We start from the raw sequence: 57179 nt of genomic DNA, 5'->3' as shown, positions 1-57179 counted from the left end.
AAATTGGGCGTGATGTTGAACGACCCAGAAGAAGAGCATGATTGTTTCTCAGACAACACACATAATTCGCATTTCTACGATGGCCTTGGCATCCGCAACGTCTTTGTTGGTGAATATGTGTCTGGATCTGGCAACACAGTCAGCGGCGAAAGTTTGCAAGATTTGTTGGCCGCAACTGACCCTGCCGTAGCAGCAGAATTGACCTCTGCGATTGATGCAACAATGTCCGAACTTGGTCAGATCAAATCGGCGGCTGAAGCTGGTTTTTCATACGATCAAATGCTTGAGCGCGGCAATGCTGCGGGTGAAGAATTGATCTTGTCAGCTGTTGATGCGCTTGTCGCTCAAACACGCTCAATCGAACGCGCGGTTGCGGTTCTTGACGTGGACGGTGTGGGGATCGAAGGCTCTGACAGCCTTGACGATCCTGATGCGGTTTTCGAATAAACGCGGCTGACAAAAACGGCATAGGCGGGGGTCTTCGCCTATGCACAACACTTTTATGGGTGTATGCGTGATCGTTCACGTAAATATTTGCAAGGATAGCGATAATGGCACGTAGCAGTTCATTCTTCGTCCCCAGCTCTACTGTTTCAGTACTCGCAATTTCGCTTGGCTGCGCCATGCCATTTGCGAGCGGGGCCAGTTCTGAGGTGCCGAAGGTCGGCGAGCCGTATTTATCTGTCGTGCCGCGCACCGAATCTGAAGCGCAGCGTATTAAATCCGCCACCGCGCCGACATCGGATTTTTCCAAAGCAGAAAAGTTTGAGGAAAATTCCGCAGGCAAGGCAACGACCCGCGCACGCACCGATCATGATGCCTTTTCGCAGTCCTCAGAGTCCTTGAGTTTTGAACATGAATTGGACTTTAAGCTGGGCAATGGGCTGTTCAAAAAGCTTTGGGTGTCGTCACCATCCTCCACTTTGGCCTCTGACGGATTGGGGCCGGTGTACAATGCGCGTTCCTGTCAGCGCTGCCATTTGAAAGACGGGCGCGGGCACACGCCTGAGGGCGCAGACGACAGCCGCGTGTCGATGTTCTTGCGCCTCTCTGTGCCAAAGCCAGATGATGTGCCTTTGACTGAGATCGAGACTTATCTGGCGGCTCTTGATGGCGATGCCGCCACGCCGCGCACCGCGCCAGAGCCCACCTATGGGGGCCAGTTGCAAGATTTAGCGATCCAAGGCCACGCCGCTGAGGCGCAAATGGAGGTCAGCTATGTTGAGCAACCTATCGCGCTGTCAGATGGTGAAACAGCAAGCCTGCGGGTGCCAAGCTATCGTATGACCAACGCTGGTTATGGTGATTTTGCTGCTGATGTTCAAATCTCACCCCGCGTTGCGCCGCCCATGATCGGACTGGGGCTGGTGGAAGCCATTCCTGCGGCCGATATTTTAGCACATGAAGATGCTGATGACGCTGATGGCGACGGTATTTCAGGGCGCGCACAAGTTGTCTGGTCTAGCGAATTTAACACGCCTATCTTGGGCCGTTTTGGTTGGAAATCGGGCCACGGTACGGTCAAGGAACAATCGGCTGACGCTTTTGCTGGCGATATCGGTATTTCATCGCCACTCGCGCCGCGTCCTTTTGGCGATTGTACGCAAGCGCAAACCGAATGTCTGGCGGCCGTGCATGGTGATAATGATGAACGCGGAGATGAAATCGACGCTGAAGGTCTTGATCTGGTTTCCTTTTATTCGCGCAACTTGGCCGTGCCAGCGCGCCGCGATGTGAATGATCCGCAGGTTTTGCAGGGCAAAGAGGTGTTCTATAATATCGGTTGTGCGTCGTGCCATACACCGAAATATGTGACCCATCGCCTAGAGGACGACAGCAGCAAAGCGCAAAGTTTTCAGCTGATTTGGCCCTATTCCGATTTTCTTTTGCACGACATGGGCGAGGGCTTGGCGGATGGCCGACCAGAGCTGCGCGCAACGGGGTCAGAATGGCGCACGCCACCGCTTTGGGGCATTGGTTTGACTGAACAGGTGTCTGGGCACACGCAATTTTTACATGACGGGCGCGCGCGTTCATTGTTAGAAGCTGTGCTGTGGCATGGTGGCGAGGCTGAAAGCGCTCGCGATACCGTTGTGGACATGCCAAGTGAAGACCGCGCGGCGCTGATCCGCTTTTTAGAAAGCCTATGATGATGACATCTTTTGTTCGAATAACGCTCAAATCGCTTGCAGCATCGGTTGTCTTATTTGCAGGCAGTGGCGCATATGCTGGCCCGCAAGCGGACGCTGTGGTGCGCGTTGTGACGCAGCATGCCGTTCCTGCGGTTTTGAACTTTTCGACGCACATAAATGCTCTTGAGGATTCTGCGAAATCCGATTGTACAGCAGGCGCACTTGTGCCGGCCTATAACGCGGGGTTCGATGCTTGGATGGGGTTGCAACACCTGAACATCGGACCTGTCGAAGCCGATGCACGAGGGCTGACAATCGCGTTTTGGCCTGACAAAAAAGGCATGATCCCCAAAACGCTCTCTGCTCTGATCGCGGATCAAGATGCAGCTGTGTCAAACGCAGATGAATTTGCCCATGTGTCAATCGCTGCGCGTGGTCTTTTTGCCTTAGAATACATGCTCTTCGATGATTCATTTAATGCATATGATCAAGGCAGCTATTCTTGTGAATTGGTACAAGCCATCACCCACGACTTGGCACAAACCGCAGATCATATCGCTGGAGAATGGACCCGCGAAGACGGGTTCGCCGCAACCTTAACCACTGCAGGTGCGGTGGACAATCAACGCTATTTATCCGAGACGGAAGCGGCGCAGGCGCTTTACACCATGCTGCTGACGGGATTGGAAAATTCCGCAGAGCAACGTATCGGTCGCCCCCTTGGCAGTTTCGAAAAACCGCGCCCCAAACGTGCAGAGGCCTATCGGTCAGGACGCTCCGCGCGCAACGTGATGTTATCCGTGCAAGCCGCGCGTGAATTCGTCGTCGCTATGGCGCCAGAGGTCCCGACACATACCCTTGAAATTTTGGACGAGGTCTTGGCCAAATTGCAGGATTTGGACGATCCGACATTCGCTTCGGTGGATGATCCCATGGGGCGCCTCAAGATCGAAATCATCGCGCAGCGCATCGAGGCGGCAACAGAGTCTATCGCCAATGATATCGGCGCACCTTTGGGCATTTCCGCAGGGTTCAACGCCTCAGACGGAGATTGATATGACCTCTCGCCGTGGATTTTTACTTGGGATGGCAGCCGCCAGTCTGACGCCTCGGTTGACTTGGGCGGATGCTGGAAACCCTGCGTATTTAGGGGCTGCGCGTGATCAAAACGGAGATTTCGCGCTATATGGCCTGAGCGCCGAGGCGCAAATTGTGTTCCGTGTGGGGCTTCCTGCGCGCGGACATGCCGCCGCAGCTCATCCAACGCGACCCGAGGCCGTGGGGTTTGCCCGCAGACCTGGCACCTACGCGCTCGTGATCGACTGTGCCAATGGTCAGGTCACGCATAAATTGCAAGCGCCCTCCGGGCGGCATTTCATGGGGCACGGGGTATTCGTTCAGGGCGGCGATATCTTGGTCACCACAGAAAACAACTATGCTGAATCGAAAGGCTGTTTGGGGCTTTGGCAGCGCAGCAAAGGTTATGTGCGGATCGGCGAAGTTGACAGCCACGGCATCGGCCCGCATGACATTCGCGCATTGTCCGACGGGACTCTGGTGGTCGCAAATGGTGGCATTTTGACCCATCCAGATCATGGCGAGGGGCGCGATAAATTAAACCTTGAGACGATGCAGCCGTCCTTGGCCTATTTGACGCCAGAGTTTTCGCTGCAAGAACAGCATATCTTGGCTGAGGATCTGCATCACGCTTCGATCCGCCATCTTTCGGTGGCCGATGATCAAGTCGGGTTTGCGATGCAATGGCAGGGCGATCCCTTTGACATCGTGCCGTTGCTCGGACTGCATAAACGGGGCGCTGATCCGGTCTTGTTCGAGGCGCCTTTGGCTGATCAACTGTCGATGAAAGCCTACGCCAGTTCCATCGCGTTCAATGGTGCGGGGACAGAGTTGGCGATTACCTCATCGAGAGGTGGGCGCATTCATAGGTTTGCAACGGATGGTCAATTTATGTCCTCTGTGTCGCGTGCAGATGTCAGCGGGCTGGCCGCGAAAGGTGACGGATATTTGGCCTCTGACGGGCAGGGGGCGTTGCTATCGATTGAGGCGGACAGTCGCGTGCTGAACAAGACATCTGGTTTGGCTTGGGACAATCACCTTGTGTCTTTGCCTATATTGGGGTGAAGTGATGTTATGAAAAAGCAAATCTGGAACGTGAAGACGCCGTTTTTTCGCCCTTTGTGGCGCAGGGCTCTGGCCTGCTTGGTCTGCCTTGTCTGGGCAGGGGTAGAATTGGCCTATGGCAACAACATGTTTGGCGCGATCTTCTTGGGCGCTGGTGTCTATTTGCTGTATCAGTTTTTCATCAGCTTCAACCCTGAGGATTACACGCCACCACCGGAATCATAATCGAACGCCGGATTTCGATCGCTCAAGTGTCATTTGAGTGGCTGTTTCCAGAGCTGAAGGGGGCGAGTCGGCATTTTAATTAAATTTTGTTGAAATTTGATGCAATGCGGCAACAGGCCTTGCGTCATTACCGCTCTGGCCTTGGATGTGTCGCAAGATAGGGTGGTGGACCTTGTTCGTAACTTTTTGTATTTAAAGGTATAATATCATTTTGATCCAAAAGCTTCGTTATCGGTTTGCACTGACTTGAAAAACGAAAGATCATGGCACAGATACAAGACTTCAGGCGCACTTGCAGCTTCTCGATGGTCTTAATAAGATTCGAGTAACACTTCCGCGCTAACCATCAAAAAAGACAGATAAGAGGCAGGGACCGATGAGAGACCCAATTGATACATACATGAATACGCTCGTTCCGATGGTGGTCGAACAGACCAGCCGTGGTGAACGTGCCTACGACATTTTCTCGCGCCTGCTCAAAGAGCGCATCATTTTTCTAAACGGTCCCGTGCATGACGGTATGTCATCACTGATCTGTGCTCAGCTGTTGTTCCTTGAGGCGGAAAACCCGTCCAAAGAAATTTCTATGTATATCAACAGCCCTGGCGGTGTCGTGACCTCTGGCCTGTCGATCTATGACACCATGCAGTACATCCGCCCCAAAGTGTCGACTTTGGTTATGGGCCAAGCGGCGTCCATGGGGTCTTTGCTGTTGACGGCTGGCGAAAAAGGTATGCGCTTCTCGTTGCCAAATTCACGCGTTATGGTGCACCAGCCTTCTGGTGGTTACCAAGGTCAAGCCACGGATATCATGATCCATGCGCAAGAAACTCAAAAACTCAAAGATCGTTTGAACGAAATCTACGTCAAGCACACCGGTCAAAAAATGAAATCTGTTGTGGATGCGCTTGAACGCGATAACTTTATGTCGCCCCAAGATGCCAAAGACTTCGGTTTGATCGATGATATCGTCGAAACACGCGAACCGCTCGCTGAGAAAGTCTAGCACTTTGTCGTTCTGCCCAAGTGTAACGCTTGGGCAGGATTTTGGCATTGTGCCCACAAATACGCTGCCTTACACTTTCATGTAACGGGCAAACTGATTGGCCTTTGTTTGGGCCAATTTTACGGAATTAAAAGGCGATCAGCCTTAGGGGATTGTAATGTCGAACTCGTCCAGTGGTGACAGCAAAAATACGCTCTATTGTTCTTTTTGTGGCAAAAGCCAACATGAAGTGCGCAAGCTCATCGCGGGACCGACCGTGTTCATCTGTGATGAATGCGTTGAACTGTGTATGGATATCATTCGTGAAGAAACCAAATCATCCGGTTTGAAAGCTTCCGAAGGTGTGCCGTCCCCCAAAGAAATTTCTGGGTTCCTAGATGATTATGTGATCGGTCAGACGACTGCCAAGCGCGTGCTGTCTGTTGCGGTCCACAACCACTACAAACGTCTTAATCACGCCAGCAGTGGTGCGGGCGATATCGAATTGTCCAAGTCCAACATCTTGCTGATGGGGCCAACTGGCTGTGGTAAAACACTGCTTGCTCAAACCCTTGCGCGTATTCTTGATGTGCCTTTCACGATGGCTGATGCGACAACTCTGACAGAAGCGGGCTATGTCGGTGAAGACGTTGAAAACATCATCCTCAAACTGCTTCAAGCCTCTGAGTATAATGTTGAGCGCGCGCAGCGCGGTATCGTTTACATTGATGAAGTCGACAAAATTACCCGTAAATCGGATAACCCGTCAATCACGCGCGATGTGTCGGGCGAGGGCGTTCAGCAAGCTTTGTTGAAAATCATGGAAGGCACTGTTGCCTCTGTTCCGCCTCAGGGTGGCCGCAAGCATCCACAGCAAGAATTTTTGCAAGTGGACACGACCAACATTTTGTTCATCTGTGGCGGCGCCTTTGCAGGGCTCGATCGCATCATCGCGCAGCGCGGCAAGGGCACATCCATTGGCTTTGGTGCTGATGTGAAAGAATCTGAAAACCTCGGCGCAGGTGAATTGCTAAGTGAGCTTGAGCCCGAAGATTTGCTGAAATTTGGTTTGATCCCAGAATTCGTGGGTCGTTTGCCGGTTCTTGCAACGCTGGAAGATCTAGATGAATCCGCTTTGATCACTATTTTGACGCAGCCTAAAAATGCTTTGGTCAAACAGTATCAGCGCTTGTTCGAGCTTGAGAAAACCAAGCTGACCTTCACAGAAGATTCGCTGTCCGCGATTGCCAAGCGTGCGATTGAACGCAAAACAGGTGCACGTGGTCTGCGGTCGATCTTGGAAGACATCTTGCTCGACACGATGTTTGATTTGCCTGGAATGGACAATGTCAGCGAAGTTGTGGTGAACGAGGAAGCGGTAAACACCGAAGCACAGCCTTTGATGATCTATTCAAAAGAAGACGTTAAAGAAGCTAGCGCAGGCTAAGTCTGGCTGGCGGCGTGATGTCGAAGACAAAGGCTCCAGTACAGATGTGCTGGGGCCTCTTTTTTCAGCACCGGCATGATGGACCAAAAGGCTATGCGTGATTTCGCTTCTCAGCCGTGCAAACGCTCCAATCCTCTGGACCTTGTCGCAACAATGGTTCATAGAATGAACAACGCAATTCGAAAGGCTTACCCATGGGCATCGTGAACTCAGTTCTCCGCGGGCTCGTCTGGTGGAAAGATCAGACGCTCGGCACGCAACTCTTCACATGGCGCAACGGCATCAAAGTTGGTGACGATGTGCAGGGCAATATCTATTACCGCAATAAAGATGACAGCAAACGCTGGGTGATCTTTAATGGTGAAGTTGAAGCTTCTCGTATCAGCCCTGATTGGCACGGTTGGCTGCATCAAACTTTTGATGAAGCCCCCGGCACAACGCCGCTTGTGCATAAAACCTGGGAAAAACCCCATCTTGAAAACCAGACTGGGACAGCTGCGGCCTATGCGCCTGCTGGATCCATTCGTCGCGCGCGTCCTGCGGATCGCCGCGATTATGAGGCATGGCAGCCAGAATAAATGTCTGAAAACACGACAGAGATTGCCGTCGGGGCTGGGGTTCTTGCGCTTGCGCTTGGGGTTCTTGTCTATGCAGGCCAAGTCACCGGATTTTCCACTGGCGCAGATGACCGCTACACGCTGACAGCGTCTTTTCGCTCTGCAGAGGGCGTATCCGTGGGAACAGATGTGCGGCTGGCCGGTGTCAAAGTGGGATCAATCTCTGATCTGACTTTGAACTATGATAATTTTCGCGCTGAAGCTGCTTTGTCTTTGGATGGTGATCTTATTCTTCCCGATGACACTGCGGCGATGATCGCCTCTGAAGGATTGCTTGGTGGCAATTTTATCGAGCTCGTGCCCGGCGGATCAGCTTTTAATTTTGAAGATGGTCAAGTGATCGCTGACACTCAAGGCTCGGTCAGTTTGATCAATCTGTTGTTGAAATTTGTCACCGCCAGCGGCGGTAGCGAATGATGCGCGCGGGCTTAACCTCTTTGGTTTTGGCGGTGTCGCTGGGCGCTCCGATCTGGGCGCAAGACAATGGTCTTGGCGACGACTTTCAAACTGGTGTTGATCAAATTTTAGTACAGCCTTTGGATGACAGCGGCATTGGCTTTGGTGGTGATGGTTTATCGTTGGAAGACCTGCAATCGTTCCCTGGGTCTGGTTTTCAACAAGAGCTGCGAGACATCACCACCGAAACGCAGGTGAAAGTGACCGCGGGCACAGGTGTGAACCTGCGTGCCCTTGATAAGCTGACAGGTGAGGTCCAAGACCTGACCATTGCGGTCGGGCAGCCTGCTGTCTTTGGTCGTATTTCAATTTATCTTGCGGACTGTCGTTACCCAGAGGATAACCCGTCAGGGGACGCCTATGCCTATTTGATGGTCCATGCGCAAGGTGTTGATGAACCAGTCTTTTCTGGCTGGATGGTGTCGTCTAGCCCTGCATTGAACGCGATGGATCACGCGCGTTACGATATTTGGCCACTGACCTGCAGCACGTCCTGAGGCGTGAGCGGGGCAGGTAAGGCTTCGATATCTGCGCGATGCTCAAGCGCCTGACCTAACAATCCATGATACTTTGCACGCGGTATTTCAATTGCCCCGAGTGATGCCAAATGCGGTGTGATGAATTGTGTGTCGAACAGTGTGAACCCTGTGGCACGCAATCGGGCGACCATATAGGCCAGTGCCACTTTCGACGCGTCCGTGCGGCGTGAGAACATGCTTTCGCCAAAGAAGGCCGTGCCAATGGTCAGGCCATAAACGCCCCCCACAAGCGCATCCTCTTCATACACTTCCAGAGAGTGGCAAAACTTCATGGCGTGCAATTGTCTGTACAGATCAAAAATAGTGTCGTTGATCCATGTCTCAGGGCGATCTGCGCAGCCTTCAACAATGGCATCAAAATCGGTGTTGAAACGGATCGAGAAGCGCTCAAGCCGAATGGTTTTCGCCAAGGATTTTGAAATGTGAAACCCGTCTAGTGGAAAGATGCCGCGATCTGTCGGATCAACCCAATACAGATCAGGGTCATCACGACTGTCAGACATCGGAAACACGCCATTGGTATAGGCGTTCAGCATCATTTGCGGTGTCAGGGTTACGTGGTCCATTTGGTATCTATGTTGAATTACGGGAAGAGGAATTGCAAAAGAAAAGGCCGCCCGAAGGCGACCTTATCACTGTCGGATCAAACCCTTAGCTTAGGTTTTTATCGAGCCATTTTTCCAGCCAATGGATGTTGTAATTGCCAGTCTGAATGTCTTCTTCTTGCAGTAGCATGTCAAACAGTGGGACTGTTGTGTCGACACCATCAACGATCAACTCGCCTAAAGCGCGATGCAGGCGGGCCAGTGCTTCGGGGCGATTGCGTCCATGCACGATGAGTTTACCGATCAAGCTGTCGTAATAGGGCGGGATCGAATAGCCGTCATACAATGCGCTGTCCATACGCACGCCAAGCCCACCTGGGGCATGGTACTGTGTGATCTTACCTGGGCAAGGCGAGAAGTTCGGCAGTTTTTCCGCGTTGATTCGCACTTCGATGGCATGGCCATTGAGCACCAAATCGTCTTGGGTGAAAGACAGTTTTTCACCAGAGGCCACGAGAATCTGTTCGCGCACAAGGTCTTGGCCAAAGATGGCTTCGGTTACAGGGTGTTCCACCTGCAAACGTGTGTTCATCTCGATAAAGAAGAACTCGCCGTCCTCATACAAAAACTCGACAGTGCCAGCGCCTTTGTAACCCATTTTGGCAATCGCATTGGCACAGATGCCGCCGATGTGAGCGCGTTCTTCTGGGGTAATGCTAGGGCCGGGGGCCTCTTCAAAGACCTTTTGGTGACGACGTTGCAAGGAACAATCGCGTTCGCCCAAGTGGACGCCACCACCTTGGCCATCACCAAAGACTTGCACCTCGATGTGACGTGGCTTTTGGAGATATTTCTCCATGTAAACTTCGTCATTACCAAAAGCGGCTTTGGATTCTGAACGGGCTGTGCGGAAAGATGTTTCCAGCTCGTCCTCGTTCAAGGCCACTTTCATGCCGCGACCACCGCCGCCAGCTGTGGCTTTGATGATGACAGGGTAACCCATCTCTGCGGCTGCTTTTTTCGCCGCCGCCACATCAGGCACCCCGCCGTCAGAGCCCGGCACAATGGGAATGCCCAAGACCTGCGCGGTTTCTTTGGCAGTGATCTTGTCGCCCATCTGGCGGATGTGTTCCGCAGAGGGGCCAATAAAGGTCAAGCCGTGGTCTTCGACGATTTGCACAAAGGCCGCGTTTTCAGACAGAAAACCGTAGCCAGGGTGGATCGCTTGCGCGCCTGTGATTTCGCAGGCCGCGATGATGGCAGGGAAGCTCAGGTATGAGTCCGTGGATGAATTGGGGCCAATGCACACAGCTTCGTCAGCCATGCGCACATGCATGGCATCAGCGTCAGCTGTCGAATGAACGGCAACGGATTTGATTCCCATTTCACGACAAGCACGGATCACGCGAAGCGCGATTTCGCCACGGTTGGCAATGAGGATTTTATCGAACATGTGGGCGCCCACCTATTCGATGATCATCAAAGGAGCACCAAATTCAACTGGCGTTCCGTCATCCACAAGCACACGTTTCACTGTGCCAGATTTTGGCGCAGGGATATGGTTCATGGTTTTCATAGCTTCGATGATCATCAAGGTTTGACCCTCAGTGACCTGATCGCCGATTTTGACGAAAGTTGCAGAACCCGGCTCGGCTGACAGGTAAGCGGTGCCAACCATTGGGGAGGGCACGGCATTTGGATCGTTAGATGGGTCCGCTGCCGCGGCAGGTGCTGCCGTTGCGGCAGCGGCAGCAGCAGGTGCGGCAGCTGCGATCGGAGCAGGGGCTGCGGCGACAGATTGGACAACTTGCTGCACTGGAAGCTGGCGGCTTACGCGGACATTCAAACTGTCGCTGTCGCCATATTCGCGCATCACTTCAAGTTCTGTGAGATCATTCGCTGTGAGCAATTCTGCCAGTGCTTGAATGAACTTTACATCGGAATCGTTTGTCTTTGTCATTGGTCCAACCCAGTTTCTGCCGCTTATGCCTATAAAAAAGGCAAGCGAAAATATTTTCTTTGTTTGCTTATACGGTACGGCGTCTTGGCTGAAAACCCAATAAAAGCAAAGGTATATGGCGCAATAAAGTCAATTTTAGTATTTATATTTAATTAATATCGCTATTTTTGTGTATTTATGATCAATGTCGACGGCCATCATCGGGGAGTTCTAAAATTTACCACTTGATAAAAAAAGCGGATATGGCACCTTGGATCGCATAGTCATATAGCGATGGAGCCAAAGATGCAAAGTAGGGAACGACACAGTGGTATTGTGGCAGGCAGGCTGGAACCGGATGCCTTAGTCGAAAATTTCACTGACCTTCACGAACCCTTGGCCGATCACGAGGCACAAGTCGCCGCCGACAGATGTTATTTTTGTTATGACGCGCCCTGTATGACGGCTTGCCCGACCTCTATTGATATCCCCATGTTCATTCGCCAAATCGTCACCGGCACGCCGAAAGCGGCGGCCAAAACGATTTTCGATCAGAACATCTTGGGCGGTATGTGCGCACGGGTTTGCCCCACTGAAACCTTGTGCGAAGAAGTGTGCGTGCGCGAAATTGCCGAAGGCAAGCCTGTCGAAATTGGCCGTTTGCAGCGCTACGCCACTGACACTCTGATGACGGAATCTGCACATCCTTATACGCGTGGTGAGGCGACTGGTAAAACGGTTGCAGTTGTCGGTGCTGGGCCTGCGGGGTTATCTGCGGCACATCGTTTGGCGATGCTGGGCCATGAAGTGACCTTGTTTGATGCCCGCGAAAAGCTTGGCGGCCTGAATGAATTTGGCATTGCGAGTTATAAATCCACTGAAGATTTCGCTCAAAAGGAAGTCGATTGGCTGTTGTCCATTGGGGGCATTCAGGTGCAATCGGGTCAAAAGCTTGGACAAGAGATCACGCTGGACGGGTTGAAAGCCGACTTTGATGCCGTGTTTTTATCCATTGGCCTTGGCGGTGTGAACAGTCTGCGTGCTGAGGGTGTCGACCTTGATGGCGTAGATGACGCGGTCGATTTTATCGCGAAACTGCGCCAATGCGATGATCTGTCGACATTGCCAATCGGACGTAATGTTGTGGTGATTGGTGGCGGCATGACCGCCGTTGATGCCGCTGTGCAAGCCAAACTATTGGGCGCGCAAAACGTGACGATGGCCTACCGACGCGGCAAAGACCGCATGGGAGCGTCTGTATTTGAGCAAGATTTGGCGACCTCTAAAGGCGTCACGATCTTGTATAATGCGCAGCCTTCTGCTGTTTTGGGCGAGGGGACGTGTTCTGAGGTTGTGTTCGAATACACGGCAGAGGTGGATGGATCGCTTAAAGGCACAGGTGAAATGATTCATGTCGCAGCCGATCAAGTGCTTGTGGCCATTGGGCAAACCCTGCTTGGTGCGCCTGAGGGGCTGACGATTGAAGGTGGCAAAATCGCTGTCGATGTCTTTGGCAAAACCACGGTAGAAAATGTCTGGGCTGGTGGCGATTGCGCCTCTGGTGGTGACGATTTGACAGTGACTGCCGTCGCCGAAGGGCGCGATGCGGCGATGGATATTCATGCAGTTTTGATGGGCGAGGGCTAAATCATGGCAGATCTAACAAGCGAATTTTGCGGCATTAAGTCCCCCAATCCATTTTGGTTGGCCTCCGCGCCGCCCACGGATAAAGAATATAACGTGCGCCGCGCCTTCGAGGCTGGCTGGGGCGGTGTTGTTTGGAAAACACTCGGCGAAGAAGGCCCGCCCGTGGTCAACGTCAACGGGCCGCGGTACGGCGCGATTTTTGGTGCGGATCGCCGCCTTTTGGGCCTGAACAACATCGAGTTGATCACGGATCGCCCGCTAGAGGTGAACCTTGCGGAAATGACCCGCGTGAAAAAAGATTACCCCGATCGCGCCTTGGTTGCCTCTGTTATGGTGCCGTGCGACGAGAAAAGCTGGAAAGACATCCTGCCGCGCATTGCAGAGACCGGTTGTGACGGCTTTGAGCTGAATTTCGGCTGTCCGCACGGTATGGCAGAACGCGGCATGGGGTCGGCTGTGGGACAAGTGCCCGAATATATCGAGATGGTGACGCGTTGGTGTAAAGAGGCCACAGGCCTGCCGATTATCGTCAAGCTGACGCCGAACATCAGCAATATTTTACTGCCAGCCGAAGCGGCCAAACGCGGTGGCGCGGACGCTGTGTCTTTGATCAATACGATCAATTCAATTGTCGGCGTGAACCTTGATAGCTTTAGCCCTGAGCCGATGATCGACGGCAAAGGCACCCATGGCGGCTATTGCGGTCCTGCTGTGAAACCGATTGCGATGAATATGGTTGCGGAAATCGCGCGCAATCCTGAAACCCGTGATTTGCCGATCTCTGGTATTGGTGGCGTGACCACTTGGCGTGACGCGGCCGAGTTTTTGGCGCTTGGTGCGGGCAATGTTCAGGTTTGTACGGCTGTGATGACCTATGGGTTTAAAGTTGTTGAGGAAATGATCTCTGGCTTGTCTGAATATTTGGACAGCAAGGGCATGACATCAGTCGCGGAACTCTCTGGAAAAGCGGTGCCGAATGTGACGGATTGGCAGTATTTGAACCTCAATCACGTGACCAAAGCTGTGATTGATCAAGATGAATGTATCTCATGTGGTCGGTGTTATGCGGCTTGTGAAGACACATCGCACCAAGCGATTTCAATGACGGCTGATCGTGTGTTCGAAGTGATGGATGACGAATGTGTTGCCTGTAATTTATGCGTGAATGTCTGCCCGATTGAAGGCTGCATCACCATGAAAACGCTGGAACCCGGTGATCTGGACGCGCGCACAGGCCAAACCGTGTCGTCAGAGTCCAGCGATTGGACCAAACATCCTAACAACCCGTCGTTCGTCGCAGCTGAGTAATACCTATAGCACAGGTGTGATCGCCGCACCAATTCTGATGCGGTTCATAATGATCCCCCGTACTTTCGAGTGCGGGGGTTTTGCATTTAAGTTACTGTCGTAAAATGATTTTGTTGATCTATGCAGGCCGTTCTAGCCTTGTTTTTGCATTTGAAATGCACAGAAATCCCATTGAATGTCCCAAATGGGAAACCGGCCCAGTTTAAGACAAATCCATAGTGCTTGATTTGCTATAGGGTGTCTGTGGTGTTGCCGCGCGCCCAGAATAGGCCGCTTCGCGATCCAAAACCTCAGTTTGAACATCGACTTGCGGGGCTTTGGGCACAAGATCTGTTGTCGCCGAGGCATCTGTCATTGGCACCTCATCGCGCAAATCACGTCGGGCCGTTGACGAAATCCGAATGCTGCCTTGTGATTCAGAAACGCCATTGGTCGTGTCCATCAGAGGGGCCGGTGCAATTGCTGCGGCGTCAGATATTTGGGCACGTTTGGCTTCGACACGCGCAATGACATTGCGCAGATCGCTTTCGACCTCAAGTAAACTGGCTTGGAAAGCCGGCGTCGGGCCTGTCAATGTATCGACATCCAAAGGCTGTTTTGGAGCGAGCGCATCACGCGGATCAGAAGGCGCATAGGCACCTGCATCTTCACGGGCCGATTGAGTTGTCTCGAAGCTGTCGCCATTCTGGCCAGGGAGATTGCGCCCTTTGTTAAATGTGGCCGAAATGTCATCCGCAATCGCGGCGACTTTCGGCACTGTTTGCCCTAGATTTTGAGGAGGAGACCTAAGTGAAACCCCGCCGCCACCGAAGGCTGACACGCCAAGTATATCGGACATGCTGAACTCCTTACCTTTGGAGCCCCCACCTACAAATGTATAAAGGGTTAAACTTGCCAAAGGGTTAACATCCACAGGTTTTTAAACGGATGGTTAATCTTTGGTAAGATCTAGGCGTCGGGTGCGAGCATTTGACGGAACATTCGGTTCAAAAAGACCCCTGCATCGTCAAAATGAGATGAGCCATCAGTTTCGATGATTTTGCGGACCTGCGCATCGAAATCGGCATAGTGCTGCGTGGTGGCCCAAATTGAAAAGATCAGATGATACGGGTCAACATTTGCGATACGTCCCGCTTGTGACCAGCCCTTGATGACCTGTGCTTTATCATCCACGAGGGCTTTCAATTCGCCTTCAATTTGATCAGCAATATTGGGGGCGCCTTGGACGATTTCATTGGCAAACAAACGGCTTTCGCGCGGATATTCGCGGGCCATATCGAGTTTGCGTAAAACATAGGCAAGGATTTCTTCCACCGGATCGCCATTGGCATCGAGTTTGTACAAAGGGTCGAGCCAATTGGTCATAAGTCGCTCAAGCAAGGCGCGATGTATCGAGACTTTTGAAGGGAAATAATACAGTAGGTTTGGCTTAGATAGGCCTGATTCAAGGGCGATTTGATCCAGTGTCGCGCCGCGAAAACCATGTCGTGAAAACACATCCAAGGCGGCTTCGAGTATAGTTTCGTGGTTCTTTTTTTGGATTCTCGTTCGCGGTATCTTGCTTGGCATAGGGTGCCGATTCCTTTTTACGCGTCTCGCCGTTTATAAAGGCTACAGCGTTGCTGAAAAAAACGCCATTCCCAAGGTGATTTTACCTGAAAAATGGAAAATTTTCTGGCAGCGTGGTTTTTAGGCGGGTGACTGTCCTTGACCCGTGTTGGCGCGCTGTTAACGTGGTCTTGACCATTTGGTCAAAGTGAGGCGTGCTGGCGATCGCAGGTGCAAAACGGCTATTGCCATGCAAGGCAGGCGCGCGCTTCTATTGAATGACAACGAGGTACACTATGGCTATGGACGGCTACACACGCCCAAATGATTTGTCGGCTTTCTGGATGCCGTTCACGTCGAACAGGCAGTTTAAAAAACAGCCCAGAATGTTCGTGTCCGCAGATCGTATGCATTATACGACAGATGACGGACGTCAGGTTTTGGATGGCACTGCAGGGTTGTGGTGTTGCAACGCGGGGCACAATCGTCCGAAAATTGTCGAAGCGGTGCAAAAACAGGTCTCCGAATTGGATTACGCGCCCGCATTTCAGATGGGTCATCCGAAAGCGTTTGAACTGGCAAGCAAATTGGTCGATATGGCGCCTGCGCCGTTTGAACATGCGTTTTTCACCAACTCTGGCTCTGAATCTGTTGAAACAGCTTTGAAGCTTGCCTTGGCCTATCATCGTGCAAAAGGGCAGGGCGAACGCACCCGTTTGATTGGCCGCGAACGTGGCTATCACGGGGTGAACTTCGGCGGGATTTCTGTCGGCGGTATCGTGACCAATCGCAAGATGTTTGGCACGCTTTTGGCTGGCGTCGACCACCTGCCGCACACCCATTTGCCGGATCAGAACGCCTTTACCAAAGGTCAGCCGGAACATGGCGCGCATTTGGCAGACGAGCTGGAACGCATCGTGACGCTGCATGGGGCCGAAACAATTGCCGCTGTGATTGTCGAACCGATGGCGGGGTCGACGGGTGTTCTATTGCCGCCCAAAGGCTATTTGCAACGCCTGCGCGAAATTTGTACGAAACATGGTATTTTACTTATTTTTGATGAGGTTATCACGGGTTTCGGACGTCTTGGATCAAGCTTTGCCGCTGAACATTACGGGGTTATGCCGGATATGATCACCACAGCCAAAGGGCTGACCAATGGTGTGATTCCAATGGGGGCGGTCTTGGCCACGGGCGACATTCATGACGCCTTTATGCAAGGCCCTGAACATATGATCGAATTGTTCCACGGCTATACATATTCGGGCAATCCGATGGCCGCCGCCGCAGGTCTTGCGACACTGGAAACCTATGCCGAAGAAGACCTGTTTGCCCGTGCCGCAGGGCTTGAGGGCTATTGGCAAGATGCTTTGCACAGCTTGAAAGGCCTGCCGCATGTGATCGATATTCGCGGCATGGGGCTGATCGGTGCGATTGAGCTTGCCCCCATCGCAGGCGAACCCACCAAGCGGGCGTTCAATGCGTTTTTGAAATGCTATGATAAAGGCGTTCTCGTACGCACTACGGGTGATATCATCGCCCTGTCACCGCCTTTGATCATTGAAAAAGAACACATCGACACATTGATCGGGACCATTGCCGATGTGCTCAAAACGCTAGACTAAAATCCTTGAGTGATCCCGCTCGGGGTCACTCAAACATCATGATCAAAAGCGCAGGTGCGCCGACCATGAGACCCGTGATGATTGCGATGGATGTTGTGAGACCTTTGAACATGATGTCCTCCATTGATTGTGTCACATTGAAGTAGAATGATCGACAGAACTGTCGAGAACAAAAACGCCGCAGTGAATTTGCGCGTTTCAAGACCAGAAATTGGAGAAAAAAGATGAACAGCTCAGTAGACAAAAGCAACATGCGGATCGACGGGGCGCGTCTTTGGGACTCTTTGATGGATATGGCCAAAGTCGGCCCCGGCATTGCAGGCGGCAACAACCGTCAGACATTGACCGATGAAGACGCCGCAGGGCGCGCTTTGTTCCAATCATGGTGCGAGGCCGCGGGCATGACCATGGGCGTCGATACGATGGGCAATATGTTCGCAACACGCGCTGGCACTGATCCCGATGCCTTGCCTGTTTACATGGGGTCGCATCTTGATACGCAGCCCACGGGGGGCAAATACGACGGGGTTCTTGGTGTGCTTGGCGCGCTTGAGGCCGTGCGCACGATGAATGATCTTGGCCTGAAAACCAAACATCCCATCGTGATTGCCAACTGGACCAACGAAGAAGGCACACGCTTTGCCCCTGCGATGCTGGCCTCTGGCGTGTTTGCGGGCAAGCACACGCAAGATTGGGCCTACGATCGTGTTGATGCTGAGGGCAAGAGTTTTGGCGATGAATTGAAACGCATCGGCTGGGTTGGCTCCGAACAGGTGGGGGCGCGAAAAATGCACGCCATGTTTGAGCTGCACATCGAACAAGGCCCTATTTTGGAAGCCGAAAAGAAAGACATTGGCGTGGTCACCCACGGGCAGGGGCTGCGCTGGATCGAATGTACGGTGACAGGCAAAGAAAGTCACACGGGGTCAACGCCCATGCCGATGCGCAAAAACGCAGGGCGCGGCTTGGCGCGGATCACCGAGCTGGTCCACGAGATCGCGATGAAACACCAGCCCAATGCAGTTGGCGCCATTGGCCATGTGGATGTTTACCCGAATTCGCGTAACATCATCCCCGGTAAAGTCGTATTTACCATCGATTTCCGCTCGCATTTGCAAGACGTGATCGATGCGATGCTGGAAGAATTCTATGACCGCGCGCCGAAGCTTTGCGACGAGATTGGCGTGACGCTTGAAACCGAAATTGTCGGCCAATTCAACCCGCCTGCCTTTGACGAGGCTTGTGTGACAGCCGTGCGCAACGCGGCCGAAACACTTGGTTATAGCCACATGGACATCGTCTCTGGCGCGGGGCATGATGCTTGTTGGATCAATGACTTATACCCGACATCGATGATTATGTGTCCTTGTGTGGATGGACTAAGCCATAACGAGGCCGAAGAGATCAGTCCTGAATGGGCCGCCGCTGGGGCTGATGTACTGCTGCATGCGGTTTTGGCCACGGCTCAAGTCGTCGAATAGGCATTGAATATCGAAAAAGCAGGCGCGCATATCACGACGCGCCGCATTTCAAAACGGGAGACTTAAGTATGACCAAAGTGATCAAAAACGGCACCATCGTTACCGCCGATCTGACCTATGAAGCTGATGTGAAAATCGACGGAGGCAAGATCATCGAGATCGGGCCAGATCTTTCGGGCGATGAGGTGATTGACGCCACAGGCTGTTACATCATGCCCGGCGGGATCGATCCGCACACGCATCTTGAAATGCCGTTTATGGGCACGCATTCGGCAGATGATTTCGCCTCTGGTACACGCGCGGCCCTTGCGGGTGGTACCACGATGGTGGTCGATTTTTGCCTGCCTGCACCAGGAGAAAGCCTGCTCGACGCTTTGAAGGTCTGGGACAATAAATCCGCTCAGGCGTCTTGTGATTATTCCTTCCACATGGCGATCACTTGGTGGGGTGAGCAAGTGTTTGAGGACATGAAAATCATCACCGAAGAAAAGGGCATTAACACGTTCAAACACTTCCTTGCCTATAAAGGCGCGTTGATGGTGAATGATGATGAACTTTACAGCTCGTTCAAACGCTGTGCCGAACTTGGGGCGACGCCGCTTGTACATGCGGAAAACGGCGATGTGATTGCCGAGTTGACCGCGCAATTGTTAGAGCAAGGCAATACAGGTCCCGAAGGCCACGCCTATTCGCGCCCGCCACAGGTTGAGGGCGAAGCGACAAACCGCGCGATTATGATCGCTGATATGGCGGGGGCGCCTTTGTATGTGGTTCACACCTCTTGCGAAGAATCTCACGAAGCCATTCGCCGTGCCAAAATGCAGGGCAAACGGGTCTGGGGCGAACCTTTGGTGCAGCATCTTGTCTTGGACGAGTCTGAATACTTCCACGAGGACTGGGACCACGCCGCCCGTCGCGTTATGTCACCACCGTTTCGCAACAAGCAGCACCAAGACAGCCTTTGGGCTGGTCTGGCGTCAGGCACATTGTCTTGCGTGGCGACAGATCACTGCGCCTTCACGACAGAGCAAAAACGCAATGGTATCGGCGATTTTTCGAAAATCCCCAATGGCACTGGCGGGCTGGAGGATCGCTTGCCGGTCTTGTGGACCAAGGGCGTCAATACTGGACGCATTACTATGAACGAATTTGTGGCGGTGACCTCGACGAATATCGCGAAAATCCTCAACTGTTATCCTAAAAAGGGCGCGGTTCTTGTTGGGGCTGATGCGGATTTGATCGTTTGGGATCCGAAGATCAGCAAAACGATTACTGCCGATGCGCAGGCCTCTGCCATTGACTACAATGTGTTTGAGGGCATCGAGGTCACAGGCCTGCCGCGCTATGTTTTGACCCGTGGCTATGTTGCCGTTGACAATGGTGAATTGAAAGCCGTCGAGGGGCACGGCGAATTCGTTGCGCGCGACGCCAATGCCACCGTGAACACCGCTTTGTCGAAATGGAAAGACCTCACAGCCCCGCGCCCAGTGGAGCGCACAGGTATTCCGGTGACGGGGGTATAAGATCGGCGGGGGCCAGAATAACGGCCCCCATCGCGACAGGGACAAATAATGGACCTAGCACAAAGCCAGGCCAGAAAGACCAGTTATGACTTCGCCAGTGATTGATGTGTCCGGTGTGGACCTTACCTTTCAAACCAACGATGGCCCGATCCATGCGCTCAAGGATGTGAACCTTGAGATCAACAAAGGGGATTTCGTGTCCTTTATTGGTCCGTCTGGCTGTGGAAAAACCACACTTTTGCGCTGTATCGCAGGGTTGGAAACGCCCACTGGCGGTGATTTGAAAGTGAATGGATTGTCGCCAGAAGACGCGCGAAAAGCGCGCTCTTATGGCTATGTGTTTCAGGCCGCGGGATTGTACCCTTGGCGCACAATTGGTGGAAATGTGAAACTTCCGCTCGAAATTATGGGGTTTTCTAAAGCTGAACAGGCTGAGCGTGTTCGAAAAGTGCTAGAGCTTGTGGACCTCGCTGGCTTTGAGAAAAAATACCCTTGGCAATTGTCCGGCGGTATGCAGCAGCGCGCATCGATCGCGCGGGCGCTGGCTTTCGATGCGGATATCTTGTTGATGGATGAGCCCTTCGGGGCGCTGGATGAGATCGTGCGCGATCATCTGAATGAACAGGTTTTAAAGCTCTGGGCGCGCACGGAAAAGACCATCGCCTTTGTGACGCATTCCATTCCCGAAGCCGTTTACCTGAGCACCAAAATCGTAGTCATGTCGCCGCGCCCTGGACGCATTACGGATATCATCGACAGTCCTTTGCCCAAAGATCGACCTTTGAACATTCGTGACAGCGCAGAGTTTATCCAAATTGCCCATCGTGTGCGTGATGGTTTGCGCGCGGGGCATGACGAATGATTCCGGGCAAGCCTTCAACTTTTACGTATTCGGTTTTGCCTGTGCTGACTGTCGTTGCCGTATTGGTGGTGGTTTGGTACGCGGCGGCGATCAAGATGAATTCCACATGGACTTATGATCAGGCCGCGCGTGCGGGCACAGAGCCGAGCTTTTCCGAAGTGGTCAAGGACACCATGCAGCAAGATCGGCCTCTGTTGCCTGTGCCGCATCAAGTGGCCGCAGAGCTTTGGGACACCACTGTTGAAAAGAAAATCACCTCAAAACGGTCGATGATCTATCAAGGGTCAATCACTTTAAAAACAACGCTTTGGGGCTTTGCCTTAGGCGTCGTGGTCGGCATCGCCATGGCGGCCTTGATCGTGCTCAGCCGTGTTGGGCGCCTCAGCCTGATGCCTTGGGCGATCATTTCGCAGACCATTCCGATTGTGGCTTTGGCGCCGATCATCGTCGTGTTGAGCAATGCTATTGGGGCAGGGTCGCTGCTTGTCCCCAAGGCGATCATTGCGGCCTATTTAAGCTTTTTCCCCGTGATGGTCAGTATGATCAAAGGGCTGACAAGTCCCGATCACATGCAGTTGGATTTGCTGCGCACCTACGGGGCAAAACGATCCGCGGTGTTTTGGAAACTGCGGGTTCCTGCGTCTATGCCCTACTTTTTTGCCTCGTTGAAAGTTAGCATAGCCGCCGCTTTTGTCGGGGCTGTGGTGGGCGAGTTGTCCACAAGTGCGATTTCTGGCCTTGGGGCACGCATGTTGATTGGGTCGCAATTTGGTGAGCCTATGATCATGTGGGCCGCATTGTTTGCCGCCGCTATATTGGCCGCAATCTTGATTTTCACCGTGGGAGCGATTGAAAAAATCCTGCGCCGCGCCATGGGAGGGCAGCCAGTATGACCCGTGTCGACACGAAGTTTGAACGTATCGCATACCCTGTAGGATTCGGCCTTTTGGTTTTGCTTTTGTGGGAAGTCGCGGTGATGGTCTTTGGCATATCACCAGCACTGTTGCCGCCGCCTTCTGCAATTGGGGCTGCTATTTTCGGATCTTTGCCGATCCTTTGGGGCGACTGGGTGCAAACGGTTGTCAAAGGTGCTTTGAACGGGCTTTGGATGGGCAGTTTCGCGGGTATTGCGGTGGCCTTGGTGATCGATCGATTTGCCTTTCTCAAGCGTGGTTTGTTGCCCGTGGCCAATTTCTTTGCCGCGCTGCCTATCGTTGGTTTGGCGCCCATCATGGTCATGTGGTTTGGCTTTGATTGGCATTCCAAGGCTGCTGTTGTGGCGATTATGGTGTTCTTTCCGATGTTGGTGAACACGCTTGGCGGTCTTGCCGATACCGATACGATGCAGCGAGATTTGATGCGCACCTATGCGGCGGGGCATGTCGCAACGCTTTTGAAATTGCGCCTGCCAGCGGCACTGCCTTTTGTGTTCAACGGTTTGAAAATTGCCGTCACATTGGCGTTGATTGGGGCGATTGTTGCTGAATATTTTGGCTCTCCGATCCGTGGAATGGGGTTTCGCATCACAACTGAGATGGGGCGCTTGGCAACGGACATGGTTTGGGCTGAAATCACCATATCGGCTTTGACGGGTACGGCGCTTTATGGGGTCGTGGCTTTAATTGAAAAGAGGGTGACCTTTTGGCATCCCTCACAACGCGGGTAACCGCTGACAAATTGCACGGGGAAAACCTCGGCAGTTCAACAACTTGGAGGTTGTATTATGAAGAATCTACTTTTGAGCGCGACAGCGCTGGCTGCAATGACAACAGGTGCGTTTGCCGCTGACGATGTGACGCTGCAATTGAAATGGGTCACCCAAGCGCAGTTCGCGGGCTATTATGTGGCGCTGGAAAAAGGTCTGTATGAAGCCGAAGATTTGAACGTCACGATCAAGCCTGGCGGCCCTGATGTGGCACCTGTGCAAGTGCTGCTTGGCGGCGGCGCTGATGTGATGGTTGACTGGATGCCATCTGCCTTGGCCGCGCGTGAAAATGGCGCGCCTGTGGTGAACATTGCGCAGCCTTTCAAATCCTCTGGTATGATGCTGACCTGCCTTAAAGAAAGCGGTATTGAAGGGCCGGAAGACTTTGCTGACAAAACGCTCGGCGTTTGGTTCTATGGCAATGAATATCCGTTCCTGAGCTGGATGGGCAAATTGGGTCTTGCCACCGATGGGTCTGAGGGCGGCGTGACCGTTCTCAAGCAGGGCTTCAACGTTGATCCATTGTTGCAAAAGCAAGCGGCCTGTATTTCCACTATGACCTATAACGAATACGGGCAGGTTCTGGATGCGGGTATTTCAGCCGACGACTTGATTACGTTTAAGTATGAAGATCAAGGCGTTGCGACGCTAGAAGACGGTCTTTACGTTTTGGAGGAGAGCCTGACAGATGAGGCGTTCAAAGACAAAATGGCACGTTTTGTCAAAGCCTCCATGGCGGGTTGGGCTTGGGCTTCTGGGAACCCAGAAGAGGCCGCAGAGATCGTACTTGAGTACGATGAGACAGGCGCACAATCTGAGGCACACCAAATCCGTATGATGGGTGAAGTGGCCAAGTTGATCGAGGGCTCTACAGGTGCGCTTGAAATGGCTGACTATGATCGTACTGTCGCGTCTTTGCTGTCTGGCGGGTCTGATCCTGTGATCACTATGGAGCCAACCGGCGCTTACACATCTGACATCACCGACATGATGATGATGAAGTAAGCACGCGGTACGTGCAATTGTCGAGGGGCCTCAAGCACTGCTTGGGGCCTTTTGCGTTTTGGCCTAGAGCAATTGAGCGGGGCTAAGTTGACGCGTCTGGGCGCCGCATCGTTGTTTGAACCGTGCAAGGTTATGAGCGCGTTTGGGATCTATGGTGCCTAGATCTAGGCGCGTCACGCCAAGCTTTTGCAAACGTTTGATCGCATTCCAAAGGATCAAGTTATGGGCATTGACTTGTCGCCCTTCAGGTCCATTGTGCCCCATGTGATAGCTGGCGGTATTACCATGCCGGATGAACAGCATTTGCGCGTCACTTGCGTTAAAAAGCAGTAAGGATTTGGGCGCAACATCTTGAATGGCCAGTGTGAATTCTGGCGGTAGTCCACGATACCGGCCATGGGATTGCCGGTCTTTTTCGGCTTGTAGCAGTGGCGCGAGCGCAACTGGCGTCGCTGTGATCTGGGCAACCTTCAATCGTGAGGCTTCGGCCTTTTTCAAAGCATTGCGCCATTTGGGGTGCTGGGCTGCACGCAGGTCATGCAGGTCAAGACTTAAGTCCAATTCGCAAATCTGTGGCTTGGAAGAGAGTGAAAAGCGTCGTAAGCGGGTGTCTGGAGACATCAATTTGAGCGAGGCGGTTTTTAACGTTGATCGCAAAGCGCGCAGCACGTCATTCGAGTGACCGCTTTGCAAGAATACAGGTCCGCGGCTGGTCAAAGAGACCTCAAACCCCATTATTTTGCGTTGCATGATTTGGGCGATGGCAACAGGTTCACCTTGATGCATGACGGCCAAGCGCAACACATCGCGCCCGATGCGTTGAACCGCATCACCGTAAAGCCAGCGTTGCTGGAAAGGGGCTTGCGCCAAATTTGCGAGTCCTTCCCAGTGCTTAGGGTCGGTGATGATCTGCGTTTCCATGGCGCCAGATTGCGCTTAAAGAGACAAATTTTGGGTTAATAAAACCTTTTGGTTGCGCAAATATGCAGATCATTGGTCTTAGTACCGTCCGTTACCTTATGAAAAAGACCGCACGCTCATAATTTTGAGTGCGCGGCCTTTCATCGTGTCAAGACGGGCTGTTTTAGGCGTTATGAATCGACCCGTTGATAAGATCCTCGACGACGGCGGGTTCGGCGAGGGTTGAGATGTCGCCCATTGTGCTGGTGTCGTTTTCAGCGATTTTGCGCAGGATTCGGCGCATGATTTTGCCGGATCTGGTTTTGGGCAGGCCCGGTGCCCATTGGATGAAGTCCGGTTTGGCGATGGGGCCGATTTCTGTGCGGACCCATGTTTCTAGCTCTTTTTTCAAGGCCTCGGATGGGGTTTGGTCGTTCATCAAAGTGACATAGGCGTAGATGCCTTGGCCTTTGATTTCATGGGGGAATCCGACAACTGCGGCTTCGGCGACGGCGGCGTGGGCCACCAGCGCGCTTTCCACTTCGGCGGTGCCCATGCGGTGGCCTGAGACGTTGATCACATCGTCAACGCGCCCCGTGATCCAGTAGTATCCATCGGCATCTCTGCGACAGCCATCGCCTGAGAAATAATAGCCTTTGTACTGTTGGAAATAGGTCTCTTGAAAGCGCTCGTGGTCGCCCCAAACGGTGCGCATTTGACCGGGCCATGAGTCCTTGAGACAGAGCACCCCTTCTGCCTCAACCGTGGTGATTTCCTCGCCTGTTGTGGCATCCAAAATCACCGGTTGCACGCCAAAGAACGGCAGGGTGGCCGATCCGGGTTTGGTGGCAATCGCTCCGGGCAGAGGCGCCAAAAGATGCCCGCCGGTTTCCGTTTGCCACCATGTGTCAACGATCGGCGCGCGGCCTTTGCCGACGACGTCATTGTACCAATTCCACGCTTCTGGATTGATCGGCTCGCCCACGGTGCCCAGCACTTTGATATCAGACAGATCGTATTTTTCGACGAAGGAATTGCCTTGTCCCATCAGCGCGCGCAGGGCTGTCGGCGCGGTGTAGAATTGGTTCACTTTGTGTTTTTCACATACGGCCCAGAACCGCCCCGCATCGGGGTATGTCGGCACGCCTTCGAACATCACGGTTGTGGCGCCATTGGCCAGCGGGCCGTAGACGATATAGCTGTGGCCCGTGACCCAGCCCACATCTGCGGTGCACCAAAACACATCGCCATCGTGGTAATCGAACACATATTTATGGGTCATCGCCGCATAGGCCAGATAGCCGCCGGACGTGTGCACCACGCCTTTGGGTTTGCCGGTCGAGCCGGATGTGTAGAGCACGAACAGCGGGTCTTCGGCATTCATCGGACGGGGCGGGCACTCAGGCGAAGCGTGCTGCATCAGGTATTTGACGTCCACATCGCGGCCATCGATCCAAGTGGTCTGATCGCCGGTGTGTTTGACCACCAAGCAGCGCACCTTGTCAGAGCAATGCAGCAGCGCCGCATCGGCGTTGGATTTAAGCGCTGTTTTGCGCCCGCCGCGCGGGGCTGTGTCGGCTGTGATCACAAGTTTTGCGCCGGAATCATTGATGCGATTGGCCAAAGCATCAGGGGAAAAACCAGCGAAAACAATAGAATGGATCGCGCCGATGCGCGCGCAAGCCAGCATGGCGTAAGCGGCCTCTGGGATCATCGGCAGGTAAATCACCACGCGATCTCCGCGCATCACGCCTTGGGACAAGAGCACATTGGCAAAGCGATTGACCTTATCCGACAGCTCTTTGTAGGTGATGTGCTGCGCCTCGGCATCGGGATCATCGGGTTCAAAAATGATCGCGGTTTGCAGCGCGCGGGTGGGCAAATGGCGGTCGATACAATTGGCCGAGACGTTCAAAACACCGTCGGCATACCATTTGATATCGACTTGGCCGAAGTTGAAATCGGTCTGTTTGACGGTCGTGTAGGGCTCGATCCAATCCAGGATTTTGCCCTGCTCCCCCCAAAACGCCTCAGGATCCGCCACAGAGGCCGCATACATCGCCTCATAGCCCGCGCGATCAACATGAGCAGACGCCGTAAATGCGGCATCAGGTGAATAAGTCTTCGTCGTCATGATCGTCCTCCCCAGAACATCGTTGGTGCGCACGGTGGCAGTGCGGATTGCCCTGCCGACCAAAATGTGGTGGGCAGGGCGTCACTTAAATCGCAAGGTATTCAGCGCGCAGGGCCTCGTTTTCGAGCACCTCTTTGGCTGAACCGTCAAAAACAACGGTCCCTGTGTCAAGAATGACCGCACGATCCGCAAGGTTCAAGGCGCGCACCGCATTTTGTTCGACCAAAATTGTGGTGATCCCCTGTGCTTTAATAATCCGAAGCGTTTTTTCGATTTCATCGACGATTACAGGGGCAAGACCTTCGTAAGGTTCATCCAGCAAAAGCACCTTGATATCGCGTGCCAAGGCACGGGCGATGGACAGCATCTGTTGTTCGCCGCCAGACAGGGTCACGCCCTCTTGTTTGCGCCGTTCGCGCAGGCGTGGGAACAACTCGTAAATGCGTTCAAGAGACCAACCAATCGGTTCGACAATTTGGGCCAATTGCAGGTTTTCTTCCACAGTGAGCCCCGGAATGATGCGCCGATCTTCGGGGACAAGACCAAGGCCTGCAATGGCGGCCTCATGCGCTTTCATCGTGTGCAGATGTTGATGATCGAGCCAGATTTCGCCATGGGTCACCATCGGATCATCAAGACGGGCAAGAGCACGCAAAGTCGAGGTTTTGCCAGCCCCATTGCGGCCCAAAAGGGCAAGGATTTCGCCCTCGTGAACGTTGAACGAGATGCCTTGCACGATGTAGCTTTCGCCGTAGTAAGCGTGCAGGTCCCAGACCGAAAAATACGCAGGGGCAGATTCGGCATGATTGGCGGCGATATTTGTGGCGGTGTTAAATTGTTTTTCAGCCATGATGCGCTCCTAAACTTCCTGCGTTTCGCCCAAATAGGCTTCTTTAACCTTTGGGTGGCCTTTGATGTTGTCCGGCGTGTCCTCGACCAGAGGGGTGCCTTGGGCCAGAACCGTGATGCGATCAGCAAGAGAAAACACCACATGCATATCGTGTTCGATGATCGCCATGGTGATATCGCGTTCTTCTTTGATCTGTTTGAGCAGATCGATGGTGTTGTTTGTATCAGCCCGCGCCATGCCCGCTGTTGGTTCATCGAGCAACAAAAGACGCGGGTCTTGCGCCAGACACATGGCCATCTCAAGGCGACGTTTGTCGCCGCGCGACAGGGACGAGCCTGTCATGTGACGCTTTTCGATCATATTGACATCGATCAGCATCTGTTCGGCCTTGTTCACGATATCTGGTTCTTGTTCGATGCTCTCATAAGCGTGCATACGAAAAGCGCCATCGCGTTTGGCAAAGCAGGGGATCAACACATTTTCCATCACCGTGAGATCGCCAAAGATCTCGGGGGTTTGAAAGACGCGGCTGATGCCCATCTGGTTGATTTCATGCGGCTTTCGTCCCAGAACGGATTTGCCATCAAATGTGACAGACCCTGTATCAGGGATGAGTTTGCCGACCAAACAGTTGAGCAAAGTCGATTTGCCAGCCCCGTTTGGACCGATGATGGCGTGGACTGTGTTCACTTGCACTGAAAGATTGACATCTCCCAAGGCTTGCAAACCACCGAACCGTTTTCCAACGCCTTTGACTTCAAGAATTCCCATATCTGATACCTCTTTAAACGACGTGCTTGGACGGTGGTGGGGTGTGCTCGGGGTCGGGGGCGTCCAATTTGTCTTTTGGTTTTTGCCCGCGTTTGGTTAGTTTTTTCAGGCGCTTGATGCCCTCGACCAAACCACCCGGCAAGAAGGTCACAACCAACATGAACGTCAGGCCCAAAGTGAGGTGCCAGCCTTCGCCTGTGAAGCGGGCAAAGACCCAAACCACGACTTCTTCCAGACCATCTGGCAACCAATGGAACCAAGAATGCAGAACGCTTTCGTTGATTTTGGAAAAGATGTTTTCGAGGTATTTGATCACACCTGCGCCCAAAACAGGGCCCATCAAGGTGCCCGCACCACCAAGGATCGTCATGATGACAACCTCGCCAGAGGCCGTCCAAAGCATACGGTCAGCGCCCGCCAAAGGGTCCATCGCCGCCAGCAAACCGCCAGCAAGGCCAGCATACATGCCAGAAATCACGAAGGCCGCCAAAGTGTAGGGCTTGGTGTTCAGACCCATGTAATTCATCCGCTGTTGGTTGGATTTCACAGCCCGCAGCATCATCCCGAACGGCGAACGGAACAGGCGAATGGCGATGTAGAACGCGATGCTCGCTATGATCGCACAAAAGTAAAAGCCGACGTTAAAGGTGAACACACGGTTCAGGGCCTCAAGCTTATAAGAGCTGTTCATCGCCAAGCCAAAGATATTGGTCACAGGCAGCGATGTGCTTTCGGTTGCCCCATCCAAGATACGCGGATCACTTAAAGACAGTTGCAAACCTGTTTCGCCATTGGTGATGGGCGTCAGCACGGAATAGGCCATTTTGTAGCACATTTGCGCGAAGGCCAGCGTCAGGATCGAAAAGTAAATACCGGAGCGGCGCAAGGAAATGTAGCCGATGATCACAGCCAACAGACCAGAGACGATCATCGACAACAAAATGGCAGGGATCACATTCATGGTCAGCAGTTTGAACATCCACACAGCCGCGTAAGATCCCATGCCCAAAAAGGCCGCGTGACCGAAAGATAGATAGCCTGTGAGGCCAAACAGGATGTTGAATCCAACGGCAAAGATGCCAAAGATCGCAACTTTTTGCATCAAGTCAGGGTAGCCGCCGTTGAATTGGTCAAGGCCAGAATCTGCCGCAAATGGTTGCATCAAGAAGGGGGTAAACAAAGTCAGCAAGATGACAATCAGCAAGAACTTTGAGTCAGTTTTGTTTAATCCAAGCATGGTTTACTCCTCCATCACGCCGCGTTTGCCCATCAAACCGCGGGGGCGGGTCAATAGAATGATGATGGCGACGACGTAGATCACGATTTGGTCGATGCCGGGTAAGATGGATTTCACTTCGTTCATGGAGGCAAAACTCTCAAGGATGCCAAGCAAGAACCCTGCCGCGACAGCGCCGGGCAATGACCCCATGCCGCCGACAACCACAACCACAAAGGACAGCACCAAAAAGTCCATGCCCATGTGATAGTTTGGCGACAAAATAGGCGCGTACATAACGCCCGCCATGCCCGCGACAGCCGCCGCCAAGCCGAACATGATGGTAAACCGACGGTCGATATCGATGCCAAGCAAACCAACGGTTTCGCGGTCTGCCATACCTGCACGCACAACCATCCCGAAGGTGGTGAAGCGCAGGAATGAAAACACAGCCCCGATCACAACCGCAGCAAACAAGAAATAAACCATGCGCCAGTAGGGATAGATGATGGCGTTGGGATCAAATCCAAACATCACGCCGAAATCGAATGAGCCCTTGAAGACCTCAGGGGCAGGGGTCGAAATTGGGTTCGCGCCGTAGAAGTATTTGATCACCTCTTGTAAAACGATGGCCAACCCAAAGGTCACAAGGATCTGATCGGCATGGGGGCGTTTGTAGAAATGCTTGATCAGCCCGCGCTCCATGATGAACCCAACGGCAATCATAACCGGAATTGAAAAAATGATCGCAAGCGGCACTGCCCAGTCGATCATCGCGCTGCCAAACTCAGGCCCAAACCACGCCTCGACATAGGGAGTTTTGATGGTGGCAGGGTTGCCAAGAAAGTCGGTCTTTGTCGGATCAACCGTTTCAAACGAGAGCGACAAAAGACGTGACAGTGTCACCGCACAAAAAGCGCCGATCATAAAGATCGCGCCATGCGCAAAGTTGACCACGCCAAGCGTGCCAAAAATAAGTGTAAGCCCAAGCGCAATCAGCGCATAGGCCGAGCCTTTATCAAGCCCGTTTAGGATCTGCAGTAGGATGGCGTCCATCGTCCCCACCTGTTCATTTCTTCTGGCAAAATTCTGTCACATCCGCGCGGAGGCATGCCCCGTGCAGTGCGTGTGAAAAGGCCCAGATTTTGATTGAGTTGCTGTCAGTTCATCGTTTTTTATTATGTTGGCTGGGCGCGCAGGGCGCGCGTCCAGCCGAAGCTTGGTATAACCCAAAACCCCTTATGCGCCTGGGTTACATGCGCCCAAAGCGCCCCCAGCAAACATCGGGTGATCTGCATCATAAGTCACTTGCGCCGCAGGAGTGACTTCAACAACTTCCAAAAGATCGAACTCGGATGTTGGATTTTCCTTACCGCGCACAACCAGAACGTCTTTAAAGCACTGGTGATCGTCTGCACGGTAAAGTGTTGGTCCATTGCCCAAACCGTCGAATTCGAAGCCTTCGAGCGCTTCTGCAACGGAACATGGATTGAACGATCCGCCACGTGCCACAGCATCTGCGTAAAGCAATGTCTGACAGTAAACGGTATGGGCCGCCTGAGAGGGTGGGAAACCGTATTTCGTGCCAAAGGATTTCACGAAAGCTTTGGAAGCGTCATCTTGCAAAGACCAATGCCAGTTCGTGGATCCATGGATGCCTGCCACGTTTTTGCCTGCACCGCGCGCCATCAGACGAGAGTAGAGCGGCACAACGATTTCAAAGTTTTTGCCGTTCACTTGCTTGTCGCGCAGACCAAATTGTACCGCGTTTGTAAGTGAGTTGACCATGTCTCCGCCGTAGTGGTTCAAGACCAAAACATCCGCGCCAGAGTTCAACACAGGCGCGATATAGGATGAGAAGTCGCCAGCACCAAGTGGCGTGCGCACTTTCTCGGCTGTTTTCCAGCCCATAGCCTCAGTCGCAGCTGCGATGGATTCTTCTTGGGTCCAGCCCCATGAATAATCTGCCGTCAGGTGGTAGGCTGTGCGATCTTTACCGTATAGCTTTTCAAGCACAGGGGCCAATGCGGCCGCAGACATGTAAGCGTTAAAGAAGTGGCGGAAGCCATTTGCCTTTTTATCTTTGCCTGTTGTGTCGTTCGAGTGGGTGAGACCCGCCATAAAGATCACGCCAGCTTCTTGGCACAGCCCTTGAACAGCAATCGCCACACCAGAAGACGAGCCGCCAGTGATCATCACTGCGCCGTCTTTTTCGATCATGGATTTGGCAGAGGCACGCGCCGCGTCAGATTTCGTTTGCGTGTCGCCTGTGACGTATTCGACTTTTTTGCCAAGAATGCCGTTCCCTTCCAGCGCTTTTGAGCTGAAGGTATTGAGCATACCGCCGTCGCCGCCACCGTTGAGGTGCTCTACCGCAAGCTCATAGGCGCGCAATTCGTCTGCGCCCTCATCTGCGTAGGCGCCAGACTGTGGCACGTTAAAGCCAAGCGTGACCGTGCCGCCTGTTGGATCATTGGTAAACGCTCGCGCGCCAGATGTGAAAATCGTGGGCAGGGCTAGACCTGCGCCGGCGACGGCACTTGTCTTCAGCAAACCGCGCCGCGTTAGAAGTGAATTGGACATGGAAATCCTCCCTTAGGGTTTCAGTCCGCAAGACCTGCGCCTCCTCGCGCCGATGTTGCGTTTCCTGCCTCGCCCTTAACGATTGAGCTGTTAACAGGATATCCAAGTATTGCGGGTGAAGTGAAAATGACTCAACAAGTGCTTTTGTTTAAAAGGTTTTTTTGTTAACAAATACACAGGATACATGATTAAACTGTAAAATGATTTTCGCGCGATTGCAGCATAGCCGCTTTGCGCTCGCAGAAAGCCATTGAAAGAACACGGGAATACTATGCCACGCTCAGCGCTAACAGGAACACGCATTCGTGAACGCAGGTCGTTGGAGGGCCTGAAACAAGCTGATTTGGCGCGCACTGTTGGCATTTCACCTGCCTATCTTAACCTTATCGAACACAATCGACGCAGAATCGGTGGCAAACTGCTTGTTGATTTGGCGCGTGAACTCAAAGTCGAAGTGTCGGCCCTGACCGAAGGCGCGCAGGCTCCTTTGATCGATGGGTTGAAAAATGCCGTGGCAGAAAGCGGTGCGGTGCAATACCCGATTGAAACAGACCGTATCGAAGAATTCGCAGGGCGGTTTTCCGGTTGGGCTGGGCTGGTGGTGCAACAACGCGAACAGATCACCACGTTGGAGCGCCGCGTCGAGGCGCTTAGTGACCGTTTGGCGCATGATCCGTTCTTGTCTGACGCTTTGCACGAGGTGATTTCAACCGTGACAGCGATCCGGTCCACGGCTGGGATTTTGAACAATGGCGGCGATATCGACCCCGAATGGCAGGTGCGGTTCCACCGCAATATGTATGAAGACAGTCAGCGATTGGCTATGGGGTCGCAAGCTTTGGTGCGCTATTTGGACACCGTCGGAAAAGTGGACGAGGCACCAAACGCGCCACTGGATGAAGTCGAACGTTGGTTGGCCAGTACAGCCTATGCTTTGCCTGATCTCGATGTGGAAACAGATGATCATGGCGCGGTCGATACAAACCTTGAAGAAGCCTTTGCAGTCGCATCACAAAGTGACCTTTTGACCTCGCCTGCGGCCCGATCTATGGCCGCACGTTGGTTGACACGTGCCCGTGCCGATGCTGCCATGATGCCGATTGAGACAGTCGAAGAGGTCTTGACCGCCAGCGGTCCTGATCCGGCGGCCTTGGCACAGCGGACAGGCGCTGATTTGGCCGCAGCCATGCGCCGGCTTGCGACACTCCCCCCTTGTGAGGGCCGTGCCGATCTGGGGCTGGTGACCTGTGATGGCTCTGGAACCTTAACCTTTCGCAAACCTCTGGACGGCTTCGCGCCGCCTCGGTTTGGCGCGGCTTGTCCGCTTTGGCCCTTGTACCAAGCATTGTTGCGCCCCTTAGCGCCAGTGCGGCGAGTGATCGAACAAATGGGCCAACCTCCGCGTCAATTTTTAGCCTATGCGGTTTGCCAGCCTGTTTCTCAAGCTGGGTTTGATGCGCCTGAAGTGGTTGAGGCCACGATGCTTTTTGTTCCTATGGACGCCGCTACGGCAGCTTTGCCAAACGGACAAAGCCTGACGGCAGCGCAAGTGTCAGGCGATGTCGTTGAGGTCGGCACGAATTGCCGCGTTTGTGCGCGTGCGGGCTGTCCTGCGCGCCGTGAGCCGTCACTTTTGGCGATGGAGCATTCCCCGTCATAAACCGGTTGAAGGGGGATAGTCTAAGTGCAACAGGCTTTGACATGATGCAACAAGCGCCCTAAGCAGGATGAAATACACAGTATTGTGACCCGATCTTTGGGAGAGGAAAGGGTTCAAGCGCTCAGGTTTTAGCGTGGGGACAGGCGATTTGAAAAGATTTCTAATCTTTCAATCGTATAGGAGAGGGGAAGTCAGATGAGCAAACGCGTCTTGCTGATCGAAGATGAACCAAACATTATTGAGGCGATAAGATTTATCTTGTCGCGCGACGGTTGGATTGTGGAAACGCACTCTGATGGGGCGACGGCTGTGGCGGCGGTGGGCAAAAAGCGCCCTGACATCGTCATCTTAGATGTGATGTTGCCCGGAAAATCAGGTTTTGATATTTTGCGCGAGCTGCGCTGTGATGCCGATCATGCAAATTTGCCCATTTTGATGCTCACAGCACGGGGGCAGAAAAAAGACCGCGATATGGCGCAAGCGGCAGGTGTATCGGCCTTTATGACAAAGCCGTTTTCCAACTCTGATATGCTGGACGCCGTGAATGCTTTGGTGTCCGAGCAGCAGACGACTCCAACAGTTGCGGATGCGCCAAGCGATGAGTGAGCCGCGGCGTTCTCCGCTGTATTTGGCGCGCGCGTCTTATCGCAGGCGACGTTTGATTGATGCGCAAAGACTTTTACCGATCTTTTTGTTTTTACTGTATTTAGTACCATTGCTTTGGGGCGGTGCTGGCAGCGACGAGCCTGTTGGCGGCGGCGTGCGTGGTTATGTGCATATTTTCACCGTTTGGATTGGGGCCATTGCGGTTGCTGGATTGATTGCACGGGCTTTGATGCGTGATGACGCACATGACAGTGACACGGCGCAGGAAAATCCCACTGAGCCTGCAGGCAAAAGCCCTTTTGGCGACGGGTCGTCTTAGATGTTATCGTTTAACCTTCTTGTCTTGGCTTGCCTGAGCTACGCGTTGTTTTTATTTGCTGTCGCGTTTTGGGCAGAAAAACGCGCCGAGCGGGGGCAGCTTGGATGGTTGCGCTCCCCTGTCATCTATACGCTGTCTTTGTCGATTTACTGCACTGCTTGGACGTTTTACGGCGCTGTTGGCTATGCGGCGCGCTCGGGTATTGAGTTCGCGACCATTTACATGGGGCCGACCATGGTGATGATCGGCTGGTGGTGGATTCTGCGCAAACTTGTGCGCATCGGGCGCACACAGCGGATCACCTCGGTGGCGGATTTGATCTCATCGCGTTACGGCAAATCAACCACTTTGGGGGTATTGGTGACCGTTCTGGCTGTGGTCGGAACGACGCCCTATATTGCGCTGCAACTTCAATCCGTTGCCTTATCTTTTGCTGTGTTTGGTGTGGCCAATCCGGGGGGGCTAGTGGAGCCAGATCTGAACCACACAGCCTTATGGGTGGCCGCAGGTCTGGTCTTGTTCACCATATTATTTGGGACACGGAATCTGGATGCCAACGAGCGCCACCACGGCGTTGTGACTGCCATCGCGCTGGAAGCTGTGGTCAAGTTTTTGGGTCTTGTCGGGGTTGGCATTTTCGTTGTCTGGGGCATTGGCGACGGGGTGGGTGATATGTTGGCGCGGATTGATGCCTCGTCTGTGTCTAAAGTCGACATCGATGGTACTCGGTTTATCACGTTGACGATCCTATCTGGTGCCGCGTTTTTGACCTTGCCACGCATGTTCCAAGTCTTGGTGGTTGAGAACGCCGAAGAGCGGCATTTGTTCACGGCAGGCTGGGCCTTTCCGCTGTATCTTTTTGGCATGTCTTTGTTTGTAATCCCCATCGCAGTGGTGGGGCTGGACGTGCTGCCTGCGACATCCAACCCTGATATGTTCGTTCTGACTTTGCCGTTGAAGTATGACCAGCAAGGTCTTGCAACAATTAGCTTTTTGGGTGGGTTTTCATCAGCCACATCCATGGTTATCGTCGCTGCAATTGCGCTGTCGACTATGGTGTCAAACCACATCGTAATGCCCATTTGGCTATCGTTTCGCAAAGACGGTGCCACCGTATCGGGCGATGTGCGGTCTGTCGTGTTGCTGTCACGGCGTCTGTCCATCGCAGGCGTTTTGGCGCTTGGGTACTTCTATTTTCGCCTCTCAGGCGGGTCCGAAGCCTTGGCCGCGATTGGAATGATTTCGTTCACGGGGATCGCGCAGGTGTTGCCAGCCATGCTTGGGGGGATTTTCTGGCGCGGTGCCACGCGCACAGGCGCTATCGCAGGGCTTTTGGTTGGCTTTGCTGTTTGGGCCTATACGATGTTTTTGCCGTCATTCGGCGAGGCCGCAGGGTATAGCGCAGATCTTTTGGCCAATGGGCCTTGGGGGGTAAGTCTATTGCGCCCGCAGGCCTTGTTTGGCGTGATGGGCGTTGATCCCGTTGTTCACGCCGTTGTCTGGTCCTTGGCCTTGAACACTGGCGCATTTCTATTAGGCTCACTTGTGTCATTTCCGCGGCCTGTTGAACGTTTGCAAGGGGCGCAATTCGTCAATGTGTTCGAGCACACGGGCTCCACGCGCAGCTGGGCACAAGGCACAGCTGAGGCCGAAGATTTATTGGTGATGGCGCAGCGCATTATCGGCGCGTCTGAGGCGCAGACCTTGTTTCATGTCGAGGCAGAAGCACAAGGAAAACAAGGCTATTTGCCCGACGCCACGCCGCAGTTTTTGGAACGTTTGGAACGCGAGCTTGCGGGGTCGGTCGGGGCGGCCACAGCCCATGCAATGTTGGGGCAAATCGCGGGCGGCATTGTTGTGTCCGTTGAAGATTTGATGGCCGTTGCGGATGAAACGGCGCAGATGTTGGAACATTCCAGCCAGCTTGAACTGCAATCCGAAGAACTGGCGCGCACGGCGCGTAAATTGCGTGAAGCCAATGAAAAACTTACTGAGTTATCGATTCAAAAAGACGCATTCTTAAGCCAAATTTCCCATGAGTTGCGCACGCCGATGACCTCTATTCGCGCCTTTTCGGAAATCCTGCGCGATGGCGGGCAGTCTAGTGAGCCAATGGACCCTGCAAGTCTGACGCGGTTTTCAGGCATCATCCACGATGAGGCGCGACGGCTGACGCGGTTGTTGGATGACCTGTTGGACCTGTCTGTTTTGGAAAATGGTCAGGTTTCGCTCAACTGGTCGCGCACCAATTTGCATGATGTGATCGAACGCGCTTTGGACACCACGGCGCAGGGGCTTGAGGGGCAGGATTTGGGGATCGAACGCAATGCCATAAGCGAACATATTGCGATTGAAACAGATACTGATCGTCTGGCGCAGGTCTTTATCAATCTCATCGCCAATGCCCGCAAATACTGTGACGCCGATGTGCCCGTTTTGCGTATCTCGGCGCAACGTTTGGCGAATGATCATATTCAAATCGATTTTATAGATAACGGTTCTGGCATTCCCAAACACAAGCAAAACATGATTTTTGAGAAATTTTCCAGGTTGACGGATCAGGCCAAAGCAGGCGGCGCGGGCTTGGGACTGGCGATTTGTCGCGAAATCGTGGTCAACTTGGGCGGCAGTATTTCTTATTTGCCGGGGCAAGGCGGGGCGGCCTTTCGCATTGATGTGCCACGGGTGCATCACAAAGGGCGTTGACCTTGGGCAAAGTTGGTGTCGTTTCAAGTGAAAAATGACGAGAAGTGAATATAATGCTCTGCAATCAATGATTTGTTTATCTCGTCTGGTCAAAAGTTAAAGAAACCCATTTGGGGATCTTAAATTGAGCCAAGACCACTTAAATACCCTAAAGATGCAGCGCAATGTCTGACGATGACCTCATTTCCGCAATGCGCCGTAAGGCGGGCGTCGGGCGTCCTCCGCCTGAAGTCACATCTATGTCTGCTGCAAAAGCCCTGCGCTTGGCTGTTGCCAAAGCGGCTGAGGACAGCACGGGCATGGTGATGCAGGTGACTGATGTGGTCGAAGAACTGACATCGACAAGCCGTTTGCCGGACCAAATTCCAGACAATTCACTATTGGCTCTATTGGAAGGGCCTGAGAACGCTTACGGTTTGGCTGTGTTTAGCCTCGCTGTCACGACCTCTGTTGTGGAACAGATGACCACAGGCAACGTGCAAAAACACGCGCCTGAAGACCGCAAACCCACTTCAACAGATTCCGTGATGTGTTTTGATCTTATTGATCAAATGCTCGCGCATTTCGAACATATCGTACAAGAGGCTGCCGACCCACCGCAAATTGACGGCTATCGTACTGCCGCGCAATTGTCTGAAACGCGGTCCATTCCCATTGCCTTTGATGATATTCGTTACCGCATGTTTCGTATTTCCGTTGATATGGGGCTGGGGCTACGCAGCGGCGAAATCATGTTCATTTATCCTGCGTATCGCCCCAAACCAAAACCGGAACCTGGGACACAATCGGATTGGCAAAGAGATTTCAAAACCTCGGTGATGAAAACAGAAGCCAATCTTGATACCGTGTTGCACCGCATTTCATTGCCTTTGTCGGATGCGGCAAGCTTGGGCGTTGGCATGACCATCCCAATTCCGCATGAGGCGTTAATGCGTGTCGAGCTGGTGGCCGACGGGCGGCGCGTTTCATTTGGTCGGTTGGGACAAATGAACGGTCACCGCGCCATTCGTGTGGATATGGATGGGCCAGCCAGTCTGGATGGCGATCATGGCGCGCGTGATGGCTTGAGTGACATTGGAGTGGCTGGCATGGGGGGCACAGATTTCCCTGCACTCGCGGCGGATGGCATGCCCGATGATCTTGGGGCTGACATACCGAGTATGGGCGATTTTTCCGCCACAGAAAATATGCCTGATGATTTTCCATCGCTTGGCAACATGGGGGGCGATCTGCCGCCGCTTGGCGATATTGGCGATCTGTCTGATTTTCCCGCCATGGGCGATTTACCCTCGATTGATTGACCTGCATCAAGGCAGTCCACGTCAGTTTGCGCGATGCTTTTGACGAAGGGGGCCGTTTATGATGGATGACGACAACATGCGTCCACGCCGTCGAGACGCTGTGTTTCGTTGTCAGGGCAAGTGGAAGGGCCAGCTGAGCTGAGCGTCCGATTGCATCCCTTATGGCGATGATACGGACGAGACGCGCCAAGATGTTCTGTCTTATGCGCATTAGGGCAGCACCTAAAACGCCAACATGAAGCCGCATGAACCCTTCGCTTTAACCTGCACACATCAGGAGGATCCTATGTACACTAAAACCGATACCAAGATTGATCAAATCGTCGATGAATTTGTGGTCGATGATGTCATTGCCACGCAGTTAAAATCCAAATTGCACGAGCAGATCGAGCCCAAGCCTGACGAGATCACGCAAGCGCAAGCTCAAGATGATGACGACGCCGGAGACGATTTTTGGGACAATATCCCAGTTTAGACGACCGCATATTTATAATATAAAAGGGAGGCCGACATGGCATTCGAAGCGCTTAAAATCCAAGCTTATATGATCCTTGATGAAATTGCAGCGCGTCCTGCAGATCGACATATCTTACAAGAGAGTTTGCGCGAAAAACTGTCTGAATTGCGCGCTATGGGCTTGCCCTTGCCGCAAGATCTTGTCGATCTGGAGCGTGCATTGGAGCAAAATGGCGCAGACGCCGTGTATCCAATAGGCTCTAATGATGGCACAAGCGATTGATCCAAATGGTAAATTTGGCACAGAGCCGTTCGACTTTTAACCGAAGTCAAAGGGGTCTTGCTTTTTGATGTCACTCTCCGCAAAGATGTAAAAAACGGACCCGCGGAGAGGATATGACCACATCCGATGCCAAGTCTGCCGCAGAGCAGGTACAGCCCCCCTTAGTTGATACGCGCCACGATGGCGGCGTTGCCTATATCGTACTTTGCAATCCACCTGTGAACGCGCTGACACTTGATGTGCGGCGGTCTTTGTTGAGCAGCTTGCAGATCGCGCAAGATGATCCAAACGTTAAAGTCATTTGTCTGCACGGGCAGGGAGCAGGGTTTTCAACAGGATTGGGGGCCGCAGAATTGGCCGACCTTGAGGCTGGATCATTGGAGGCCACGCCATCACTTGATGATCTGTGCCGCACCATCGAAAACAGTCACAAACCCGTTGTTGCGGCCTTACGTGGGTCGGTGTTCGAGGGAGGGCTGGCTTTGGCATTGGCCGCGCATTACCGTGTATGTGGCCCAAAAGCGCGACTTGGCGCCCCTGAAATCACCTTTGGCATGGTGCCGGGGGGCGGCGTGACCCAACGCTTGCCGCGTTTGATTGGTGCTGCTGCGGCTCTTGAAATGATGCTGTCTGGAAAATCCGTGGCGGGGCAACATGCGCAGTTACTTGGTATTTGCGATGACGTGGTCGATATGCGCGACATGCGTGGGGTGAATGCGTTTTGCCAAAGCCTGATCAATGATGGTCTTGTGGTGCGCCGCACCTGTGATGTCATGACGGGACTGTCTGATGGGGCGGCCTATATGGATGCCGTTACCAAGCACCGCGCGCGTGCGGGCCAGTCACATATCAAAGCCTTTGGGTTCATTGTTGACTGTGTTGAGGCGGCTCTTTTGCTGCCCTTTGAGGCTGGCGTGTTTCGTGAAAATGCTGCACGTTTGGATGCTTTGGGGTCAAAGCAGGTGCGTGCGATGCGTCATGCCTATTTGGCCGAGCGTCGCGCAGCACGTCCCGCAGGCCTGAACCTTAGCAAATCCCGTGCCGCGTCCACCATAGGCATCGCGGGGGTGTCCAATATGGCGCTGGCCATTGCAATGGCAGCCCTTGATCATGGGTTTGAGGTTGTGGTGTTTGGCTCAGACGCCAATCAGGTGGCTTTGGCTCAACGTAAAATCACCCGCTCATATGAGCAAGCAGCGCAACAGGGGCATATCACGCCAGAAATCCGCGATAAGATACTGGGGCAATTTTCAGGGGCGTCTGAGCTGCAAAGCCTGTCGAATTGCGATTTTGTGATTGAGGCCACCTCTGGCACGGTTGAGCGGCGCGCGCAAATATTGTCGCGGATCGAAGAATTTATTTCACAAGACGCCGTTTTGGCGACCATAAGCGATCGTGGGTTTGCCCGAATGGCGCAAGATCTGTCTCATCCTGAGCGGTTTCTGGGGTTGCATTTCTTTGCCCCTGCCCAAGCGATCCGCGTGGTCGAGGTGGTGCGTACTGAAGCGCTTTCTGAGGTTGCTTTGGCCACGGCACACGCGGTTGTACGCAAAATGGGCAAGGTGCCTGTTTGTCTGTCCGCACATGACGGTTTGATCGCCAATACGCTGGAAAAGGCCGCTTGGGATGCCGTGGATGTACTATTGCTGATGGGCGTTGCGCCGTCGCGTATCGATCAAGCGATGGAACATTTCGGGATGCCAACGGGGCCTTGCGCCAATATGGATGCGCTCGGTTTGGAATATTTTACCGGTGTGGCTGCCAGTGTGCTTAGAGAGGCTGGTCGAACAGGGCGCGGTGGGGATGGCGGGTTTTACGATTATGTTTTAACCGACCAAACCCCGCAACGCACAGACGATCACGCGGCGCTGGCCATTATTGATGTGCTGCGTGAGGGGGCGGGGATCGGTCGTGTGACCTTGAGTGAAGCTCAAATATGCGATCGCATTATTTTGGCGCAGGCCAATGCCGGCGCGCGTCTGTTGCAAGAGGGCGTCGTCGCACGGCCCGGTGATATTGATGCCGTTATGCTGTTGGCAAAAGGGTTTCCGCGTTGGCAAGGGGGGCCGATGTTGACTGCGGATGTCATGCGTCCTTTGGTGGTGCAAAAGAAATTACGTGAGTTTGCAGCAGAAGCGCCCGACATTTGGGAACCTGCTCAAATTTGGGCAGATCTTATCAAAAACGGCGATAATCTTGAGAGCCTCAATTTGAGCTAAGGCTTTGGCTTTAAAGGCAGTTTGCATCTGTAACCTCGGCGTTAGCCATTGGGGCCACGCGGTTTTTCAAACACAACTTGATGCAGATCAAAGCTGTTGCTGACGTGGCATCGTATTCAATCTTATGAGCGCAAAGCAACGACGATGACCCTTCATCAGATGATGCTTTGCTTCCCTCCTGTGAATGCAATGCGCATTTGCAACGTTGTCCGCCTGTTGTGCGTGGGCTGGCAATGACCTCGGCGTCGCAGGGTGTGCGTTTTCACCTGCGACGCCTTTTTTTTAGGGAAATTGGAGGCTTTAGGGGGCTTTCATCAGGCTTGAGTCAAAATAATACCCTCGAAGCCTGACGCTTCGAGGGTAACCCTGTCAGACTTGGTCCTCATGAAGAGGGCGTCTGATGGTGCCGCCCGATTGCTTCAGGCGTGCGACCGTTTTTGTATGTCTTGTGCTGCGTTATTTTGGCAGCGGACCGACCATCATAATCATCTGACGGCCTTCCATTTTTGGCATGCTTTCAACGCGACCAATTTCTTTCACGTCAGCAGCGACGCGTTCCAAAAGTTGGCGTCCCAAATCTTGGTGCGCCATTTCACGACCCCGAAAACGCAAAGTGACTTTAACTTTGTCGCCAGTGCCCAAGAATTTCAAAACATTGCGCATTTTGACTTGGTAGTCATGCACATCTGTACCAGGGCGGAATTTGACTTCCTTGATTTCGATGATCTTTTGGTTTTTGCGTGCTTCAGATTCACGTTTTTGCTGTTCGTATTTGAACTTGCCAAAATCCATGATCTTACACACGGGCGGCGCCGCGTTCGGAGAAATTTCCACGAGGTCGAGCCCTGCTTGGGCTGCGAGATCCATCGCACGCGCAGGCGTGACGACTCCGACATTTTCACCCTCTGCACCGATCAGGCGAACCTCTGGGCAACGAATGGCTTCGTTCGTCCGAGGTCCGGTATCGCGTTGGGGCGGGGCATTGTGAGGTCTGCGGGCTATGATAAGCTCCTATAAGCTGTTGATGTTATCCATGCGAAAAGTAAGTCTTTTGAGCGGCGCTTACAACCTCAATTTAGGCAATGATGCGCTTGTTTCTCTTTATGGGGACTTTTGTGTCTTTTGACACCCTTTTCTTTGCAGATACAGCATGTCATATGAGCTTGGTATGAAAGAATTAACCTGTTTTGGTAAGGACTAAAAAATGACCAATCGTTTTGTTACTGCTGCTGTAGCAACTGGCCTCGCGTTCAGCTTGGCTGCTTGTAAAGAAGAAGAAAAGGCGGCTGAGGCAACATCTGCTGTTGTCGAATCTGTAACGGAAACAACTGAATCGGCTGCCGATGCTGTAGCTGACTCTGCAGGCTCAATGATCGATGCTGCAAAAGACGCCGTTGAAGGTGCTGTAGAAGATGCCGCTGATGCTGCGGCAGACGCTGCTGCGATGGCAAGCGAAGCTGCTGACGCGGCAACAGATGCTGCGACTGGCGTTGTTGAAGGCGCGACAGATATGGCCACTGACGCGACGGATGCAGCCACTGAAATGGCAAGCGACGCTGCTGACGCGGCAACAGATGCTGCGACTGGCGTTGTTGAAGGCGCGACAGACATGGCCTCCGATGCGGCAGACATGGCAAGCGACGCTGCTGATGCGGCAACAGAGGCTGCGACTGACGTTGTTGATGGTGCGACAGACATGGCCACTGACGCAGCAGATGTGGCGACAGACGTTGTTGACAGTGCGACAGACATGGCAACCGATTCAACGGAAGCCGCGACAGAGGCTGCTGATGCGACAACTGAAATGGCCACGGAAGCAACAGAAGCTGCTGAGGCTGTGACCGAGTTTGACGCGACAGCTGCAAGTGACGCCTTGCAAGTTGAAGGCTTTGATCTTGAAACAGCCAAAGGTTACATCGCCTTGGCACCAATCGGTGACGAAGCAAAAGCAACAGTAACCACTGCTCTTGAGCAAGCGCAAAACAATCCTGTCTTGTTGAACGCTGTGTTGGAAAAAGCGCGTACGCTTCTTGGCCTTTAGCCTTTTCTATAGACACTCTTTAAGCCGCGCGGTCTCAGCCTGCGCGGCTTTTTTTATGGCGCAAGATTATATCGGGTCAACCACAAGTCTGCGCATCGCCACAACGAAAAACCCCCACCGGTTAGGGCAGGGGGTTGATCGAGGGGAAGAGGGTCGGCCCCTTTAGTCGACAAAGGCCTTTTCGACCACATATTCTTTCGGCTCAGAATTGGCCCCTTCGCGCAGACCAAAACCATCCAAAATCGCCATGATGTCTTTGTTGAACGCCAAGTTACCACAGACCATGCCGCGATCTGTTTCTGGGTTCAGCGGTGCCACACCCAAGTCTTCGAACACTTTGCCCGAAGTCAGATTATCGGTGACGCGGCCCATGTGATGAAACTCTTCGCGGGTGGTGGTCGGGTAATAGCGCAGCTTGCCAGCTTCGATTTCTGACAGAATTTCATCAGATTTGATGTGCTCGACCAGCTTGCGCCCATATTCCAGCTCACCAACTTCGCGACAGGTGTGCATCAAAATGACTTCTTCGTATTTCTCATACACTTCGGGTTCGCGCATCAAAGACGCAAATGGCGCGACACCCGTACCTGTGGCAAACATCCACAAGCGTTTGCCTGGCAAGATCGCATCGGTCACCAGCGTACCAACAGGTTTTGGACGCAAAATGATCTCATCGCCCACTTTGATATGCTGCAAACGCGAGGTCAGCGGGCCATCGGGCACCTTGATTGAATAGAACTCAAGCTCTTCGTCCCAAGACGGGGAGGCAATGGAATAAGCACGCAAAAGCGGTTTTTGCTTGCCTGTGTTCGGGTCAGGGTCGCCCATCAGGCCAATCATCACGAATTCACCAGACCGGAACCGCAAAGTTTGCGGGCGCTCGACTTTGAACGAAAACAAACGGTCCGTCCAATGGGTCACAGCGGTCACTTTCGCCGCGTTTGGCAAGGTTGGAACCGCTTTGGGTTTTTCTGTTACAGCTGTTTGGTCTGTCATTTGATCACTCAATGCCCGTGGGTATCGGGCCCTCTATAATGGGTTTTCCCCATATAACTTTGATTTAGGTCAGAGAAAAGGCGTCACGTCGCCACTGCTTTGACCGTCTCGTTAACCTGACTTGGCTGCGGCGCGCACGCGGGCTTGATAATCATGCGCCTGCCAATCAGCACGGGCCAACCATTGATCCACAGGTTGGCGTGCTGCCAAATCATCGGATATGGACACCTCGTCAAACCCGGACCGACGCGCCATGGCGTATTGATCCGCAATCACATGGCCATTGGCACGCAAGCGCCCCGTAAAGCCAGCAAGGCGCAACAATTTGGCCAAAGTGAAGCCGCGCCCATCAGAAAAGGCAGGAAAATCAACGCGAATGGCTGTCGCACCAGAAAACTGCGCCAAGGTTGACGGATCGGTGTCAGAGGGCAAATCCAGCCACTCACCAGTGAAATCTTCAGCCACAAAGCCGCTGTCTTGTACAATCACGCTCATGCTGCGTCTCCTTTTTCGGTGCCTACCGTGCTGTCCGTTACGGGCAGCGGGCCGCGCACCATTTTGCCATCCACGAAGTGAATGCCACATTCAATTTTTTCCTGACCGCGCCACCGCCCCGCACGGGGATCTTCGCCGTCTTTCACCGGTGATGTGCAAGGCGCACATCCAATCGATGGGTAACCTTTGGCCACAAGCGGGTGACGGGGCAGGCGGTTGTTGATCATATAGTCTTTGACATCCTCAGGTGCCCAATGGGCCAAAGGATTGATTTTAATACGTGTATCAAGCTCGTTCTCGAAAAAATCCAGTGCGGCACGCGTGCCCGCTTGAAACCGTTTGCGCCCTGTGATCCACGCGTCATAACCGTCCATCGCTTCTTGCAAGGGCACGGTTTTACGCAAGCTACAGCAGGCGTCCGTGTCGCGTTGATTGAGGGTCCCATCAGGGTCAATCTTGGCCACAGTCGCAGGGGTTGGTTGAATGCGTCGCACATCGCGCAAATCGAGTTTTTCGATCAGCTCGAGTTGATAATCAATCGTCTCTTGAAACAACATCTGCGTGTCGATGAACACAATAGGCGTGGTGGGTTTGATCACCGAAATCATATGCAAAAGCACGACAGATTCCGCCCCAAAGGATGACACCAAAGCAATCCGGCCCAGCTCGGCATCGCGCAAAGCCAATTCCAACACGGATGTTGCTGAATGGTTTTTGTAGCGCGCATTCAAGCGCGCCACACGTTCATCCACAGTGCCGAATTCTTCCCTTAGGCGCGTGGCCTCATGCGGCATCTGCTTTGCCCTCTTTGGCGGGATAAAGTGCCTCTTTGAATGGTGTCATGCCCAAGCGACGGTAGGTTGCCAAAAAGGTTTCATCGGCATCGACGCGCAGGTCCAAATAGGCGTAAACCAAGCGCTCGATTGCGGGAATTATCTCGTCATAGGCGAAACCTGGCCCCGTGCGATCGCCAATCACCGTGGTTTCGGTACCATCACCGCCAAGGGTGATCTGGTAGTTTTCAACGCCAGCACGGTCCAAGCCCAAAATGCCGATGTGACCGACATGGTGGTGGCCACAGGCGTTGATGCAGCCTGAGATTTTGATTTTCAGCTCGCCGATGTCTTGCTCAAGTTTCAACTCGTCAAACCGCGTGGCGATACCTTGTGCAACGGGAATGGAGCGGGCCGTTGCCAGCGCGCAGTAATCCATGCCGGGGCAGGCGATGATATCTGAGATCAAACCGGCATTGGCTGTCGCCAGATCATTGGCTTTCAAAATCGCGTGTAGCGCAGGAAGGTTCGATTTGTGCACATGTGGCAAGATCACATTTTGCTCGTGAGAGATGCGCAATTCGTCATGTGCATAGTCGCGTGCCAGCTGCGCCAAAGACCGCATCTGATCTGCCGAAGCATCGCCCGGCGTCGTGCCTGGTTTCTTCAAAGGCACTGTTACAATTGCATAATTATCGTTCTTATGCGCGGCCAAGTTGGTGTCCGCCCAAGCACGGAACACAGGATCGTTTTCATAGGCGCGGGTGTAGGCATCCACAGGCTTGTCAACGAAAACAGGCGCGACAAAGAATTGTTCGATTTGTGCAAGCATTTCCATATCGATGCCGCCGAATGTCGGCTTGATCTGCGCAAAACGCTCTTCAACGCGGGCACGGATATCGTCCAAGCCGTGCTCGTGAACCGTGATCTTAATACGCGCTTTGTATTTGTTGTCACGACGGCCCAACAGGTTCCACACGGAAACCGTTGCCTCGATATAGGGCAGAAGATCGTTGAAAGGCACAAAGTCGGATAAGGTTTTGCCAACCATCGGCGTGCGGCCCAAACCGCCACCCACGATGACTTCAGCCCCTTTAACACCGTTCTGTTCTTTCAAAACGATACCAATGTCATGGGCGCGTACAACCGCGCGGTCATGTGATGCGCCTGTTACGGCAACCTTGAATTTGCGCGGCAAGAACTGGAATTCTGGATGATCTGTAGACCATTGGCGAATAAGCTCGGCCACAGGGCGCGGATCAAAGGCTTCATCAGCTGCGGCCCCCGCGAAATGATCGGCTGTCACGTTGCGAATGGTGTTGCCTGATGTCTGAATGGCGTGCATTTCAACATCGGCCAATGCTTCAAGAATAGCAGGCACATCTGGCAGTTTTGGCCAGTTGTACTGAATGTTCTGACGCGTGGTGAAGTGCCCATAGCCCTTGTCGAATTTTTCAGCGATCATCGCAAGCTGGTCCATTTGATCAGGATTCAACGTGCCATAAGGGATCGCCACGCGCAGCATGTAGGCGTGCAATTGCAGGTACAAGCCGTTCATCAACCGCAAAGGGCGGAATTCTTCTTCGGTCAAAGAGCCATCAATGCGGCGCGCCACCTGGCCGGAAAACTGTGCAACGCGCTCGCGCACAAAGGCTTCGTCAAAATCGTTGTAAGAGTACATCTTAAAGCTCCGCCTGTTTGCCGTGATTGTGGTTGGAAGGTCCGGTGCGACGGAAATCTTCACGGAAATGGGTTGGTTCTGGACCGTTTTCGCCCGCCACCGCATCAACAAGATAGGCGCCAACGACCATACCGTCTTTGGCAGCAAAGGCGAGGCGCTCTTCTGCGACCTCTTGCGTGTCAAAGAGTGCAGCATCGCTCAAAGCGCGCACCCATGTGTCAGAGGCTGACAAATAGATAACATCGCCTTCAAGCAGGGCGTTTGCGGTGACAATCTTGGGCGTAAAAGGGCGTGCCATGTGCGATCCAGACTTGTGTAATTTCTCTTCTTATTTAGAACATTGTCCTATGAAACTACTATAGGGTCTGGGGAATAAGGATGTTTGTTCCATTCCGCGGGCTGCACAGGGTGCTGGTTCCACAAATAAGGAGAAAACCGAAATGGCAGTCCAATTGGATGCAATGGATCGGAAAATTTTGGGCGAGTTGCAGGTCGATGCAAGTCAATCTTTGGACGAAATTGCTCGAAAAGTGGGGTCTTCCAAGACGCCAGTGTGGAATCGCATCCGGAAAATGCGTGAAAACGGCGTGATAGGTCAGCAAACTGTGATACTTGATCCCGATGCGCTTGGGCTTGAGGCTTGTTTCTTTGTTTTGGTAAAAACCAACGCTCATGAAGCGGATTGGCAGGAAAAATTCCTGCAAGTGCTCAAACGCCGTCCTGAAGTGTTGGAAGCGCACCGTTTGGCGGGCGAGATTGATTATATTCTCAAGGTGCGTGTTTCAAACGCAAAGGCCTATGACGCGTTTTATCAAGCGCTGATCAAAGAGGTGAACATCTACAACGTCACAGCACTTCTTTCGATGGAACAAATTAAATCAACCACCGAATTGCCACTTTAGCTGCGGGGGCACCTGTCCTGAGTTTAGGCATTCCCCGCCTTGGTGAACATGCCTGCGTCCCGTGCCGCCATGCGCAAAGCGTTGGATTTGTTAACGGTTTCCTCAAACTCTAGCTGAGGGTCACTGTCATAAACAACGCCACCGCCCGCTTGGATATACAGCTTTTTGTCTTTCAGCACACCCGTGCGCAGCGCGATACAGATGTCCATATCGCCGCCTGATGAGAAATATCCAACACCACCGCCATAGATACCACGTTTCTCTGGCTCAAGTTCGTCGATGATTTCCATCGCGCGCACCTTGGGGGCACCAGACACAGTGCCCGCAGGCAAGCCCGCCAGCAAAGCGGACAGGGCATCTTGGTCGTCGGACAGCTCACCCACAACGTTGGACACGATGTGCATCACATGGCTATAGCGCTCGATTGTGAATTCTTCGGTGGGGTGAACTGTACCGATTTTTGAGACCTTGCCCGTGTCATTGCGTCCCAGATCCAGCAACATCAAATGTTCTGCCAGTTCCTTTTTATCCGCCAAAAGATCCAGCTCAAGCGCGGTATCTTCCGCAGGGGTGGCACCGCGTTTGCGGGTGCCCGCGATGGGGCGAATGGTGACGGTGCCGTCTTTGACTTGTACCAAGATCTCAGGCGATGCGCCGATGATTTGGAAACCGCCAAAGTTGAAAAAGAACATATAGGGCGACGGATTGGTGCGACGCAATGAGCGGTAAAGCGCGAAAGGCGGCAGCGGGAAGTCTTGGGTCCAGCGCTGCGAAGGGACAACTTGAAAAATATCGCCCGCTTTGATGTAGTCTTTCGCCTTATCGACGGCTTGTTTATAGCCCTCACGGGTGAAATTCGACACGGCCTCGGGGGCCTCATAACTTTCGCCCAAATCGTGGGATGTGCCTTCTGGTGCGCGTTCCAAATCGCGCAGCGCATCCATGACACGCTCTGCCGCTTGGGCGTAAGCGGCACGGGACGACTGGCCGGATTTGACCCAAGCAGGGGATACAACTGTGACTTCGCCTTTGACGCCGTCAAGCACAGCCACAACAGTGGGGCGCATCATCAGCGCGTCAGGGGTGCCGATAGGATCAGGGTTCACATTGGGCAGGTGTTCGACATGACGGATCATGTCGTAGCCAAGATAGCCAAACAGGCCCGCAGAGGGCGAGGGCAGTTCAGCAGGCAAATCAATTTTGCTTTCGGCAATCAAGGCCCGCAATGAGGTCAGAGGATCGGTAGTCTCAGGCGTAAAGGCGGTGGAATCAAAGCGCGCATCACGGTTGATATGTGCTGTCGTGCCATCACATTTCCACACCAGATCAGGTTTCATCCCGATGATGGAATGACGCCCGCGCACTTCGCCGCCAGTGACGGATTCAAGGATAAAACTATCCGACCGCGCGCCAGCGAGTTTAAGCATAATCGAAACAGGCGTGTCCAAATCAGCGGCCACTTTGGCATAGACCACTTGGTTTTCACCCGCCGAATAAGCGGCATCAAAGGCGTCAAACGCAGGGATGATTTTTGCCATTTGAAATGACCTTTTACTTTGGTTTTCGTGTCTTACGGCAGTTGAACGTGAATCGCGTCAACCGCAGTTTGGTTGATCGAAATGCCTTCGCGGGTGCGCAGCGCGCTTGAAAAGGCTGCGATTACGTCTTGGGCAGCACCTTGCGCGGCAGAGGCGATGTAACTGTCGGCGATGGCTGTGTTGTCTGCTGTATCTTCTGGCGGCAATACGGCATCAATCAGGGCGATGATAACCCGTCCGTCGCCTTCGATCAGTGTTGTGGCTCCGGTTGCCAAACCTGGTTCAAACACAACGTCGATAAAGCCTTCTGGCATCGTCGAGATGAAGTCTTGGCGTGTGATGGTCTCGAAAGTTTCAACGGGCAGGCCAAGATCCGCAAGCGGTGTGCCTGAGGCGACTTGGCTTTCCAGATCTTGCGCCCGCACGAGCATTTGACGGGCTGTTTCGGCCACTTCCCAATCGGCGACGACTTGGTCACGCACATCTTCAAGAGGGCTCAGCGTAGCAGGGGTTACAGAATCAAGGCGCATGGCAAAGATACCGCCATCGGACAGCTCAATGATTTCAGGGAAATCGCCCACTTCGGCGGCGCGCACTGCTGCGACAAAAGCAGAATAGGACGCGATTCCGTCTTCTGATGTGGCTGTCCAGCCCAGTTGGCCTTGCTCCATACGGGTTTCAGCGGCCACTTCTTCTAAGGTCGCACCTGAGGCCAAAAGATCATCAAGATCTTCGATCATGTCGGAAATATCGCGGCGGGCTGCGTCTGCGGCCATTTCGACCGACAAATCCGCGCGGGCCTCGTCAAAGGAAATTTCAGAAGCCTCCAAGATGCCGTTCACACGGAAAATTGCAGGGCCGAGGTCGGTATTGATCACATCCGAGACACCGGAGACCTCAAGCGCGAAAACAGCGTCGCCGGCGGGGCCAAGGTCGCTTAGAGCGACGTCACCCATGTCTGCATCAACGATATCCAAACCACGGGCTGTGATTTCGTCATCATATGTGGTCTCGCCCGCTTTTAGCCGCGCAGAGGCTGCTGCGGCGTCCTCGACTGTGCCAAAGACCAGACGCTCGACCAAGCGGCGTTCTGCTTGCACAAATTGCGCGATGTTATCGTCGTAAATCTGGCGTAGGCTGGCCTCATCCAGATCAACCTCGTCACTGATCATGGCGGGTGTGAGCCAAACATAGGTGACATTGCGCGTTTCGGGCGCGGTATAGGCGTCTGGATTGGCGTCATATTGTGCCTTGATATCCGCCTCTGTTGGCACAGGGACGCCTGTGGACAGAGCGTCATCGCCCATGGTCGCGACTGAAATCGTGCGGCGTTCGCCGATCCATTCCACAACGACATCACCGTAAATGTCAGGCATCGTCACGCCTGTCGTCAAAGCCCCTTGCAACAAAGCGCGTGATAAATCTTCGCGCAAGCCCTCTTCAAAAGACGATGGATTTTCACCGATGCGGTTTAACGAGGCTCTGTATGTGTCGGCGTCAAATGTGCCGTCCAAGCCTTGAAATGCTGGGATAGACAAAAGCTGGCTGCGCACAGCTGCGTCGCCAACAGACAGGCCAAGGCGTGCTGTTTCGCCGTCAAGTGCCGCTTGGTTGAACAATTGGTTCAACACGCGGGCAGGGATACCGATTTGTTCGGCCTGCTCAATCGACATCTGCTGGCCGATTTGCTGCTCAAAACGGCTGATCTCGTTCGTCAAAGCATTGGCATAGGTGTTTACGTCGATATCGCGATCACCGACAGAGCCGACATTGCTGATCGAGCCGCCAAAGTTGGCCGTGCCAAACCCGCCAAGGCCCACGATCAAAAGACCGAGGATACCCCAGACAACCATTTTTTTGCCGGAACCGTTTTTGCGCGCCATATCGATCTGTCTCCCATCAAACTGCGAATTGTCTAGGGGGTTCGGCGGCGGCTCGCAAGGCAGATCGGGCCAGATTAGGGCTCAATCTGTGCCAGACGATCAAAAAGCTGCGAGATTTGTGCGAGATCGGCATTGGCAAAGGCAATACGCAGGTGTTTTTCACCACCGCTATGCCCCTTTGGCATAAACATCGTACCGGGCAAGACCAAGAGTGCCGCGTTTTTGACCAACCATGGGGCAAGCTGTGATGAGGGCATATCAAACGGGTGTTCGACATAAGCAAAATAAGCACCACAGCCCCGCAAATGCCAGCCTTTGTCTGACAGCGCTTTGAAACCGTCCTCGATGGCTGCGCGTCTTGTCAATATTTCAACACGTTCTGCCGCCACCCAATCCGATAGGTTTTGCATCGCCCAAAGTGCTGTTTTTTGTGCCAATTGATTGGGGCAGATGGTGACGGTGTCTAGGTATTTTTCAACCTGTGCCAGACGTGCGGGGCTCGCGACGATTGCCCCCACGCGGTGGCCCATCATCCGGTAGACCTTGGAAAAAGAATAAAGCTGCACAACAGTTTCGCGCCAATCAGGTTGCTGGAACAGATAATGCGGCACTCCGTCGCGCGCGTCAAAATCGCGATAGGTTTCATCAATCACCAAAGCGATCCGGCGCGCTTTGGCGAGCGCATAAAATTGTGTGACCAGTTCGGCTGGATATTCAACACCGCCGGGGTTGTTGGGGCTAACCAAAACGATGGCGCGGGTGCGCGGGGTGATCAGCTTCGCCGCCGATTCCAAATCGGGTAACAGATCTGGCCCTGTCATCAAGGGGGCCACAGACACGCCATTCATATCGGCCCACATTTTGTGATTGAAATACCAAGGTGTGGGCAAAATGATCTCGTCGCCCGCCGCGCAGAGCGTCGACATCACGGCCGTGAACGCTTGGTTGCAGCCTGAGGTGATCGCCACGTCTTCGGCTTTGATTTGGCCGTGGTATTTGCTGCTCCACTGATTGGCAATCTCGCCACGCAATGCTGGCAGGCCCAAAACGTCACCATAATGATGTGCGCTGTCGTCCTCCACAGCAATGCGCGCCATTTCACGACGCAGCGCAAGGGGCGGGGCCTGTGTCGGGGCGGCTTGTGAAAGGTTGATCAAAGGCTTGTCAGCGGAAAATGAAACCCCTTCAAGCCAAGTCGATGCTTCCATGATGGGCGGCGCCATCGTGTTTTGCATTGCGGTTGAGAGCGGCAGAGGGGTCGACGATGACATGGCGATGTCCTTTTGTGGCGGATCATAGTGATTTTACGACGGCGGTGACTTACAGCTAACCTTCCTGAAACGGGTTTTCAATCACCCCAAGATTGTGCGAATTGCCGCATGATGAGCAATTCCTTTCGCGCCTCATTTGCTTGCAATTGCAGCGGAGTGCGGCGCAATTTTTATCGTGTTTGTGGTTTGAGCGCTTTGAAGTGCTCCATGTCGCACAACGTTAACTTTTCGATGGCCTGTTTGGGGGATAGTTGATCAGTCGTCGCCGCGTATTTTGAGGCCGCGACCAATCATAACAATACTTTATCGAGTTCGTGAGGTTCAACATGCTGATAAACCAGTTGATCGAGAAACTAGAATGCGCTTTGGCCTATGCAAAAGCGCAAAATATCACCTTGATGGAGGCCCTCTTAGATGAGGTCCGCGATGGGTCATATGAAATTATGCCAAGGCAAAGTGCGTTTCTTATGCGCGCGGCTTGTACGGCGGTCGAACATGTCGCCAGCGCCTTTGACCCACTGTCGAGCGCAGAAGCCGCACGATCCGCAATACAACAAGCCAAAAAGGCTGCTCTCGGCGGCTGCGCGGATTTAAATCTGGCCTAACGAGGTTTGAGTGGATCAACCATTCGTGGCGTTGCTGACTGCGCGGGGGTAAAACGCCCCTGATGGGCGCTTTAACTGTGTGGCTTTGGACCTAAATCAGTCTTTGCCTCGATAGGGTTGCACATATTGCAGCGCCATATCCCATGGGAAAAAGATCCATGTGTCTTGCGAGACTTCGGTGATAAAGGTGTCAACCTGTGGCCGGCCTTGCGGTTTGGCGTAAACGGTCGCGAAATGCGCCTGCGGATATAATTCGCGCACCAGCTCAAGCGTTTTGCCGCTGTCCACAAGATCATCAATGACCAGAATACCAGTGCCGTCGCCCATCATCTCACTGTCCGGCGCTTTGAGCACTTCGGCCGCGCCTTGGTTTTGGTGATCATAGGACTTGACCGAAATCGTATCCACAGTGCGAATGTCCAATTCGCGCGCGATGATCATCGCAGGGGCCATGCCGCCACGGGTGATCGCGACGACTGCACGCCATGCGCCCGCGTCGGGACCTTTACCATCCAGACGCCATGCCAAAGCGCGACTATCGCGGTGAATTTGATCCCAGCTGATGTGAAACCCTTTTTCGTGTGGCAAACGGTCTGTCATGTCGTGGTCCTTAGCTGAGAACGAGTTTGGCGCTGAGGGCCGCCAATAGGCCGCCAAAAACGCGATCGATGGTTGTTTTTAGAGTTAGATAGGTGCGGCGTGTGCGCTCAAGCGAAAAGAGACGCGACACGATGATATTCCAACCGCAATCGTTAATAAATATTATAGAAAGAACGGCGGGATAGACCCAAAGCGGGGGATGCGCAGGAACGAGCGTCAAAAAAATCGTTCCAAAGAACAAAGCCGGTTTCGGATTGGCCAATTGCGTGGTGATGCCAAGCCAGATCAAAGCAAGCCCCGATAAGCCCTCATAACCTTCCGGCATTTCTGTTGTCATCGGCTCTGGCGCATGTTTCCATATTTTATAGGCCAAATATCCAAGATACAGACCGCCGCAAATTTTGAGCACGGTCAAAAGAACCGGCGCGACTTGGAACAAAATGGCCAGTCCGAAAAGGGCTGCAAGGGCCCAAAAGCACGCGCCAAGCCCGATGCCGATGGCAAGATATGCGCCCTTAAGCATGCCGTCGCGCAGGGCTGTGCGCGCCGCCAATAAAACAGCCGGCCCCGGCGAAATCGCCGCGGCCAGATGTATAAAGTAAAATGCGACAAGCGCCGCCAGTGTCACGGTCTAGCCCTTGGTGATGTCAGGTGCGTCAACGGCTTTCATGCCGACAACGTGGTAGCCCGCATCAACGTGATGCGTCTCGCCTGTGACGCCCGCGCCCAGATCAGACAAGAGGTACAAAGCTGAGCCACCGACATCGTCAATGGTCACATTGCGGCGCAATGGCGAATTGTATTCGTTCCATTTCATAATGTAGCGGAAATCGCCAATGCCAGAGGCGGCGAGTGTCTTGATTGGTCCCGCAGAGATGGAATTGACGCGAATGCCGTCTTTGCCCAAATCTTCGGCCAAATAGCGCACTGAGGCTTCCAACGCGGCTTTGGCCACGCCCATAACATTGTAATGCGGCATCACACGTTCCGCGCCATAATAGGTCATGGTCAGCATAGAACCGCCATCGGTCATCAGTGTCGCGGCGCGCTGTGCCACGGCGGTGAAGGAATAGACCGAAATATCCATCGTCAGGTTAAAATTGTCGCGGGTAGTGTCAACGTAACGCCCACGCAATTCGCCTTTGTCGGAAAAGCCGATGGCATGCACGATGAAATCGATCTTACCCCATTTTTCCTTGATCTGTGCAAAAAGCGCATCGATTGAGGCGCCGTCAGACACATCGCAAGGCACGACAAAGTCAGAGCCGAGTTTTTCCGCCAAAGGATCAACGCGTTTTTTCAGTTGTTCGCCTTGGTATGAAAAGCAAAGCTCTGCGCCATGCTCGGCCAGTGCCTTGGCGATGCCCCAAGCGATTGATTTGTCGTTGGCAAGGCCCATGATCAGACCGCGTTTTCCGTCCATAAGTTTTGTCATGGTCGGTTCTCCCACCTATATGCTGCGTTTGTGCTGCGTTTGTGCTGCGTTTGGTATAGGCTTTATGCGGTTTGGCCCGCGCTATCAAGCCTGTGGTTTTGACATACGGCTGACATACATATGTGTCGTGCACTATATATGTGGTGAAATGCCCCGTGATATGCGGCCAAGTCCCCAGCGTTTGATCCGTCCCCTTGTTGTGGCGCGGGCGACAGGATATTCCACTGGTATCATGCAAAGGAGATCAGCCCATGGACGTCAAACGCAGTGGTATTTTCAAAGGCGATAATCCGTTCGAGATCGCGCGTACTTGGCTCGCTGAGGCCACCGCAACTGAAGTGAATGATCCCAATGCCATCGCTTTGTCGACAGTGGACACGGAGGGTATGCCCAATGCGCGTATGGTGCTGCTCAAAGCGATCGAAGATGATGCTTTCGTGTTTTTCACAAATTATGAAAGCGTCAAAGCCGGTGAGATAGAAACCGCAGGCAAAGCCGCTTTTGTAATGCATTGGAAAACTTTGCAGCGCCAAATTCGGGTGCGCGGTAAAATTATGCGCGAAAGTGACGAGGCTTCTGATCTTTACTACAAATCGCGTGCGCTTGGCAGTCGCATTGGCGCTTGGGCCTCTGCGCAGTCGCGCCCTTTGGCGTCCAAGGCTTCACTCATGGAAGCTGTTGCCAAACAAGGCCTGAAGCATGGACCAAACCCCAAGCGCCCGCCGTTCTGGGGCGGCTATCGTATCGTGCCAACCGAAATCGAATTTTGGGCGGCTGGGGACTTTCGGCTTCATGACCGATTCCGTTGGACTCGGGCGACTGAGGCTGATTCGTGGTCCGTTTCATTGCTTAACCCTTAGGCTTACGTAGGGTAAATTTGTCGTTTGGGTAAGTAATGTTACCATAACAACTAAAAGACAGGTCCTTCGCACCTTGATCCTGCGTGCAGTTTGTCGCACCTTATCCTCGGGATGAGGGGCAAGTGCCCCAAAATATTTGAAAGCGCATGTTGCGCCTTCAAAAGAGATGGGAAATATGAGCGACAATAATTTAGAAAAAATGGTGGCCGGACAGGTAAAATGGTTCGACCCTGCAAGAGGATTTGGTTTTGTCGTCGCAGATGACGGCGGCCCTGATATTTTGCTACATGCCAATGTCCTAAGGGTCTTTGGTCAAAGCACTGTTGCCGATGCTGCCAATATTCGGCTGACCGTGCAAGAAACA

56 protein-coding genes (2 of these 56 cut by a window edge) are annotated in these 57179 nt (G+C 53.3%); 32 read left to right on the top strand and 24 right to left on the bottom strand.

All coding sequences use genetic code 11. The features are described 5' to 3' along the window. From KO497_RS09545 to KO497_RS09500, 10 genes are all read left to right on the top strand, one after another. Positions 1–447 carry the 3' end of an imelysin family protein gene (locus KO497_RS09545; protein WP_215943738.1) on the top strand. 810 nt of this gene lie to the left of the window's left edge, so the window shows 447 of its 1257 coding nt (coding positions 811–1257); its start codon lies beyond the left edge, outside the window; its stop codon occupies positions 445–447. Between the two features lie 176 nt (positions 448–623). Next, on the top strand, positions 624–2150 hold the full coding sequence (locus tag KO497_RS09540) for a di-heme oxidoredictase family protein (RefSeq protein ID WP_215943821.1): 1527 nt from the start codon (positions 624–626) through the stop codon (positions 2148–2150). Next, a complete protein-coding gene (locus KO497_RS09535; protein ID WP_215943737.1) occupies positions 2147–3187 on the top strand; it encodes an imelysin family protein in 1041 nt (346 codons plus the stop codon). The genes KO497_RS09540 and KO497_RS09535 overlap by 4 nt, the downstream gene beginning before the upstream one ends. A gap of 1 nt (position 3188) precedes the next feature. Continuing rightward, positions 3189–4274, top strand: coding sequence for a DUF1513 domain-containing protein (locus KO497_RS09530; protein ID WP_215943736.1), 1086 nt, complete (start codon positions 3189–3191; stop codon positions 4272–4274). A 9-nt stretch (positions 4275–4283) separates the two neighbouring features. Beyond that, positions 4284–4499 (top strand): hypothetical protein, encoded by a 216-nt coding sequence (locus KO497_RS09525; protein ID WP_215943735.1) that lies wholly within the window; start codon positions 4284–4286, stop codon positions 4497–4499. Positions 4500–4875: 376 nt separating this feature from the next. Next, the gene (locus KO497_RS09520) at positions 4876–5505 is read left to right on the top strand and encodes an ATP-dependent Clp protease proteolytic subunit (protein WP_215943734.1); all 630 of its coding nucleotides are present in this window, start codon (positions 4876–4878) and stop codon (positions 5503–5505) included. A 157-nt stretch (positions 5506–5662) separates the two neighbouring features. Beyond that, positions 5663–6931 (top strand): ATP-dependent Clp protease ATP-binding subunit ClpX, encoded by a 1269-nt coding sequence (gene clpX / locus KO497_RS09515; protein WP_215943733.1) that lies wholly within the window; start codon positions 5663–5665, stop codon positions 6929–6931. Between the two features lie 194 nt (positions 6932–7125). Beyond that, complete coding sequence (locus tag KO497_RS09510) at positions 7126–7509, top strand: NADH:ubiquinone oxidoreductase subunit NDUFA12 (protein ID WP_215943732.1); 384 nt, start codon at positions 7126–7128, stop codon at positions 7507–7509. Beyond that, entirely contained in the window at positions 7510–7965 is a 456-nt protein-coding gene (gene mlaD / locus KO497_RS09505) for an outer membrane lipid asymmetry maintenance protein MlaD (protein ID WP_215943731.1), read from the top strand. Further along, complete coding sequence (locus KO497_RS09500; RefSeq protein ID WP_252729597.1) at positions 7962–8501, top strand: DUF2155 domain-containing protein; 540 nt, start codon at positions 7962–7964, stop codon at positions 8499–8501. The genes mlaD and KO497_RS09500 overlap by 4 nt, the downstream gene beginning before the upstream one ends. Here KO497_RS09500 and aat read toward each other — a convergent pair. From aat to accB, 3 genes are all read right to left on the bottom strand, one after another. Continuing rightward, positions 8465–9109 carry a leucyl/phenylalanyl-tRNA--protein transferase gene (gene aat, locus KO497_RS09495; RefSeq protein WP_215943730.1) on the bottom strand — a complete coding sequence of 215 codons (645 nt, stop codon included), beginning with the start codon at positions 9107–9109 and terminating at the stop codon, positions 8465–8467. The genes KO497_RS09500 and aat overlap by 37 nt on opposite strands. An 85-nt stretch (positions 9110–9194) precedes the next feature. Next, the gene (gene accC, locus KO497_RS09490; protein WP_215943729.1) at positions 9195–10541 is read right to left on the bottom strand and encodes an acetyl-CoA carboxylase biotin carboxylase subunit; all 1347 of its coding nucleotides are present in this window, start codon (positions 10539–10541) and stop codon (positions 9195–9197) included. 12 nt (positions 10542–10553) lie between these two features. Continuing rightward, the gene (accB, locus tag KO497_RS09485; RefSeq protein ID WP_215943728.1) at positions 10554–11048 is read right to left on the bottom strand and encodes an acetyl-CoA carboxylase biotin carboxyl carrier protein; all 495 of its coding nucleotides are present in this window, start codon (positions 11046–11048) and stop codon (positions 10554–10556) included. Positions 11049–11333: 285 nt separating this feature from the next. Here accB and KO497_RS09480 point away from each other — a divergent pair, with 285 nt between their 5' ends. Continuing rightward, the gene (locus KO497_RS09480) at positions 11334–12674 is read left to right on the top strand and encodes an NAD(P)-dependent oxidoreductase (RefSeq protein WP_215943727.1); all 1341 of its coding nucleotides are present in this window, start codon (positions 11334–11336) and stop codon (positions 12672–12674) included. A gap of 3 nt (positions 12675–12677) precedes the next feature. Then, the gene (preA, locus tag KO497_RS09475; protein WP_215943726.1) at positions 12678–13982 is read left to right on the top strand and encodes an NAD-dependent dihydropyrimidine dehydrogenase subunit PreA; all 1305 of its coding nucleotides are present in this window, start codon (positions 12678–12680) and stop codon (positions 13980–13982) included. A gap of 202 nt (positions 13983–14184) precedes the next feature. Here preA and KO497_RS09470 read toward each other — a convergent pair whose 3' ends face one another. Next, entirely contained in the window at positions 14185–14820 is a 636-nt protein-coding gene (locus KO497_RS09470; RefSeq protein ID WP_215943725.1) for a hypothetical protein, read from the bottom strand. A gap of 110 nt (positions 14821–14930) precedes the next feature. Then, positions 14931–15551, bottom strand: coding sequence for a TetR family transcriptional regulator C-terminal domain-containing protein (locus tag KO497_RS09465; protein WP_215943724.1), 621 nt, complete (start codon positions 15549–15551; stop codon positions 14931–14933). Between the two features lie 275 nt (positions 15552–15826). Here KO497_RS09465 and KO497_RS09460 point away from each other — a divergent pair, with 275 nt between their 5' ends. The 7 genes from KO497_RS09460 (at position 15827) to KO497_RS09430 (ending at position 23731) form a co-directional block, all read left to right on the top strand. Next, positions 15827–17155: an aspartate aminotransferase family protein gene (locus KO497_RS09460; RefSeq protein ID WP_215943723.1), complete on the top strand. Its 1329-nt coding sequence runs from the start codon at positions 15827–15829 to the stop codon at positions 17153–17155. Positions 17156–17379: 224 nt separating this feature from the next. Further along, positions 17380–18636 (top strand): Zn-dependent hydrolase, encoded by a 1257-nt coding sequence (locus KO497_RS09455; protein WP_215943722.1) that lies wholly within the window; start codon positions 17380–17382, stop codon positions 18634–18636. Positions 18637–18704: 68 nt separating this feature from the next. Next, positions 18705–20159: a dihydropyrimidinase gene (gene hydA, locus KO497_RS09450; protein ID WP_215943721.1), complete on the top strand. Its 1455-nt coding sequence runs from the start codon at positions 18705–18707 to the stop codon at positions 20157–20159. Between the two features lie 85 nt (positions 20160–20244). Then, the gene (locus tag KO497_RS09445; protein WP_215943720.1) at positions 20245–21021 is read left to right on the top strand and encodes an ABC transporter ATP-binding protein; all 777 of its coding nucleotides are present in this window, start codon (positions 20245–20247) and stop codon (positions 21019–21021) included. Further along, positions 21018–21914, top strand: a complete 897-nt coding sequence (locus KO497_RS09440; protein ID WP_215943719.1) for an ABC transporter permease — start codon at positions 21018–21020, stop codon at positions 21912–21914. The genes KO497_RS09445 and KO497_RS09440 overlap by 4 nt, the downstream gene beginning before the upstream one ends. Next, on the top strand, positions 21911–22687 hold the full coding sequence (locus KO497_RS09435; RefSeq protein ID WP_215943718.1) for an ABC transporter permease: 777 nt from the start codon (positions 21911–21913) through the stop codon (positions 22685–22687). The genes KO497_RS09440 and KO497_RS09435 overlap by 4 nt, the downstream gene beginning before the upstream one ends. A gap of 57 nt (positions 22688–22744) precedes the next feature. Continuing rightward, the gene (locus KO497_RS09430) at positions 22745–23731 is read left to right on the top strand and encodes an ABC transporter substrate-binding protein (RefSeq protein WP_215943717.1); all 987 of its coding nucleotides are present in this window, start codon (positions 22745–22747) and stop codon (positions 23729–23731) included. Positions 23732–23794: 63 nt separating this feature from the next. On the opposite strand, the gene KO497_RS09425 is transcribed toward KO497_RS09430, so the two are convergent. The 7 genes from KO497_RS09425 to KO497_RS09395 form a co-directional block, all read right to left on the bottom strand. Beyond that, a complete protein-coding gene (locus KO497_RS09425; RefSeq protein ID WP_215943716.1) occupies positions 23795–24601 on the bottom strand; it encodes a GNAT family N-acetyltransferase in 807 nt (268 codons plus the stop codon). 214 nt (positions 24602–24815) lie between these two features. After that, the gene (gene acs / locus KO497_RS09420; protein ID WP_215943715.1) at positions 24816–26765 is read right to left on the bottom strand and encodes an acetate--CoA ligase; all 1950 of its coding nucleotides are present in this window, start codon (positions 26763–26765) and stop codon (positions 24816–24818) included. A gap of 85 nt (positions 26766–26850) precedes the next feature. After that, positions 26851–27615 carry an ABC transporter ATP-binding protein gene (locus KO497_RS09415; protein ID WP_215943714.1) on the bottom strand — a complete coding sequence of 255 codons (765 nt, stop codon included), beginning with the start codon at positions 27613–27615 and terminating at the stop codon, positions 26851–26853. 9 nt (positions 27616–27624) lie between these two features. After that, positions 27625–28386 carry an ABC transporter ATP-binding protein gene (locus tag KO497_RS09410; protein ID WP_215943713.1) on the bottom strand — a complete coding sequence of 254 codons (762 nt, stop codon included), beginning with the start codon at positions 28384–28386 and terminating at the stop codon, positions 27625–27627. 13 nt (positions 28387–28399) lie between these two features. Continuing rightward, the gene (locus tag KO497_RS09405; protein ID WP_215943712.1) at positions 28400–29623 is read right to left on the bottom strand and encodes a branched-chain amino acid ABC transporter permease; all 1224 of its coding nucleotides are present in this window, start codon (positions 29621–29623) and stop codon (positions 28400–28402) included. Between the two features lie 3 nt (positions 29624–29626). Further along, a complete protein-coding gene (locus tag KO497_RS09400) occupies positions 29627–30658 on the bottom strand; it encodes a branched-chain amino acid ABC transporter permease (RefSeq protein WP_215943711.1) in 1032 nt (343 codons plus the stop codon). A 183-nt stretch (positions 30659–30841) separates the two neighbouring features. Further along, on the bottom strand, positions 30842–32185 hold the full coding sequence (locus KO497_RS09395; protein WP_215943710.1) for a substrate-binding protein: 1344 nt from the start codon (positions 32183–32185) through the stop codon (positions 30842–30844). 271 nt (positions 32186–32456) lie between these two features. Here KO497_RS09395 and KO497_RS09390 point away from each other — a divergent pair, with 271 nt between their 5' ends. The 8 genes from KO497_RS09390 (at position 32457) to KO497_RS09355 (ending at position 41735) form a co-directional block, all read left to right on the top strand. After that, positions 32457–33845, top strand: a complete 1389-nt coding sequence (locus KO497_RS09390; RefSeq protein WP_215943709.1) for a short-chain fatty acyl-CoA regulator family protein — start codon at positions 32457–32459, stop codon at positions 33843–33845. A gap of 195 nt (positions 33846–34040) precedes the next feature. Then, complete coding sequence (locus KO497_RS09385) at positions 34041–34451, top strand: response regulator transcription factor (RefSeq protein WP_215943708.1); 411 nt, start codon at positions 34041–34043, stop codon at positions 34449–34451. Beyond that, positions 34444–34770 carry a hypothetical protein gene (locus KO497_RS09380; RefSeq protein WP_215943707.1) on the top strand — a complete coding sequence of 109 codons (327 nt, stop codon included), beginning with the start codon at positions 34444–34446 and terminating at the stop codon, positions 34768–34770. The genes KO497_RS09385 and KO497_RS09380 overlap by 8 nt, the downstream gene beginning before the upstream one ends. Continuing rightward, the gene (locus KO497_RS09375; protein WP_215943706.1) at positions 34771–37476 is read left to right on the top strand and encodes an ATP-binding protein; all 2706 of its coding nucleotides are present in this window, start codon (positions 34771–34773) and stop codon (positions 37474–37476) included. Positions 37477–37640: 164 nt separating this feature from the next. After that, positions 37641–38777, top strand: a complete 1137-nt coding sequence (locus KO497_RS09370; RefSeq protein WP_215943705.1) for a FliM/FliN family flagellar motor switch protein — start codon at positions 37641–37643, stop codon at positions 38775–38777. Between the two features lie 286 nt (positions 38778–39063). Further along, a complete protein-coding gene (locus KO497_RS09365; protein ID WP_215943704.1) occupies positions 39064–39252 on the top strand; it encodes a hypothetical protein in 189 nt (62 codons plus the stop codon). Between the two features lie 36 nt (positions 39253–39288). Further along, positions 39289–39516, top strand: coding sequence for a hypothetical protein (locus KO497_RS09360; RefSeq protein ID WP_215943703.1), 228 nt, complete (start codon positions 39289–39291; stop codon positions 39514–39516). A 113-nt stretch (positions 39517–39629) separates the two neighbouring features. Further along, complete coding sequence (locus KO497_RS09355) at positions 39630–41735, top strand: enoyl-CoA hydratase-related protein (protein ID WP_215943702.1); 2106 nt, start codon at positions 39630–39632, stop codon at positions 41733–41735. 456 nt (positions 41736–42191) lie between these two features. Here KO497_RS09355 and infC read toward each other — a convergent pair whose 3' ends face one another. Then, positions 42192–42737: a translation initiation factor IF-3 gene (gene infC, locus KO497_RS09350; RefSeq protein WP_215943819.1), complete on the bottom strand. Its 546-nt coding sequence runs from the start codon at positions 42735–42737 to the stop codon at positions 42192–42194. Between the two features lie 202 nt (positions 42738–42939). Between infC and KO497_RS09345 the strand changes: the two genes are divergently transcribed. Beyond that, positions 42940–43776 (top strand): translation initiation factor 3, encoded by an 837-nt coding sequence (locus tag KO497_RS09345; protein ID WP_215943701.1) that lies wholly within the window; start codon positions 42940–42942, stop codon positions 43774–43776. Between the two features lie 162 nt (positions 43777–43938). Here the strand turns inward: KO497_RS09345 and KO497_RS09340 are convergent, their stop codons facing one another. The 5 genes from KO497_RS09340 to KO497_RS09320 all read right to left on the bottom strand — a co-directional run bounded on the left by KO497_RS09340 (position 43939) and on the right by KO497_RS09320 (position 48019). Then, positions 43939–44772 (bottom strand): ferredoxin--NADP reductase, encoded by an 834-nt coding sequence (locus KO497_RS09340; protein ID WP_252729596.1) that lies wholly within the window; start codon positions 44770–44772, stop codon positions 43939–43941. A 111-nt stretch (positions 44773–44883) separates the two neighbouring features. Then, on the bottom strand, positions 44884–45267 hold the full coding sequence (locus KO497_RS09335; RefSeq protein ID WP_215943700.1) for a DUF934 domain-containing protein: 384 nt from the start codon (positions 45265–45267) through the stop codon (positions 44884–44886). Further along, on the bottom strand, positions 45264–46061 hold the full coding sequence (locus KO497_RS09330; RefSeq protein ID WP_215943699.1) for a phosphoadenylyl-sulfate reductase: 798 nt from the start codon (positions 46059–46061) through the stop codon (positions 45264–45266). Before KO497_RS09330 ends, KO497_RS09335 begins: the two co-directional genes overlap by 4 nt. Continuing rightward, entirely contained in the window at positions 46051–47721 is a 1671-nt protein-coding gene (locus KO497_RS09325) for a nitrite/sulfite reductase (RefSeq protein WP_215943698.1), read from the bottom strand. Before KO497_RS09325 ends, KO497_RS09330 begins: the two co-directional genes overlap by 11 nt. Position 47722: 1 nt before the next feature. Next, positions 47723–48019, bottom strand: coding sequence for a DUF2849 domain-containing protein (locus KO497_RS09320; RefSeq protein ID WP_215943697.1), 297 nt, complete (start codon positions 48017–48019; stop codon positions 47723–47725). A gap of 142 nt (positions 48020–48161) precedes the next feature. Between KO497_RS09320 and KO497_RS09315 the strand changes: the two genes are divergently transcribed. Next, entirely contained in the window at positions 48162–48623 is a 462-nt protein-coding gene (locus KO497_RS09315) for an Lrp/AsnC family transcriptional regulator (RefSeq protein WP_215943696.1), read from the top strand. A 23-nt stretch (positions 48624–48646) separates the two neighbouring features. Here the strand turns inward: KO497_RS09315 and trpE are convergent, their stop codons facing one another. The 3 genes from trpE to KO497_RS09300 form a co-directional block, all read right to left on the bottom strand. After that, on the bottom strand, positions 48647–50161 hold the full coding sequence (gene trpE / locus KO497_RS09310) for an anthranilate synthase component I (protein ID WP_215943695.1): 1515 nt from the start codon (positions 50159–50161) through the stop codon (positions 48647–48649). Between the two features lie 32 nt (positions 50162–50193). Continuing rightward, positions 50194–52044, bottom strand: coding sequence for a peptidyl-prolyl cis-trans isomerase (locus tag KO497_RS09305; RefSeq protein ID WP_215943694.1), 1851 nt, complete (start codon positions 52042–52044; stop codon positions 50194–50196). 74 nt (positions 52045–52118) lie between these two features. After that, entirely contained in the window at positions 52119–53315 is a 1197-nt protein-coding gene (locus tag KO497_RS09300; RefSeq protein ID WP_215943693.1) for an aminotransferase, read from the bottom strand. A gap of 326 nt (positions 53316–53641) precedes the next feature. Here KO497_RS09300 and KO497_RS09295 point away from each other — a divergent pair, with 326 nt between their 5' ends. Beyond that, entirely contained in the window at positions 53642–53920 is a 279-nt protein-coding gene (locus tag KO497_RS09295) for a hypothetical protein (protein ID WP_215943692.1), read from the top strand. Positions 53921–54016: 96 nt separating this feature from the next. Here the strand turns inward: KO497_RS09295 and gpt are convergent, their stop codons facing one another. Genes gpt through fabI form a run of 3 tightly spaced genes read right to left on the bottom strand, consistent with a single transcriptional unit; the run spans position 54017 to position 55955 of the window. Further along, positions 54017–54520, bottom strand: coding sequence for a xanthine phosphoribosyltransferase (gene gpt / locus KO497_RS09290; RefSeq protein ID WP_215943691.1), 504 nt, complete (start codon positions 54518–54520; stop codon positions 54017–54019). A 10-nt stretch (positions 54521–54530) separates the two neighbouring features. Next, the gene (locus KO497_RS09285) at positions 54531–55148 is read right to left on the bottom strand and encodes a LysE family translocator (protein WP_215943690.1); all 618 of its coding nucleotides are present in this window, start codon (positions 55146–55148) and stop codon (positions 54531–54533) included. Between the two features lie 3 nt (positions 55149–55151). After that, entirely contained in the window at positions 55152–55955 is an 804-nt protein-coding gene (gene fabI / locus KO497_RS09280; RefSeq protein WP_215943689.1) for an enoyl-ACP reductase FabI, read from the bottom strand. A gap of 251 nt (positions 55956–56206) precedes the next feature. Here fabI and pdxH point away from each other — a divergent pair, with 251 nt between their 5' ends. Then, positions 56207–56815 carry a pyridoxamine 5'-phosphate oxidase gene (pdxH, locus tag KO497_RS09275; RefSeq protein ID WP_215943688.1) on the top strand — a complete coding sequence of 203 codons (609 nt, stop codon included), beginning with the start codon at positions 56207–56209 and terminating at the stop codon, positions 56813–56815. Positions 56816–56990: 175 nt separating this feature from the next. Then, positions 56991–57179, top strand: partial view of a cold-shock protein gene (locus KO497_RS09270; protein WP_215943687.1) — the beginning only. 390 nt of this gene lie beyond the right edge of the window; 189 of the gene's 579 nt are visible here — the first part of the coding sequence; its start codon is at positions 56991–56993; its stop codon lies beyond the right edge, outside the window.

The sequence above is a fragment of the Pacificibacter marinus genome (assembly GCF_018860665.1).
GTDB lineage: Bacteria > Pseudomonadota > Alphaproteobacteria > Rhodobacterales > Rhodobacteraceae > Celeribacter > Celeribacter marinus_A.
This window is presented reverse-complemented; position numbering and strand designations above follow the sequence as displayed.

Bases quoted from the DNA above. Each gene is read 5' to 3' on its own strand.
- KO497_RS09410 (WP_215943713.1), bottom strand. From the start codon at position 28,386: ATGGGAATTCTTGAAGTCAAAGGCGTTGGAAAACGGTTCGGTGGTTTG.
- KO497_RS09335 (WP_215943700.1), bottom strand. From the start codon at position 45,267: ATGAGCGTGATTGTACAAGACAGCGGCTTTGTGGCTGAAGATTTCACT.
- KO497_RS09295 (WP_215943692.1), top strand. From the start codon at position 53,642: ATGCTGATAAACCAGTTGATCGAGAAACTAGAATGCGCTTTGGCCTAT.
- KO497_RS09305 (WP_215943694.1), bottom strand. From the start codon at position 52,044: ATGGCGCGCAAAAACGGTTCCGGCAAAAAAATGGTTGTCTGGGGTATC.
- KO497_RS09340 (WP_252729596.1), bottom strand. From the start codon at position 44,772: ATGACAGACCAAACAGCTGTAACAGAAAAACCCAAAGCGGTTCCAACC.
- KO497_RS09400 (WP_215943711.1), bottom strand. From the start codon at position 30,658: ATGGACGCCATCCTACTGCAGATCCTAAACGGGCTTGATAAAGGCTCG.
- KO497_RS09530 (WP_215943736.1), top strand. From the start codon at position 3,189: ATGACCTCTCGCCGTGGATTTTTACTTGGGATGGCAGCCGCCAGTCTG.
- trpE (WP_215943695.1), bottom strand. From the start codon at position 50,161: ATGGCAAAAATCATCCCTGCGTTTGACGCCTTTGATGCCGCTTATTCG.
- KO497_RS09360 (WP_215943703.1), top strand. From the start codon at position 39,289: ATGGCATTCGAAGCGCTTAAAATCCAAGCTTATATGATCCTTGATGAA.
- KO497_RS09370 (WP_215943705.1), top strand. From the start codon at position 37,641: ATGTCTGACGATGACCTCATTTCCGCAATGCGCCGTAAGGCGGGCGTC.
- KO497_RS09520 (WP_215943734.1), top strand. From the start codon at position 4,876: ATGAGAGACCCAATTGATACATACATGAATACGCTCGTTCCGATGGTG.
- KO497_RS09320 (WP_215943697.1), bottom strand. From the start codon at position 48,019: ATGGCACGCCCTTTTACGCCCAAGATTGTCACCGCAAACGCCCTGCTT.
- acs (WP_215943715.1), bottom strand. From the start codon at position 26,765: ATGACGACGAAGACTTATTCACCTGATGCCGCATTTACGGCGTCTGCT.
- KO497_RS09525 (WP_215943735.1), top strand. From the start codon at position 4,284: ATGAAAAAGCAAATCTGGAACGTGAAGACGCCGTTTTTTCGCCCTTTG.
- KO497_RS09465 (WP_215943724.1), bottom strand. From the start codon at position 15,551: ATGCCAAGCAAGATACCGCGAACGAGAATCCAAAAAAAGAACCACGAA.
- KO497_RS09500 (WP_252729597.1), top strand. From the start codon at position 7,962: ATGATGCGCGCGGGCTTAACCTCTTTGGTTTTGGCGGTGTCGCTGGGC.
- clpX (WP_215943733.1), top strand. From the start codon at position 5,663: ATGTCGAACTCGTCCAGTGGTGACAGCAAAAATACGCTCTATTGTTCT.
- KO497_RS09405 (WP_215943712.1), bottom strand. From the start codon at position 29,623: ATGCTTGGATTAAACAAAACTGACTCAAAGTTCTTGCTGATTGTCATC.
- aat (WP_215943730.1), bottom strand. From the start codon at position 9,109: ATGGACCACGTAACCCTGACACCGCAAATGATGCTGAACGCCTATACC.
- KO497_RS09375 (WP_215943706.1), top strand. From the start codon at position 34,771: ATGTTATCGTTTAACCTTCTTGTCTTGGCTTGCCTGAGCTACGCGTTG.
- KO497_RS09455 (WP_215943722.1), top strand. From the start codon at position 17,380: ATGAACAGCTCAGTAGACAAAAGCAACATGCGGATCGACGGGGCGCGT.
- KO497_RS09460 (WP_215943723.1), top strand. From the start codon at position 15,827: ATGGCTATGGACGGCTACACACGCCCAAATGATTTGTCGGCTTTCTGG.
- KO497_RS09315 (WP_215943696.1), top strand. From the start codon at position 48,162: ATGGCAGTCCAATTGGATGCAATGGATCGGAAAATTTTGGGCGAGTTG.
- KO497_RS09390 (WP_215943709.1), top strand. From the start codon at position 32,457: ATGCCACGCTCAGCGCTAACAGGAACACGCATTCGTGAACGCAGGTCG.
- KO497_RS09345 (WP_215943701.1), top strand. From the start codon at position 42,940: ATGACCAATCGTTTTGTTACTGCTGCTGTAGCAACTGGCCTCGCGTTC.
- KO497_RS09445 (WP_215943720.1), top strand. From the start codon at position 20,245: ATGACTTCGCCAGTGATTGATGTGTCCGGTGTGGACCTTACCTTTCAA.
- KO497_RS09440 (WP_215943719.1), top strand. From the start codon at position 21,018: ATGATTCCGGGCAAGCCTTCAACTTTTACGTATTCGGTTTTGCCTGTG.
- KO497_RS09365 (WP_215943704.1), top strand. From the start codon at position 39,064: ATGTACACTAAAACCGATACCAAGATTGATCAAATCGTCGATGAATTT.
- pdxH (WP_215943688.1), top strand. From the start codon at position 56,207: ATGGACGTCAAACGCAGTGGTATTTTCAAAGGCGATAATCCGTTCGAG.
- KO497_RS09330 (WP_215943699.1), bottom strand. From the start codon at position 46,061: ATGCCGCATGAGGCCACGCGCCTAAGGGAAGAATTCGGCACTGTGGAT.
- accC (WP_215943729.1), bottom strand. From the start codon at position 10,541: ATGTTCGATAAAATCCTCATTGCCAACCGTGGCGAAATCGCGCTTCGC.
- KO497_RS09380 (WP_215943707.1), top strand. From the start codon at position 34,444: ATGAGTGAGCCGCGGCGTTCTCCGCTGTATTTGGCGCGCGCGTCTTAT.
- KO497_RS09470 (WP_215943725.1), bottom strand. From the start codon at position 14,820: ATGTCCGATATACTTGGCGTGTCAGCCTTCGGTGGCGGCGGGGTTTCA.
- fabI (WP_215943689.1), bottom strand. From the start codon at position 55,955: ATGACAAAACTTATGGACGGAAAACGCGGTCTGATCATGGGCCTTGCC.
- KO497_RS09430 (WP_215943717.1), top strand. From the start codon at position 22,745: ATGAAGAATCTACTTTTGAGCGCGACAGCGCTGGCTGCAATGACAACA.
- hydA (WP_215943721.1), top strand. From the start codon at position 18,705: ATGACCAAAGTGATCAAAAACGGCACCATCGTTACCGCCGATCTGACC.
- KO497_RS09355 (WP_215943702.1), top strand. From the start codon at position 39,630: ATGACCACATCCGATGCCAAGTCTGCCGCAGAGCAGGTACAGCCCCCC.
- accB (WP_215943728.1), bottom strand. From the start codon at position 11,048: ATGACAAAGACAAACGATTCCGATGTAAAGTTCATTCAAGCACTGGCA.
- KO497_RS09540 (WP_215943821.1), top strand. From the start codon at position 624: ATGCCATTTGCGAGCGGGGCCAGTTCTGAGGTGCCGAAGGTCGGCGAG.
- KO497_RS09415 (WP_215943714.1), bottom strand. From the start codon at position 27,615: ATGGCTGAAAAACAATTTAACACCGCCACAAATATCGCCGCCAATCAT.
- KO497_RS09510 (WP_215943732.1), top strand. From the start codon at position 7,126: ATGGGCATCGTGAACTCAGTTCTCCGCGGGCTCGTCTGGTGGAAAGAT.
- preA (WP_215943726.1), top strand. From the start codon at position 12,678: ATGGCAGATCTAACAAGCGAATTTTGCGGCATTAAGTCCCCCAATCCA.
- KO497_RS09385 (WP_215943708.1), top strand. From the start codon at position 34,041: ATGAGCAAACGCGTCTTGCTGATCGAAGATGAACCAAACATTATTGAG.
- gpt (WP_215943691.1), bottom strand. From the start codon at position 54,520: ATGACAGACCGTTTGCCACACGAAAAAGGGTTTCACATCAGCTGGGAT.
- KO497_RS09435 (WP_215943718.1), top strand. From the start codon at position 21,911: ATGACCCGTGTCGACACGAAGTTTGAACGTATCGCATACCCTGTAGGA.
- mlaD (WP_215943731.1), top strand. From the start codon at position 7,510: ATGTCTGAAAACACGACAGAGATTGCCGTCGGGGCTGGGGTTCTTGCG.
- KO497_RS09535 (WP_215943737.1), top strand. From the start codon at position 2,147: ATGATGATGACATCTTTTGTTCGAATAACGCTCAAATCGCTTGCAGCA.
- KO497_RS09300 (WP_215943693.1), bottom strand. From the start codon at position 53,315: ATGTCATCGTCGACCCCTCTGCCGCTCTCAACCGCAATGCAAAACACG.
- KO497_RS09480 (WP_215943727.1), top strand. From the start codon at position 11,334: ATGCAAAGTAGGGAACGACACAGTGGTATTGTGGCAGGCAGGCTGGAA.
- KO497_RS09395 (WP_215943710.1), bottom strand. From the start codon at position 32,185: ATGTCCAATTCACTTCTAACGCGGCGCGGTTTGCTGAAGACAAGTGCC.
- KO497_RS09325 (WP_215943698.1), bottom strand. From the start codon at position 47,721: ATGTACTCTTACAACGATTTTGACGAAGCCTTTGTGCGCGAGCGCGTT.